At 59.8% G+C, this 49853-nt stretch carries 46 protein-coding genes and 1 pseudogene (1 of these 47 only partly in view); 29 read left to right on the top strand and 18 right to left on the bottom strand.

Going from position 1 to position 49853, the window contains the following annotated elements:
- Positions 1-170: 170 nt before the first annotated feature.
- Positions 171-785 (bottom strand): hypothetical protein, encoded by a 615-nt coding sequence (locus tag DBV08_RS18200; RefSeq protein WP_124568348.1) that lies wholly within the window; start codon positions 783-785, stop codon positions 171-173.
- Between the two features lie 166 nt (positions 786-951).
- Here DBV08_RS18200 and DBV08_RS18195 point away from each other — a divergent pair, with 166 nt between their 5' ends.
- Together DBV08_RS18195 and DBV08_RS18190 are read left to right on the top strand one after the other, a co-directional pair.
- The gene (locus DBV08_RS18195; RefSeq protein WP_124568347.1) at positions 952-1398 is read left to right on the top strand and encodes a hypothetical protein; all 447 of its coding nucleotides are present in this window, start codon (positions 952-954) and stop codon (positions 1396-1398) included.
- A 65-nt stretch (positions 1399-1463) separates the two neighbouring features.
- Positions 1464-2360 carry a LysR family transcriptional regulator gene (locus tag DBV08_RS18190; protein WP_124568346.1) on the top strand — a complete coding sequence of 299 codons (897 nt, stop codon included), beginning with the start codon at positions 1464-1466 and terminating at the stop codon, positions 2358-2360.
- Between the two features lie 62 nt (positions 2361-2422).
- Here DBV08_RS18190 and DBV08_RS18185 read toward each other — a convergent pair whose 3' ends face one another.
- Positions 2423-2710: a helix-turn-helix transcriptional regulator gene (locus DBV08_RS18185; RefSeq protein WP_124568345.1), complete on the bottom strand. Its 288-nt coding sequence runs from the start codon at positions 2708-2710 to the stop codon at positions 2423-2425.
- Between the two features lie 394 nt (positions 2711-3104).
- Between DBV08_RS18185 and DBV08_RS18180 the strand changes: the two genes are divergently transcribed.
- From DBV08_RS18180 to DBV08_RS18090, 18 genes are all read left to right on the top strand, one after another.
- Positions 3105-4427 carry an MFS transporter gene (locus DBV08_RS18180; RefSeq protein WP_124568363.1) on the top strand — a complete coding sequence of 441 codons (1323 nt, stop codon included), beginning with the start codon at positions 3105-3107 and terminating at the stop codon, positions 4425-4427.
- 75 nt (positions 4428-4502) lie between these two features.
- Positions 4503-5075: an OsmC family protein gene (locus DBV08_RS18175; RefSeq protein ID WP_124568344.1), complete on the top strand. Its 573-nt coding sequence runs from the start codon at positions 4503-4505 to the stop codon at positions 5073-5075.
- A gap of 2 nt (positions 5076-5077) precedes the next feature.
- Complete coding sequence (locus DBV08_RS18170; RefSeq protein ID WP_124568343.1) at positions 5078-6667, top strand: AMP-binding protein; 1590 nt, start codon at positions 5078-5080, stop codon at positions 6665-6667.
- Positions 6664-7491, top strand: coding sequence for an enoyl-CoA hydratase/isomerase family protein (locus DBV08_RS18165; protein ID WP_070385659.1), 828 nt, complete (start codon positions 6664-6666; stop codon positions 7489-7491). Before DBV08_RS18170 ends, DBV08_RS18165 begins: the two co-directional genes overlap by 4 nt.
- Before the next feature lie 143 nt (positions 7492-7634).
- The gene (ccrA, locus tag DBV08_RS18160; protein ID WP_124568342.1) at positions 7635-8915 is read left to right on the top strand and encodes a crotonyl-CoA carboxylase/reductase; all 1281 of its coding nucleotides are present in this window, start codon (positions 7635-7637) and stop codon (positions 8913-8915) included.
- Positions 8916-8959: 44 nt separating this feature from the next.
- Complete coding sequence (locus DBV08_RS18155) at positions 8960-9943, top strand: NADPH:quinone oxidoreductase family protein (protein ID WP_124568341.1); 984 nt, start codon at positions 8960-8962, stop codon at positions 9941-9943.
- 49 nt (positions 9944-9992) lie between these two features.
- Positions 9993-10814, top strand: coding sequence for an enoyl-CoA hydratase (locus DBV08_RS18150; RefSeq protein ID WP_124568340.1), 822 nt, complete (start codon positions 9993-9995; stop codon positions 10812-10814).
- Between the two features lie 12 nt (positions 10815-10826).
- A complete protein-coding gene (locus tag DBV08_RS18145; protein ID WP_124568339.1) occupies positions 10827-11987 on the top strand; it encodes an iron-containing alcohol dehydrogenase in 1161 nt (386 codons plus the stop codon).
- Positions 11988-12011: 24 nt separating this feature from the next.
- The gene (locus DBV08_RS18140; protein WP_124568338.1) at positions 12012-13559 is read left to right on the top strand and encodes a CoA-acylating methylmalonate-semialdehyde dehydrogenase; all 1548 of its coding nucleotides are present in this window, start codon (positions 12012-12014) and stop codon (positions 13557-13559) included.
- Entirely contained in the window at positions 13552-14655 is a 1104-nt protein-coding gene (locus tag DBV08_RS18135; protein WP_124568337.1) for an enoyl-CoA hydratase/isomerase family protein, read from the top strand. The genes DBV08_RS18140 and DBV08_RS18135 overlap by 8 nt, the downstream gene beginning before the upstream one ends.
- Before the next feature lie 409 nt (positions 14656-15064).
- The gene (locus DBV08_RS18125) at positions 15065-15337 is read left to right on the top strand and encodes a DUF3311 domain-containing protein (RefSeq protein WP_124568335.1); all 273 of its coding nucleotides are present in this window, start codon (positions 15065-15067) and stop codon (positions 15335-15337) included.
- Positions 15334-16932 carry a monocarboxylate uptake permease MctP gene (mctP, locus tag DBV08_RS18120; protein ID WP_124568334.1) on the top strand — a complete coding sequence of 533 codons (1599 nt, stop codon included), beginning with the start codon at positions 15334-15336 and terminating at the stop codon, positions 16930-16932. The genes DBV08_RS18125 and mctP overlap by 4 nt, the downstream gene beginning before the upstream one ends.
- Before the next feature lie 23 nt (positions 16933-16955).
- Positions 16956-17768 (top strand): enoyl-CoA hydratase/isomerase family protein, encoded by an 813-nt coding sequence (locus DBV08_RS18115; protein WP_124568333.1) that lies wholly within the window; start codon positions 16956-16958, stop codon positions 17766-17768.
- Positions 17765-19855: an acetate--CoA ligase family protein gene (locus DBV08_RS18110; protein ID WP_124568332.1), complete on the top strand. Its 2091-nt coding sequence runs from the start codon at positions 17765-17767 to the stop codon at positions 19853-19855. The genes DBV08_RS18115 and DBV08_RS18110 overlap by 4 nt, the downstream gene beginning before the upstream one ends.
- A complete protein-coding gene (locus tag DBV08_RS18105; protein ID WP_260395636.1) occupies positions 19852-21111 on the top strand; it encodes an MFS transporter in 1260 nt (419 codons plus the stop codon). Before DBV08_RS18110 ends, DBV08_RS18105 begins: the two co-directional genes overlap by 4 nt.
- Positions 21112-21116: 5 nt before the next feature.
- Positions 21117-21422 (top strand): helix-turn-helix transcriptional regulator, encoded by a 306-nt coding sequence (locus DBV08_RS18100; RefSeq protein ID WP_260395635.1) that lies wholly within the window; start codon positions 21117-21119, stop codon positions 21420-21422.
- Between the two features lie 227 nt (positions 21423-21649).
- The gene (gene trxA, locus DBV08_RS18095; protein WP_124568330.1) at positions 21650-21994 is read left to right on the top strand and encodes a thioredoxin; all 345 of its coding nucleotides are present in this window, start codon (positions 21650-21652) and stop codon (positions 21992-21994) included.
- A 580-nt stretch (positions 21995-22574) separates the two neighbouring features.
- A complete protein-coding gene (locus tag DBV08_RS18090) occupies positions 22575-22910 on the top strand; it encodes a carboxymuconolactone decarboxylase family protein (protein WP_260395634.1) in 336 nt (111 codons plus the stop codon).
- A 319-nt stretch (positions 22911-23229) separates the two neighbouring features.
- Here the strand turns inward: DBV08_RS18090 and DBV08_RS18085 are convergent, their stop codons facing one another.
- From DBV08_RS18085 to DBV08_RS18065, 5 genes and pseudogenes are all read right to left on the bottom strand, one after another.
- Entirely contained in the window at positions 23230-24510 is a 1281-nt protein-coding gene (locus DBV08_RS18085; protein WP_124568329.1) for an IS256 family transposase, read from the bottom strand.
- A gap of 253 nt (positions 24511-24763) precedes the next feature.
- A pseudogene (locus tag DBV08_RS18080) lies at positions 24764-25127 on the bottom strand (transposase); the annotation flags it as partial.
- A gap of 511 nt (positions 25128-25638) precedes the next feature.
- Positions 25639-25842, bottom strand: a complete 204-nt coding sequence (locus tag DBV08_RS33300) for a RidA family protein (protein ID WP_124568328.1) — start codon at positions 25840-25842, stop codon at positions 25639-25641.
- Positions 25843-25894: 52 nt separating this feature from the next.
- A complete protein-coding gene (locus tag DBV08_RS18070; RefSeq protein WP_185564696.1) occupies positions 25895-27142 on the bottom strand; it encodes an FAD-binding oxidoreductase in 1248 nt (415 codons plus the stop codon).
- Between the two features lie 523 nt (positions 27143-27665).
- Positions 27666-28244: a helix-turn-helix transcriptional regulator gene (locus DBV08_RS18065; protein ID WP_124568326.1), complete on the bottom strand. Its 579-nt coding sequence runs from the start codon at positions 28242-28244 to the stop codon at positions 27666-27668.
- A 149-nt stretch (positions 28245-28393) separates the two neighbouring features.
- Between DBV08_RS18065 and DBV08_RS18060 the strand changes: the two genes are divergently transcribed.
- Complete coding sequence (locus DBV08_RS18060) at positions 28394-29200, top strand: IclR family transcriptional regulator (RefSeq protein ID WP_124568325.1); 807 nt, start codon at positions 28394-28396, stop codon at positions 29198-29200.
- 11 nt (positions 29201-29211) lie between these two features.
- Here DBV08_RS18060 and DBV08_RS18055 read toward each other — a convergent pair whose 3' ends face one another.
- From DBV08_RS18055 to DBV08_RS18020, 8 genes are read right to left on the bottom strand one after another with little or no spacing between them, the layout of a single operon-like run.
- Positions 29212-29688, bottom strand: a complete 477-nt coding sequence (locus DBV08_RS18055) for a hypothetical protein (RefSeq protein WP_124568324.1) — start codon at positions 29686-29688, stop codon at positions 29212-29214.
- Positions 29678-31279 carry a long-chain fatty acid--CoA ligase gene (locus DBV08_RS18050; protein WP_124568323.1) on the bottom strand — a complete coding sequence of 534 codons (1602 nt, stop codon included), beginning with the start codon at positions 31277-31279 and terminating at the stop codon, positions 29678-29680. Before DBV08_RS18050 ends, DBV08_RS18055 begins: the two co-directional genes overlap by 11 nt.
- A 15-nt stretch (positions 31280-31294) precedes the next feature.
- Positions 31295-32128: an SDR family NAD(P)-dependent oxidoreductase gene (locus tag DBV08_RS18045; protein WP_124568322.1), complete on the bottom strand. Its 834-nt coding sequence runs from the start codon at positions 32126-32128 to the stop codon at positions 31295-31297.
- A complete protein-coding gene (locus DBV08_RS18040; RefSeq protein WP_124568321.1) occupies positions 32125-33012 on the bottom strand; it encodes an alpha/beta fold hydrolase in 888 nt (295 codons plus the stop codon). Before DBV08_RS18040 ends, DBV08_RS18045 begins: the two co-directional genes overlap by 4 nt.
- Before the next feature lie 13 nt (positions 33013-33025).
- A complete protein-coding gene (locus DBV08_RS18035) occupies positions 33026-33607 on the bottom strand; it encodes a 3-phenylpropionate/cinnamic acid dioxygenase subunit beta (protein WP_397487576.1) in 582 nt (193 codons plus the stop codon).
- A 44-nt stretch (positions 33608-33651) separates the two neighbouring features.
- Positions 33652-34875, bottom strand: coding sequence for an NAD(P)/FAD-dependent oxidoreductase (locus DBV08_RS18030; RefSeq protein WP_124568320.1), 1224 nt, complete (start codon positions 34873-34875; stop codon positions 33652-33654).
- On the bottom strand, positions 34875-35216 hold the full coding sequence (locus DBV08_RS18025) for a non-heme iron oxygenase ferredoxin subunit (protein WP_124568319.1): 342 nt from the start codon (positions 35214-35216) through the stop codon (positions 34875-34877). Before DBV08_RS18025 ends, DBV08_RS18030 begins: the two co-directional genes overlap by 1 nt.
- Positions 35213-36385, bottom strand: coding sequence for an SRPBCC family protein (locus DBV08_RS18020; RefSeq protein WP_311715740.1), 1173 nt, complete (start codon positions 36383-36385; stop codon positions 35213-35215). The genes DBV08_RS18025 and DBV08_RS18020 overlap by 4 nt, the downstream gene beginning before the upstream one ends.
- A 320-nt stretch (positions 36386-36705) precedes the next feature.
- On the opposite strand from DBV08_RS18020, the gene DBV08_RS18015 reads away from it, so the two are divergent.
- The 8 genes from DBV08_RS18015 (at position 36706) to DBV08_RS17980 (ending at position 45267) form a co-directional block, all read left to right on the top strand.
- A complete protein-coding gene (locus DBV08_RS18015; RefSeq protein WP_124568318.1) occupies positions 36706-37689 on the top strand; it encodes a zinc-binding dehydrogenase in 984 nt (327 codons plus the stop codon).
- Positions 37690-37700: 11 nt separating this feature from the next.
- Positions 37701-38648, top strand: coding sequence for a 3-carboxyethylcatechol 2,3-dioxygenase (locus tag DBV08_RS18010; protein ID WP_124568317.1), 948 nt, complete (start codon positions 37701-37703; stop codon positions 38646-38648).
- Positions 38649-38931: 283 nt separating this feature from the next.
- Positions 38932-40122 (top strand): CdaR family transcriptional regulator, encoded by a 1191-nt coding sequence (locus DBV08_RS18005; RefSeq protein ID WP_124568316.1) that lies wholly within the window; start codon positions 38932-38934, stop codon positions 40120-40122.
- Positions 40123-40413: 291 nt separating this feature from the next.
- On the top strand, positions 40414-41790 hold the full coding sequence (locus DBV08_RS18000; protein WP_185564694.1) for an MFS transporter: 1377 nt from the start codon (positions 40414-40416) through the stop codon (positions 41788-41790).
- Positions 41791-41856: 66 nt separating this feature from the next.
- Positions 41857-43311, top strand: coding sequence for an aromatic amino acid lyase (locus tag DBV08_RS17995; RefSeq protein WP_124568315.1), 1455 nt, complete (start codon positions 41857-41859; stop codon positions 43309-43311).
- Positions 43312-44208: 897 nt separating this feature from the next.
- Positions 44209-44397 carry a hypothetical protein gene (locus DBV08_RS17990; protein ID WP_124568314.1) on the top strand — a complete coding sequence of 63 codons (189 nt, stop codon included), beginning with the start codon at positions 44209-44211 and terminating at the stop codon, positions 44395-44397.
- The gene (locus tag DBV08_RS17985; RefSeq protein WP_148090787.1) at positions 44394-44702 is read left to right on the top strand and encodes a hypothetical protein; all 309 of its coding nucleotides are present in this window, start codon (positions 44394-44396) and stop codon (positions 44700-44702) included. Before DBV08_RS17990 ends, DBV08_RS17985 begins: the two co-directional genes overlap by 4 nt.
- A gap of 355 nt (positions 44703-45057) precedes the next feature.
- Positions 45058-45267, top strand: coding sequence for a hypothetical protein (locus DBV08_RS17980; protein WP_124568312.1), 210 nt, complete (start codon positions 45058-45060; stop codon positions 45265-45267).
- Between the two features lie 2128 nt (positions 45268-47395).
- Here DBV08_RS17980 and DBV08_RS17975 read toward each other — a convergent pair.
- The 3 genes from DBV08_RS17975 to DBV08_RS17965 all read right to left on the bottom strand — a co-directional run.
- Positions 47396-47596, bottom strand: coding sequence for a hypothetical protein (locus DBV08_RS17975; protein WP_124568311.1), 201 nt, complete (start codon positions 47594-47596; stop codon positions 47396-47398).
- Positions 47597-47827: 231 nt separating this feature from the next.
- Positions 47828-49126, bottom strand: a complete 1299-nt coding sequence (locus tag DBV08_RS17970) for an MFS transporter (RefSeq protein ID WP_260395632.1) — start codon at positions 49124-49126, stop codon at positions 47828-47830.
- A 34-nt stretch (positions 49127-49160) separates the two neighbouring features.
- Positions 49161-49853: the 3' portion of a VOC family protein gene (locus DBV08_RS17965; protein ID WP_185564692.1), read on the bottom strand. 3 nt of this gene lie beyond the right edge of the window; the window shows 693 of its 696 coding nt (coding positions 4-696); its start codon lies beyond the right edge, outside the window — the gene reads right to left on this strand; its stop codon occupies positions 49161-49163.

Here is a 49853-nt window from a genome sequence, read left to right as displayed (position 1 = left end):
CACCCAATCCGAACACCCCGCCGGCCCCCGCCTGCACCGAAAAACGCCGGCGCCCCACACACCCGGGCGTCCCGGTAGCTGATACATGGGGACTATCACCCCGTCTCTGTTGCCTTGACCTGCTGAAACGACACGTCCCCTGGACGGTGTGCCTGAAGGGGCGAGTCCACCTACTCGGCACTTCCCGCAGCAGCACGTGCCGCTGCTGCGCGTGCCGCCGACTCGGACGCCGAGCTGGTCTGCAACTTCTCGCGAGCTGCACGGCTGAAGGGTCCGGTGAGCGCGTAGTAGGTACGTGTCGCGTGTCCTGTCGCCGAGAAGTCCGCGACGACGCGCTCCCTTCGCGTCACCTTCAGCAACTCCATTTTCAGCAGCTGGTCGATCCCCCGCTGGGTGGTCTTCGCCGAGATCCCGTACCAGCTCTCTGCCTTCTCGTAGGGCAAGTACGTTTCGTTCTTCGAGCTGGTTCCGTGAAGCATGATCAGCAGGAGCGCGCGAGCGGGCAGATCGAGCTTGGTGTGCCAGCGCTCCGTCCAGTACGCCGACGGCAGGATGAAGTAGCTTTCGTGTGGCTTTTCCTTCTCCGGGACCGTGTCGGGGCGCGGTCGGGTGTACGGCCGCGTAGTCGACTCGTCTCGAGGCCGCACGAGTGTCCTCTTCCACACCCGTGAGCGGTCAATCAGTCCGTGGTCCTCCAAGCGGGCCCAGATCCGGCTCATCGCGGGCACAGGCAGCGGATCGGTGTCGCTGACGGACAGGGCCTTGCCCACACCGCTGCCGGCCACGGTTGAGCCGCGTTCTTCTCGATCTGGCTGTGGTTCATCAGCAGTGCCAGGTATGCGTTCAGCTCCCTGCCCCTGCGAGCGGTGACGAGGTCAGCGAGCACGGCTTCCGACCACGAGCTGCTGACACCTATCTCCGATCCCCCCATCACAGAGAGCAGAGCGCATCATGAGCATCGCAACACCCTCGACGATCACGGCATGTGCCCTCACTGCCGGGCACAGCGCGGAAGTTCGTTCAACCGGCAGACCTGTGGTGGACCCGTCCGTGCGGTATCCGACGACCACCAATTCATCATCCTCACCAGGGAAGAACCCCGAAGACGAAGGCGTCATCTACACGATCATCGACAACAACCGCGGTCTTCGAGGACCGGCCAACATCTCCGGCGATCGGCTACGAAACCGACGATCAGATAGCCCGATCCCTCAGCGACCTCGTCGATGGAAGATCGGAAGTCAGCCGCCGGCCATCGCGATGGGAAGAAACGCGCATCGCCGCGGTACTACTACCCGTGAGTCCGCCTTGCGTCGACGGCGAGCAGCGATGACGACGATGTCGCCACATCTGAGCTGCAACGGGTGTGGAATCACCACTGTCTCCGTCGCCGGGTAATGTCGACGATGATCGCAGCACGCTGTTCCGACAGAACGAGATGAACAGACGATAGAGTTCTCGTCATGCTGTCTGCCGATGACCTCAGGGTGTTCGCTGAAGTCGCGCGAAGGGGGCGACTGACGGAGGCTGCAACCCATTTGCAGGTCAATCACACAACCGTCAGTCGTCACATCACCCGACTAGAGCGTGCGGTGGAGAGCAGACTGTTCGATCGAACCGCCAACGGATGGATCCTGACGGATGCCGGTCTTCGGTTGCTCGTCCACGCAGAAGCAATCGAGTCCACAATGCGTGTGGTTCAAGATGATTGCCTCTCGCAAGATTCTTCCCTCAGCGGGCATGTTCGAATCATCACTCCCGATGGGTTCGGTGCTTACCTTCTACTCCCGCGCCTTGAGGAGTTTCAACGCCAGCACCCCGACCTCACTGTGGAGGTCGTTATGGCGAATCGCCATGCGTCCCTGACTCCGCGAGAATTCGATCTCGCCGTCACCATCGAGCGTCCGCAGGCTCGGGCAGTGACTGTGCGAAAACTCGCGCACTACTCCCTCGGTTTTTATGCCTCAGACCGTTACTTAGCGAACCATCCCGCGGTGGAGAAGATCGAAGATCTCTACGACCACGTGTTGATCTGGTACATCGATTCCGCCTTAGACCACAGAACATTCAGTTTGCTGTATGAAGTACTACCCCAGGCCAGATCGCGTATACAGACGAACAATATTGCAGGATTCATCGAAGCCGCCGAAGCAGGCCTCGGCGTCGCTTTGTTGCCCACCTTCATCGCCGACAGAAACCCACGCCTTCAGCGGATTACCGCTGAACACGCCTACATCGAGAGTAGCTACTGGATTTCGTTTCCTCGTGATCTTGTACGACTCGCGAGAGTTCGTATGATGGCGGAATACATCGGGCGGCTGGTTGCGGATGAACCCGGACTGTCCATCCGCGCCGAGTAACACCGGACGAGACTCAGACTCTCGCACGCCTCATCGACCGTCTCGAACTGCGAGAGACTGGGTTAGCCAAGGCGATTGAGTTCGGTAGCCAAAGTTGTGACGACTTCGGGTCGATAGGTGTAGTGGAAATTGCGGCCGTCCTTGCGTACCTGAACCAGACCGGCGGTCCGCAACGTCTTCACGTGGTAGGAAACGGTCGATGCAGAGACGTGGGATTCCTCGACGAGGTCGGTGCAGGCTATCTCGTCGACTGCAGCAATTCGCCGAAGCAGGTCCATGCGCACTGGGTCGGCGAGCGCTTTGAGGACGTCCACCAACTCGTCGGGCGTCGGTGCGGATGAGTGGGCCACGGGCACCCTCGATTCTTCGATAATTCTAGATGTGCAGAACAATCTAACTATATCCAAGCGTGACTACTTACGACGTTCTCAGGCAAGAAAACCAGCTCTACCTGCGTTTGTGCATTACTGCACGACGTTGTTCGACATTGATTATTGCCACTCCACATCTCCAGGATGAGACTTGGACCACATCGGAAGCAAGTCTGCCCAGCACCTCACAGCGGTGGCTGCATCGACTCTCCGGTCCCACTTCACGGCCGCACACATTGCGACCGAATGCAGTTCCCTGACACATCCCTCAGGTCTTCGCTTCCCGGAGAGGACCAACCGAACGAGAGGAGACCCGACCATGAGCTTCGAGCCAGCACAATCGTCGGGCACCAAGAAGACCAATTCGCCCCGGATGGTCGCGCTTGGAAGCTTTGTCGGCACCACCATCGAGTGGTACGACTTCTTCCTGTACGGCACCGCTGCGGCATTGGTCTTCAGTCCACTGTTCTTCCCCGACATCAGCCCTGCCATGGGTTTGATCGCGGCATTCGGCACCTACGCCGTCGGCTTCCTGGCACGCCCGCTGGGTGGAATCGTTGCCGGCCACATCGGCGATCGCGTCGGACGCAAGTCCATGCTCGTGGCTTCCCTGATGATCATGGGTACCAGTACCACACTCATCGGTGTGCTGCCGACACACGATTCGATCGGCATGTGGGCACCGGTACTGCTCCTGATTCTCCGTCTCGCTCAGGGATTCGGAGTCGGCGGCGAGTGGGGTGGCGCCGCACTGATGTCGGTGGAGTCCGCCCCTGCAAACCGTCGCGGTTTCTACGGGAGCTTTACCCAAATCGGTGTCTCGGCCGGCATGCTGCTCGCCGTAGGCGCATTCAGCATTTTCCGCACCGTACTCGACGAAGAGGCGTTCCTCGCATGGGGATGGCGGGTGCCCTTCCTCATCAGCGGTTTGCTCGTCTTCGTCGGGCTACTGATCCGCATCGGCTTGTCCGAACCGGAAAAGTTCGCGGAAATGAAACAGAACGACACAGTCGCAGAGATGCCGGTCGTCGAACTTTTCCGCACCGAGCGGCGCGCCGTATTTCTTACCACCGGAATGCGTTTGTCCCAGAACGCAATCTACTACCTCTACACCGTATTCGGGATCGCCTATATCGCACGCAGTCTCGGCTCCGGCAGCAGCGCCGGTTTGAACTCAGTACTGATCGCATCAGCCATAGGCCTTGTCTCCGTTCCTGTCTGGGCCGCGCTCTCCGACAGGTTCGGTCGACGCCCGTTGTACTTGTTCGGTGCGGTCACGAGCGCACTGTTCATCGCGCCGTTCTTCCTCCTGGCCGACACCGGGAATCCGGTGCTCATCACGTTGGCCATGGTCGTCGGCTTGAACGTCTTCCACGACGCAATGTATGGTCCGCAAGCGGCCTTCTTCTCTGAAATGTTCTCCACTGGAGTGCGATACAGTGGAGCGTCAGTGGGCTACCAACTGGGCTCTGTCTTCGCCGGCGGTTTCTCCCCGTTGATCGCAACCTCACTTCTGGCTCTGAACAACGGTCGGCCCTGGCTGGTGGTCGCTTACTTCACCGTATTGAGCATTATTACCGCCGTCTGCGCCTACCTTGCTCCGGAAACGAACAAAAGCGACATCAACGCCGACAGTTCGAGCCACGACACCACATCGTCCACCAACCAGGAGGTCCGGTCCATCTCGGGCATGTGACTTCCCCACTCCTTTCAGACCGCCTGTATGACCCTCCAACACAACACTATTCGCACATCGAAAGGCGAACATCTCATGACCGCTACTTCTTCGTCCGTCAATATCAACGGCGTGGACAAGCAAGCTCTGGACGCGACCATCGAGGCTCTACGCGAAACTCCAGTACTTGCGAAGATCAGTTTCGCGCTGAATTCGGAATGGCTCGACGGTTGCCACCAACGCTCGACAACAGGTGACCTTCACCAGAATGGCGAAGTGGTCTCCAGCAGGACAGCATCGTACGTTCTCGAATCCGACGAACCTGCGGCGCTGCTGGGTACCGACAAGGCGGCCAGCCCCGCCGAGTACATCCTCCAAGCCCTTGCCGGTTGTTACGCGGTGACGTATGCAACCAACGCTGCTGTGCGAGGTATCGAGTTGTCATCGCTTCGTCTGGAAATGCGGACCGATGTCGACTTGCAGGGTTTTCTCAATCTCGACGATGCAGTACGGCCGGGTTTGCAAAAGATTCGAATCGACGTCCACGCCGAATCTCCCAACTCGACTACCGAACAGCTGCAGGCCCTGACCGAGGCGGTGCAGAAGCGCTCGCCGATTCGGGACACCCTCGCCAACCCGGTGCAGGTCGTCACCACTTTGGTGAAGTAGCCATGGTTCCCCTGACCGTAGAGCACCTTTTGTGGCGGATGAGCAATGTTCATCCAGCCTCTGAAATCGTCAGCATTACAGGCGGAGCCAACAGACCTCGGGTTGTGCGTTGTCCGTTCCCCGAAGTGGCTGCCCGGGCACGACGTCTCGCGGCAGGGGCACGCTCGTCCCTGGCAATTCGGCCAGGGGACATTGTGGCTGTACTCGCGTTCAACACTGTCGAGCATTTCGAAGTCTTGCTGGGCATTCCGCTCCTCGGCGCTTCCGTCAACAGCCTCAATGCGCGCATGGATGCAGATGTGCTCATCGAGCAGATGCTCTCGCCTCGTCCCGCGGCGGTTGTCGTCGACGCGGAAATGGTGCAGCACCCGGTGCTCGGCGAGAACGCCCGGAAGGTTCTCTCGGCGCTCGACCGCGCCGATATCCCCGTCATCGCCGTCGGTCACATCGACTGGGTTGAGCATTCTCACGCGTTCGCTCACTACGAGGAGCTCATCGCCGACGACCATCCGCCGGTAACGGAGTCGGTCGAAGACGAGAACGCAATCGCCTATCTCTTCCACACCAGTGGGACGACAGGGCGACCCAAGAGCTACTCAGTCACGCACCGCGCTGCGCTGCTACACACTCTCAGTCAGGCCACTACGGAGGCGACAGGACTACGCAGTGACGATCGGGTACTACCGTTGGCGCCCTTTTTCCACGTCAACGGTTGGGGGCTTCCGCTGACCTCCGCACTGACCGGCGCTTCTCTGGTTCTGTGCGGAGGCGATCTCGCGCCGGCCCGCATTGCCTCCATCCTCGACGAGGAGTCGATCACGGTCGCCGCCGCGGTTCCCACCGTCTGGCACGATGTCTGTTCGGTCATCACAGCTGGCCACGCCCCGAAACCGCGTCACCTCCGCGAGATCTTCAGCGGAGGCAGTGTGGTTCCCCAGCCGGTAGTGGACGCAGTGGCTTCCGTCCTTGGAGCAACGGTCAGCACCGCATGGGGGATGACCGAGACGATGGCGTGCAGCACCTACGAGAGGGCGGAGCCGGCATCATCTGCAGGAAAGCCGATCCCCTTGGTGGAAATCCGTATCGATGATTCCGGGTTCGATCACGTGCCCGGCCGCCCAGTCAGAGGAACCCTGGAGGTGCGCGGACCATTCATCGTGGGTGTACACGACAGCGACACCGAATGGTTCGACACAGGTGATATCGCCTCGATCGATTCGTATGGTCGTCTCAGTTTGCATGACCGCGCAAAAGACCTGATCAAATCAGGGGGCGAATGGATCGCGTCGGCCGAGCTCGAACAGTATCTGTGTACCCATCCCTCCGTCTCAGCTGCTGCCATCGTGGCAATGGCACACCCGCGATGGATCGAGCGGCCCCTGGCTTACATCGTGACCACCGAAGCCAACATCAATGACATCGAGGCCGCATTGCGCGCCTACGTCGGAGAACGATTTCCGCGTTACTGGATCCCGGATCTGTTCATCGTCGTCGACGAGCTCCCGAGGACGGCAGTGGGCAAGGTCGATAAGGCTCGGCTGCGCCTTCGGGCATCCACCGAAACCGAAAAACGAAGTGAGGCAATAGCATGAGTACATCAACCGACAGTCTCGTCCGCACCGAACATCGTGGCGAAACAGCATGGCTGACCATCAATCGCCCCAAGAAACTGAATGCCCTTTCAGTTGAGGTCATGCAGGAACTTTCGGAGGCGCTGACCCTCGCCGAAGCAGACTCATCGATCAAGGTGATTGTCCTGCAAGGGACCGACAAAGCATTCAGCGTCGGTTACGACATCGCGCAAGAGGTCGAGATGGGGGTTTCCACCGCCGAACAGTGGCACGCAGGATTGACCAACAACATCGGTCTCTCGATGCAGGTGTGGCGCCTGAAAAAGCCGGTGATTGCCGCGGTGTCGGGTTGGTGCCTTGCCGGCGGATGTGAGCTCGCGATGGCGTGCGACCTGATCATCGCCTCCGACGATGCCCAGTTCGGCGAGCCGGAGATTCGTTTCGGTTCCGGGCCCGTGACTCTACTTATGCCATTTCTGTTGGGACAGAAAGCAACTAACGAACTTCTGTTCACCGGTGATGTGATCGGAGCCGAGCGTGCCGCGACCCTCGGAATGGTGAACAGGGTGGTCGACAAGGCCGAACTCGAGAAGACCGTCGACAACTTGGCCCGCAAGATCGCCCTGACACCGCTGTCGATCCTGCGCTACACCAAGCGCACGATCACCCGCGCCTACGACGCGATGGGGTTGACGAACGCGGTGGAATCGAATCTCGATCTCGCTGCGGTCTTGAACTCGGCCGCGACCCCCGAGCGCGCCGAGTTCACCGAACTCGTTGCAACACAGGGCCTCGGTGCCGCACTCGCGTGGCGGGACGAACGCTACGGGGCCGTCGAGGAGTAGTCCGAATGACCGGTTGCGTGACAATCCCTCTCGCGCAACCGGTTTTCGCGACATAGAGAAGCAGGACTTGTGGTCGAGGGGTGGAAATTCTGTCCGAATTATAATTTGATACTTGTACAACTATTTGACTTTAGGAGTATGTGGTGACCGAAGTGATGATGCGTCAGATCGTCTCCGACGCGACGACCGATGCCGTGGACCCGGGAACGCTGCCCCCGCTCGGGGTCGTGCCGAAGACGATGCACGCGCAGGTAATCCGCCCCGCTCGATATGGGGACCCGGCTACTGCGTTCGAGCACGAGGTCGTCGAGACACCGACACTCGGCGCCGGTGAGGTCCTGATCGCCGTGATGGCAGCCGGCGTCAACTACAACAACGTCTGGGCTGCACGCGGCTACCCGGTCGATCAAGTGGCTACGCGGCAGCGCCGCGGCGAATCCGAAGACTTCCACATCGGCGGATCCGACGCCTCCGGAATCGTATATGCCACCGGCACTGGTGTTTCCGGTATCGAGATCGGCGACGAAGTCGTGATCCACCCCGGAGTCTGGGACGAGAGCGATTCATGGATTACTGCGGGCCGCGATCAGATGATCGCCCCGAGCGCGAAGATCTGGGGCTACGACACGAACTACGGATCGTTCGGGCAGTTTGCTCGCGTGCAGGCACACCAGGTGCTTCCCAAGGCTGCGCATTTGAGTTGGGCGGAGGCTGCCGCTCCTACGCTGGTGGGAACCACTGCGTACAGAATGCTGCACGGCTGGGCCGGTAACACGGTGACCTCCGGCGACCTGGTGCTGGTCTGGGGTGGTTCCGGAGGCCTCGGCACTCAGGCCTGCCAGCTCGTGAGGGAGGCGGGTGGCCGGGCAATCGCGGTGGTTTCCGACGACGACCGCGGCGCCTTCGCGATGAAATACGGTGCGATCGGCTACATCAACCGACGCGAATTCGACCACTGGGGTATTCCGCCGCTCGTCGACGACACCGCCGGTCAGAAGGCATGGACTGCGAGCGCACGCGCATTCGGCAAGAAGATTTGGGAGATCGCCGGTAGTCGCGAAGATCCGGCGATCGTCTTCGAGCATCCAGGCACAGCGACCATTCCCACCAGTATTTTCGTGTGCCAGCCGGGTGGAATGGTCGCCATCTGCGCCGGAACCACCGGATTCGACGCCATGGTCGACCTCCGGTACCACTGGACCCGCCAGAAGCGCCTCCAGGGTTCACACGGCACCAATGACGAGCAGGCGATTGCTTACAACAAGCTCGTCCTTGACGGCAAGATCGACCCGGTTGTGGGCCGTGTTCTCCCGATGGACGACATTGCGATGTCGCATGCCCAAATGGGGCGTGGTGAAGAGGTTTTCGGCAACACAGTCCATCTGATCGGCGCGAAGACCCCCGATGAGGGCCGACGAGGCTGACCCGCGTCCGGCATAGTCGAACTTCGATACAACAAGGTGCACAGATGTCTCGAGCGTGGAGAGTCCATCAGTATGGAGAACCGGAAGCTGTTCTCCGACTGGAACAAACTCCGGAACTGGCACCCGGGCCTGGGCAAATACGTGTGCGTGTGGCGGCCGTATCGTGCAACTTCGCCGATGTTTTGCTGTGCCGGGGTGGATATCAGCAGAAACCGACCCCTCCGTTCACTCCCGGACTCGAAGCATGTGGCTGGGTGGATGTTCTCGGCGCTGACGTTGATTCCGGGCTGCTGACAGCCCGAGTAGTCGGCCAACCCGTACTTCCGCACGGAGGCTTCGGCGAGACCACTCTGATGGACGCGACCGCAGCCCATGTCGTTCCTTCCGCTATCGACGATGTCACCGCAGCTACGTTGCATTTGACCTACTTGTCTGCATGGCTGGGTTTGCATCGCAGAGGAGCGCTCGCTGCCGGAGATGTCGTCGTGGTCACCGCGGCGGCCGGCGGTGTCGGGTCGGCCGCTGTTCAACTAGCTCATGCCGCCGGCGCGACGGTGATCGGTATCGTCTCTGGTGCCGACAAGGCCGCTACTGCAACCATGTTGGGGGCAGACGTGGTCATCGACCGCTCCCGTCAGAACGTCATCGAATCAGTCAAATCCGTGGCGCCGCAGGGCGCAGATGTGGTTTTCGATTCTGTCGGCGGTGACGCCTACAGCCAGGCGACGAAGTACATCGCTTTCGAGGGGCGCATCGTGGTCGTCGGGTTCGCCAGCTCCGAGATACCCCATGCGCGACTCAATCACCCCATGGTGAAGAACTACACCATCGCGGGCTTGCACTGGTCCCTGTACAGCAAATATCGTCCCGATCTTGTCCACCGCGCCCAGAGCGCCGTATTCGACATGGCGTCGAGCGGATTGATCACTCCGCTGATCCACCGCCGGGCCGAACTGCACGAAGTGCCGGCTGCTCTCAGCGAACTCGCAAGTGGACGGGTACAGGGAAAGACGGTCATCACGATCTGACACCGCTGCCTTCATCCCACAAATACAAGTAGAGGAAACGAAATCGCATATGGCTTCCCTTGCTGAAAAGGAACTTTCACCGATCGACCGTCAAGAACCCTACGAACACCTACGCCTTGAACGGCGTGGACCAGTCGCCTTGATCACCCTCGATCGCCCGAAAGCGCTCAACGCGCTCTGTGACGCTCTGACCATCGAACTGACACGGGCTTTGGACGCCACCGAAGCCGACGACACGATCGGCGCCGTCGTCTTGACGGGAAGCGCCAAAGCATTCGCAGCAGGCGCGGACATCGCCGAGATGCGCCCCAAGTCTTTTTCCGATGTCTATCTCGAGGACTTCATCACGTCGAGTTGGGAGCGCGCCTCCACTACCCGTAAGCCGATCATCGCTGCCGTCGCTGGATACGCGCTCGGTGGCGGTGCCGAACTGGCCATGAGCTGCGACTTGATCATCGCTGCGGATTCCGCCAAGTTCGGACAACCCGAAATCACCCTCGGAATTCTCCCGGGAGCGGGAGGCACTCAACGATTGGCCCGCGCGGTGGGCAAGTCGAAGGCCATGGACATGGTGCTCACCGGCCGCACGATCGATGCCGAAGAAGCTGAACGAATCGGGCTCGTCGCGCGTGTCGTGCCGGCAAGCACCGTCATCGATGAAGCAGTCGATGCCGCAACCAAAATCGCCGGATTCTCTCGCACAGCCGTACTGATGGCGAAAGAATCGGTGAACCGCGCGTTCGAGACAACATTGGCCGAGGGGCTCCGGTTCGAGCGACGAATGTTCCACGCTGCCTTCGCTACTGATGACAAGGCCGAAGGAATGGCTGCGTTCCTCGACAAGCGCTCTCCGAACTTCACCAACCGCTGAGAGGACCAGATCATGTCTGTACCTATCGCTTTACCTCGCATCATGCGCATTGGGGCCGGCGCTGTCGCCGACATCGGTGAGGTGGTCACCTCCCTTGGATTGAGCCGCCCTCTCGTGGTCACCGATTCGTTTCTCGTCGGCACGGGCGCTGCCGAGCAAATGATCAAGAATCTCGAAACTGCCGGTCTCTCACCGCGTCTGTTCGACGGCACCGTCCCCGATCCGACCACGGCTTCTCTCGAGGCGGGTCTGGTCGCGATACGTGAACACAACTCGGACTCGGTCATCGGTTTCGGGGGCGGTAGCCCGATGGATACTGCGAAAGCGCTCGGGCTGCTCGGTCGCCAAGGCGGCGAGATGCGGGACTACAAAGCACCGCGCATCAATGTCGGTCCTGCCCTCCCGATCATCGCCGTACCCACTACCGCCGGTAGCGGCTCCGAAGCAACGCAGTTCACCGTCATCAGCGACAGTGAGAGCGATGAGAAGATGCTCTGCCCAGGACTGGCGTTTCTTCCGCTCGCCGCGGTGATCGATTACGAATTGACGGTATCGATGCCGCCTCGATTGACAGCAGATACGGGAGTCGACGCGCTCACCCACGCAATCGAGGCATACGTCAGCAAGAAGGCGAATCCGTTCTCCGACAGTTTGGCGCTGATCGCGATCGGCACCATCGGTCGTGTTCTGCGGCGTGCCTATACCGACGGACACGATGCCGAGGCGCGCGAACAGATGATGCTGGCAGCCACCCAAGCCGGGATCGCGTTCTCCAACTCCTCGGTCGCTCTGGTTCACGGAATGAGTCGGCCGATCGGTGCGCATTTTCACGTTGCACACGGTCTGTCCAATGCCATGCTCTTTCCGGCAGTGACAGCATTTTCCGTCCGGGCGGCGGAGTCCCGGTACGCGGACTGCGCCCGCGCTCTGGGTGTTGCCGCGGAACACGACTCCGACGCCAGTGCGGCCGATCGCCTCGTGCGCGCGCTCACGGACCTGTGCCGCGACGTCGAAGTGCCGACGCCCAGGGCCTACGGCATAGACAGGGTCCGATGGGATGAGCTCACTCCCCTCATGGCTGAACAGGCACTCGCTTCGGGGTCTCCGAACAACAATCCGCGTGTGCCCACCGAGGCAGAGATTCGCGACCTGTACGCCCAGATCTACGGCTGATCCACCAAGGAAGGTACAACCGACATGACGACCACTATCCCCCGTTCGACGCACAGCAATCCCGCTCCGGGCCAGCCCGTCGATATCGACCACTTCATCGCCGGCCGTGTCGACGCACGTGGCGCCTCCGCGCGCACGGTTGTCTACAACCCTGCCACTGGGCAGGTGACCGGCCACGTCGCTGTGGCCACCCCTGCAGATGTCGACGCGGCAGTCGCTGCGGCCGCCACCGCATTCCCGGCATGGGCAGCCACTCCGGCGCATGTCCGTGCCCGAGTGATGTTCCGATTCCGGGACCTTGTCGACCAGCATTCGGATCGCCTCGCCGCGATCATCACTTCCGAACACGGCAAGGTGCTCTCCGACGCCAAGGGCGAGGTGACCCGGGGCCTCGAGGTTGTCGAATTCGCTTGCGGTATACCGCAAATGCTCAAGGGTGAGTTCTCCGAGAACGTCGGGCGTGCCGTGGACGGGGTGACATTTCGTCAGCCGCTCGGTGTCGTCGCGGGCATCTCCCCGTTCAATTTTCCGGCGATGGTACCTATGTGGATGTTCCCGGTCGCGCTCGCCTGTGGCAACACCTTTGTGATGAAACCGTCCGAGAAGGTCCCCACTCTCACGGTCGAGCTGGCGAAGCTTCTGACCGAAGCGGGGCTGCCGGATGGCGTCTTCAACGTCGTGCACGGCGACAAGGTGGCGGTCGATGCGCTCCTGACGCACGATCAGATCGAGGCAGTCAGTTTCGTCGGTTCGACCCCGATCGCGGAGTACATACACACCACCGCGTCGGCGCAGGGCAAGCGTGTACAAGCCCTCGGCGGGGCCAAGAATCACATGGTGATCATGCCCGACGCTGACCTGGAACAAGCAGTGTCGGCCCTGATGGGTGCGGCTTACGGATCCGCCGGAGAACGCTGCATGGCCATTTCAGTCGCTGTCCCGGTCGGCGAAGAGACCGCTAACGCATTGAGGGAGCGGTTGATCGCTGCCCTGGCCGAACTGAAGGTGGGACCTGGAACCCAGCCTGAGGTGGAGATGGGTCCGCTGGTCACCGATGTGCATCGCGACAAGGTTGCTTCCTACATCGACATCGGGGTCCAAGAGGGCGCAGAGCTTGTCGTCGATGGTCGTGGCCAGCGGGTACCTGACGGCGGCGACGGCTTTTTCCTCGGCGGAACCTTGTTCGATCATGTGACGCCTTCGATGCGTATCTATCTCGAAGAGATCTTCGGGCCGGTCCTTTCGATCGTGCGGGCTGCATCGTTCGAAGAGGCACTTCAGTTGGTCAACGACCACGAATTCGGAAACGGGACCGCCATCTTCACTGCCGACGGCAACACCGCTCGTACATATCTCGCCCAGGTCAAGGCTGGAATGGTCGGCATCAACGTTCCCATTCCGGTCCCTATGGCATTCCATTCCTTCGGCGGCTGGAAGCGATCACTCTTCGGCGATCACCACATCCACGGGCCCGAAGGTGTCCGGTTCTACACCCGCAACAAGACGGCAACCACGCGGTGGCCTGACGATTCCCAAGTTCGTGCCGACTTCTCCATGCCCACCCATGAGTGAGGTGCACTTCGGGCGGTGCGGATACACCATTGCACCGAGCTCACGACCGGGTCCTGCCGTAAGCGCTCTCGATGAGAGTGGCGAACCTGAAATCGCGTACGTCCGAGAGGAAACCATCGGGAGGATCATCCTCAACCGCCCGAAAGCACTCAACGCGTTGACCACCTCGATGGTGAAACAACTCGATGCTGCCTTGGATGTGTGGGAGGAGAATCCGGGATCAGCACTCGTCCTCGAGAGTTCTAGCCCGAAGGCGTTCTGCGCCGGCGGCGACATCCGCCAAATCCGACAGAACACCGTCGATGGCGTGCCCGAGCAGAGCACGGAGTTCTTCTCTTCGGAATATCGTCTGAATCTCCGTCTCGCCGAGCTTTCCACTCCAGTCGTTTCGCTCGTCAACGGAATCTGTATGGGGGGCGGGATGGGGTTGTCCGTACATGGTGCGTTCCGTGTCGTGGGAGACAACGCACTTCTTGCCATGCCGGAAACCTCGATCGGGTTCTTTCCCGATGTGGGAGGTAGCTACTTCCTGGCCCGTCTTCCCGGCTCGCTCGGTACTTATCTCGGGCTGACGGGATACCGGATGGATGCTGCAGATGCGATCTACACCGGCCTCGCGACACATTGGGTCCACGATGTCGGAGACGTAGTCGATGCGCTGAACGCGGTACCACGATGGTCGGTGGACGAGGTCCTTCGAGCACTTTCTCTCGAGAGTGCTCGCCCCCAGGGGAAGTTGGCGGCGCACCGTACCGAGATCGACTGGTGCTTCGGGGCCCCCACAATCTCCGAAATGCGGTCGCGATTGAAAGCCGAGAACAGCGCATGGTCGAGAGATGCGCTGCAGTCTTTGGACGGAATGTCGCCGCTGAGCTTGGAAGTCACGTTGGCCGCGATCACTGCAGGTAAACAGCTTACGCTTGCCCGCTGTCTCGACATGGAACTCCAGATCGCCACACACCTGACACGTACACCCGATTTCGTGGAGGGTGTGCGGGCAGGACTCGTCGACAAAGACAGAACTCCCCATTGGACTGATCTGCAAGACAACGACTTCGACTACACCGCTGCAGGATTGTGGAATCGAACCGTTTAGGAAGAATTTGCGCCCGTTACAGGTCGGAGGAGAGACATGGCATCATCACCGCTTCTCGTTTCCGCCGCAGGAGTCGAGCTCATCATCTGTGGGATCGGCACCGTGGCACTCGCGCAGCGCACCGGCACCCTCACCCAGATCGCGCTTCCTGTAGTGGCGGGACCCGTGGCGCTTGTGATGCTGTTCGTGGGCTCTCTTCTGGCCTGTTTTGGAGTTCTCAGCTGCGCGTGGGCGCAGCCTCTCTCAGCCTATTTCGATTCATCTTCCAGGCAGGAGCGGCGGGGATAGCCCCGGTCGGACCAGGAATCGCCGAACCTCTGCCGGATTCCTAGATCCTGCCCTTGCTTCCGTGCTCGGAGGAGCAACGCAACACGCGTGCCTAATACTTCGATATATTTAGGAATATGAAATGGATATCAATCCATCATCCGCGTCCCCACCGGATACATCAACGGCTCCACAGCTTTCCTGGGGAAAGAAAATTCTGTGTGGCCTCCTGGTACTGACACCGGTCGTCCTCGCCTTGTCGGTACCGCTCTACCAACGCGTCGAACCAACCCTCGGCGGCATCCCGTTCTTCTATTGGTTCCAAATGACCATGGCGATCGCCGCCGCGTGCGGCTGCGGCGCAACGTATTTCATCGCATTTCGCCATGAGACCGAAGTGAGCGAAACACAATGAACTTCAACGGTGTCACCTTCAGCGTCTTCATGATCTTGTTCGTTCTCGTCACCGGAATCGGTTTCATCGCCAGTCGATGGCGACGCGCGAAGGACGAACATCAACTCGAAGAGTGGGCTCTCGGCGGGCGTGGCTTCGGCGGGTTCGTCACCTGGTTCTTGCTCGGCGGCGACCTGTATTCCGCCTACACTCTCATCGCGGTCCCCGCCGCCATCTTCAGCATCGGTGCATTCGGGTTCTATGCCGTGCCGAACGCGGTTGTTCTCTACTCCTTGGGCTTCTTGTTCCTCCCCCGACTCGTCAAACGCGCCCACGAAAAGGGCTACGTAACGTTGACGGATTTCGTCAACGACCGTTTCAAGTCCCAGGCTCTGGGTTTGGCGATCACCCTCACCGGATTGTTGGCGACCCTGCCCTACCTCGCGTTGCAACTTGTAGGCCTCGAAGTCGTCTTCGCCTCCATGGGGCTCAAGGCTGATGCCTCGGCAAGCTGGATCGTGCGGGACCTCCCCTTGCTCATCGCTTTTGGAGTCCTCGCGGCCTATACCTATTCCTCCGGCATCCGCGCCCCCGCATTGATCGCGTTCCTCAAGGACGGGCTCACGTACATCGTCGTCATCGTCGCCGTCATCGTCATCCCGATCAAACTCGGCGGGTTCGGACAGATATTTGCTGACGCGGGAGCTGCAATTGCCGAACGCAACAACACGACAGACCCCGCCGCAGCGACGATCAGCGTCAATGCCAGCATCTACATGACCTTGGCGCTCGGATCCGGTATGGCGTTCTTTCTGTACCCCCACGCCATCACCGGCGTCTTCGCGGCCCGTGGTGCGCGCACGGTTCGCCGAAACATGTCAGTCCTGCCCATTTACACTGTGCTACTCGGATTCGTCGCACTGCTCGGCATGATGGCTCTCGCAGCCGGAATCAAGCCTCTCGACGGCAATCCTCAATTCGCTGTTCCTCAGTTGCTGCAAGAGATGTTCCCGTCCTGGTTCGTGGGGGTGGCCTACGCTGCCATTGCCATGAGCGCTCTGGTTCCGGCCGCGATTATGGCCATTGGAGCTGGAAATCTGGTCAGCCGCAATATCATTCGCCAGTTTTCACAATCTCAGATCAGTGCCAGACGTGAAACGACGATTTCCAAGATCGTCTCCGTCCTCGTCAAATTGGGTGCGCTGGTGTTCGTGCTCACCCTCGACAGCCAATTCGCGCTGAATTTCCAACTTCTCGGCGGCATCTGGATTCTGCAGACCATCCCCACCGTGCTGCTCGGCCTGTTCACCGACCGCTTCGCGGACAAGAGGGCCCTGTTGGCCGGCTGGGCCGTCGGGATCGTCTACGGCACCCTCGCCGCTTACAACATCTCCTCCCCGAACACCAGCCACTTCGGTGGGTCTACGGCCACCCCGTTCTTCCTTACTTCGCCGATGTACATCGCGGTCTCCGCCCTGATCCTCAATCTCGCGGTCACGCTCATCTGGAGCGCAATCGCTTCCGTACTCCGGCAGAACGGACGTGGTCGTGCGACCGCGCCGATACCCACAGAATCCGCACCGACCACTCCAGTAACCCCATCCACTGCCCAGTAACCGATCAAGAGAGACGATGCGCCATGACCGCCACGATCACAACATCCGACGACGGATCCGTCCGGATTCTGACAATTGAGAACCCCACCAAACGAAATGCGTTCAGCGGAGATATGGCACCTCGTCTGCGTGACCTGCTGATTGCAGCCGATCAGGACATCTCCGTGCGCGCCATCGTGATCACCGGAGACGAAACGATCTTCTCCTCCGGCCACGATTTGCAGGAGGTCCTGCACAATCCGGAAACAGCCGGCGACCCCGAAGCCAATGCCGCCTTCACTTTGCCTGCCGATCTCGGCACGCCCGTCATCGCGGCCGTCAACGGCGCCGCGTACGCCGCCGGATTCATCCTCGCGCTCAACTGCGACATGCGAGTGGCCGGCCGCAATGCAAAATTCTGCGCAGTCGGCGCCCGCATCGGCCTCGTCCCCGTCGGCGGACAGTTGAGCCGACTCCTCGACGTGGTCACCTACCCGGTCGCCTTCAAGATGCTCGCCACCGCAACCCCCGTCGATGCCGAGGCCGCACTGGCCTCCGGTTTCGTCACGGAGGTGGCCGAACCGGAAGACACTCTCGATCGAGCAATTGCACTCGCACAACAGATCGCCGAGGTATCCCCTGCGGTCGTACGGGCAATCAAGACAGGGTTGCGAACGACCCTGCATGAAGGACTCGGCGCCGGCAATGCCCTCGAACCCCTTCTTGCCGCGGCTGTTCGGGAACTTCCCGACGGCGACGAGGGAGTGCAGTCGTTTCTGGAGAAGAGGCAACCGTCCTACCCGGACGCACCCGCGAACTTGCAAGACGTCCTCGACAAGGTAGGAGCAACACGATGACTCGACGCCTACGCGAAGATGCCGTCCGCGACATGGCCATCCGCTACGGCGTCGCTGCCAACGCAGTCACCTTCGCCGCCACAGCAGAAGAAGTGGGTGCTCTTGCGGACTCGATCGGTCGATCAGTGGCGGTCAAGTTGGTCGCAGACAATGTAATTCACAAAAGTAAGGCCGGCGGGGTACTGCTCGATGTGAACCCTGCAGACGCACGAGAGGCCACCTCGCGCATGCTCGCCGCTCAGCAATCGGCAGGGGCGCAAGTACGCGGTGTCACCGTCGAGGCCATGGTCGAGTCCGGCATCGAAGCCGTCGTCGGAGGTCTTCAGGCGGAAGGTTTCGGCCCCGTCGTGATGTTCGGGCATGGGGGCGTCGACATCGAAATCCTCGACGACGTCGTCTTCGCACTTGCCCCGATCGACGAGCATGATGCGCGGACGATGGTCACACGCACTCGACTCGGCCAGGTCGTAGAGAAGCGGTTCCCCCAGCGTATGGACGACATCGTCGAGATGCTCACAGCAGTAGGGGGTGAGTCCGGTCTCCTCTTGAACGAAGACGTCACCGAGGTCGACTTCAACCCCGTGGTAGTCACCGCAGATCGGATCGTCGCAGTCGATGCTCGCGCGACCGCGCTCGCCCCCGCGCGACATCGGAAAAAAGCTTCCCCTGACATCGCCATCAGCTACGACGAGCTACGACCGGCCATCTACCCGAAATCCGTCGCCGTCATCGGCGCATCTGCGGACGAGAAGAAGATGGGTTACCGCGCGGTACGCAGCCTCGTCGACTTCGGGTACACCGGCCGAATCCTGCCGGTGAGCAGTAAGAATTCCAGTATTTACGGTGTAGAAACAGTCGCGGGCATCGGTGAACTACCTGACAATGTCGACCGCGCTGTCATCGCCTTACCTGCCGCTGCTGTTCCTGAGACACTGCGGGCACTCGCCGAACGCGGCACCAGGACTGCGCACATCCTGACGGCTGACACCCCTCAATTCGACGAAGTCCTCGCCGGAACAGATTTGCGGGTGCTGGGTCCCAATTGCATCGGCCACTACACGCCGTACGAACAGATGACCATGATCTCTCCCGCCGCCTCGAGCAAGGCCAAGGGCCACCTCGCCGTCGTGTCACAGTCAGGCACGTACGCCGGTGACATTTTACGTCGCGGTACCGAGCTGGGCATCGAGTTCAGCTTCGTCAGTTCGGTCGGCAACTGTGACGACGTCAGTCCTGCTGAACTGCTTGCCTTCTGCGAAGCCGACCCGCTCACCCGCGCTGCGGTGTTCTACCTCGAAGACGACCGTTGGGCTGGTGACTTCTTCCGCCTCGCACGCACGATGACCAAACCTGTCGTGCTGTTCAAGGGCGGGCGCACAGTCGCGGGCGGTGCTGCCGCCGCATCGCACACCGGGGCGCTTGCCAGCGACCCACAGTTGTTGGAAGACGCTGCACGACAGGCTGGCGTCCTACTCGTCGACGATCTCGGTCAGTTGCTCGACATTGCCTCCGCATTGCAGTTCATCCCCTCGCTCGACGGAGACAATCTCGCGTTGGTCGGTAGCGGCGGGGGCGTCGCTGTCGTCGGATCCGATCGGGCCGATCGATGGTGTCTGAAAATGGCAGCCGTGAGCGAGGACACGCGCGCGCGGTTGCAGGCCTTCGAGGCTCCTGGAACCAGTCTGTCGAATCCGATCGACATTCCGATCTGGTCCTTGTTCGACGAAAACAGCAGCTTTACCGGCTCCATCGTTTCCGCGGTGGCCGCCGACGAGTCCATCGACTCGATCTGTGCGTTCCTCGACCTCGGCACCGTGTTCGATATGCGGGACGTCGAGTCGGGAAACAAGTTGGTCCACTCGCTGACCGAAGATCTCGTCAATGCTGATCGCGGCGACACGCCACTCGCGTTGGTCTTACGCAGTGGATTCGATCAGAATCAGGACGGACTCGTCCGCGATCTCCGGTCCACCGCGGCAGCCGCCGGGGTCGTACTGTTCGATTCTGTCGACCGGGCTATCGATGCTCTCGGCGGCGTCCGCTGGCTGACTCAGCGAGGCAAGTCGGCAGGAGGCTCTCGGCAGTGACCGCTCACGACGCCGGGAACCACGCCGTCCCTGATCTCTCATCTCCGACGGTGAGAACGCAGCGCCCCGGACTCGCACTCACACTCATCGCGATCAGCACCTCGCTCTCGATGAGTGTGTGGTTTTCGGCGTCGTTCGTCGTCCCTGAGTTGTCCACCGTCTGGCACCTGTCCGCCGGCGGATCGTCCCTCTTGACGATCGCAGTGCAGGTGGGATTCGTCGTCGGGGCGGTCGGGGCTGCTGTGACAGGCCTTGCCGACGCCGTCCCCGCCCGGGCACTGATCTGTGTGGGTGCGATTGGTGCAGCGTTCGCCAATCTCGGCCTGCTCTGGGCCGGTGGGCTCACGGCTGCGTTACCTCTACGCCTACTGACGGGGGTCTTTCTTGCTGCTGTCTACCCACCGGCGCTGAAGGAGGTGTCGACCTGGTTTCGTCAAGGACGAGGAACGGCATTGGGTGTCATGATCGGGGCCCTGACTCTCGGATCAGCACTCCCTCATCTGGTGGGCTCCTTCGGCGGAATCCGCTGGGAGGGAGTCATTATCGCGACAACCCTCATGACGGCTGGCGGCGGGGCGCTGATTCTGTTGTTACGCGACGAAGGGCCCTACCCTTTTCCTCGACGACGATTCAGCCTGCAGGCCTCTCTGGCCAGCCTGAGGAACAAACATGTCGCGCTCGCAAACATCGGATATATGGGACACATGTGGGAGTTGTACGCGATGTGGGCGTGGGTCGGCACCTTCATCGCGTCGATGCCCGCCATCGCCGTTCTTCCCCACGCGGACACCACTGCATCCGCGTTGTCTTTCGTCTGCATCGGAGTCGGGGCGCTCGGATGTTTCGTAGGCGGACGACTCAGTGACCGATACGGGCGCCCCCAATCGGCGTTGATCTGCCTGATCTGTTCGGGGTCAGCTGCAGTTGCCTTGAGCCTGGTCGGCACGAGTTCTCTACTTCTCGTCCTTGCACTGTGCATTTTCTGGGGCTTCTGGGTCATCGCTGACTCCGCACAGTTCTCAGCAGTGATCACCGAGCATGCAGATCCTGTCTATGTCGGCGGGGCAGTGTCCATTCAGCTCGCCCTCGGCTACCTCACGACAACGCTCAGCTTGTGGCTCGTGCCTGTATTGGTGCAACGATGGTCCTGGCCCCTCGCTATCGGGGTACTCGCGATCGGACCACTGATCGGTGCAACAGCGATGGCCGTGCTGACGTTCGCACCCACGACACGCAATCACGCCCAAAAAAGTTGAAACAATTGACAACTCACAACACCGACGACACCCTTCAACCCGTTACGGATACGGCGCGTGTTCTTGCCGATCCGGTTCGGTTGCGGCTACTGGCGATAATCGGCGCCGCCCGAGAAATACCGTGCACTCGACTCGTAGAACAGGCCGACGTCACCGCATCCACAGTCTCGTACCACATTCGGATACTCGCTCAGGAAGGAGTGATCAGCATCATCACCGAAGGACGACACAGGCACGTGCGATTCGAAACGCAACAGATGCGGAAGTTCACACACCACCTGGTTTCCCTCGCGCTGGTCGGGCACCCATAACCTTTTCTTCGGCGCCCGGGCTAATCTGCGATGGCGCACATGTCCCTGCAGAAGACGCTCTTGCCTGGAACCGTTCTCCTGAACAGAATGAATTAAGCGAAAGCTGTTCGACAGTAAGCGCTCTCACTCCTCGATGATTTGGAAGATACGGGAACACCTGCATCACCCGAGACGAGCGCACAACGCGCCCGAAGAGTCCAGAGCACTCGCCCCGGAAAGGAATTTCATTGCCCACTCAGGAATTAACCCAGGACACCTTCGACACCACAATTGCAGACAACGATATCGTCGTCGTGGACTTCTGGGCACCATGGTGTGGTCCGTGCCGAGCATTCGGACCGATCTTCGAATCCGTTGCCCAGCAATACGATGACGTAGTTTTTGGAAAGGTCAACACGGAAGAGCAGGAAATGCTCGCTGCAACCGTCGGCATTTCCTCGATTCCCACCACGATGGTCTTCCGCCACGGTGAACTCGTGTTCTCCCAACCGGGAGTCCTCCCCCAACAAGCTCTGACCACGCTGGTCCAACAGGTCAGAAAATCCACACTCCCCACAGCCGAGAGAAACTAACCCTTCCCATCGCAGTCCCCAGGAACGTCAATGGCCCACACCCAGATCACACCCTTACCCAACCGGCCCACCAGTCAATCGATCAGTCCAGAGATTGTCCAGGCCATCGAATTCGCTCGGCAGTGGGCCCCGTATGGCGGGCCGTCAGATGAGGATGTGTTCATCCGATTCGGCATCTCGCGTCCCCGCTTCAATCGAGAAGTCTGGGAACTGCTCATCCGCAACGACATAGAGCTCTCCCCTGAAGCCGTTCGCCTCTACACGGCCGCATACCCTTCGCCGATCGCGCACTCTTATGCATGCGGGCCCAGGCCGCGAAACCGACGAACCAACAGAATCCGGGGTACGTAAAACGCAGCCGGTGCGCGGGCTGAACATTGCCCATCCGCCGTACACCCGACGGTGGTTCTGTCGAGGTCACCGGAAGGCCTGTCCCGCCACCGTCACCGCAACTCCGTCATGAACAACTATCAGCACGAACGGGCAAATAGGTTGCACACGTAGCCGATGCCAGCGGATCTGCGCTTAACAGATCATGCACGGCTTAGGCCCGAATCCGCCCTTTACTTGGAAGGAATCCATGCCGCACAACCATCAGCATCCCCCTCTCGGCCCCGAACTTGCAGGCGAGATGGGTGCGACACTCGCCGCGTTCAACACAGCAGTGTTCACAGGGCCAGGAGAAATCCCCCGAAAATACCGCGAATTGATCGCCATCGCCGTCGCCCTCACCACCCAGTGTGAATCATGCATCCGTTTTCACACCGAAGATGCGGTATCCCTCGGAGCATCGACGGAAGAGATAGCGGAAGTCACCTACATCGCCGCTGCAATGCGTTCCGGAGGAGCAATCGTTCACGGAATGAAAGCGCTATCCGTTGCTGCGCGCACAGCACAATCTTCGGCCGCGACATAACCGTTCCGGCGTATTGGGGGCCGACCCGGTCGGGGGGGATGGCAGATCTCCTCAAGTCAACGGAGTAACCCCCGGCCACTCCGGCTGGCCCGGAGTGAGCATTCAATCACCCCGGGTACTCATCGAGAATGAATCGACGTACCGCCGCTCCGAGTTCACCCAGCCCCTCTCACGACCGTTTCGGATCGGGGCGCGATCTTCGCGACGAGCCGATGAGGGTGCGGCGCTCCCATCAATAACGCGAAGCGGACTCCCCCAGCTGTCAGCGTCGGTGTGAGCTGAGGGTCTATCTCGCTAACGGTGTTTCGGCGGATTTCCATCAGTAAGTTTCCGATCCAGGCCAACGATCGGCGAACGTGATCGCAAACGCGTTCAGAGCAGGCTTCCACCTCGTTATCCATCGTGCCTGGCCCTTGCCTGTCGGGTCCAGTGAACGCGTCACCAGATAGAGGCATTTCAGTGCGGCAGCTTCGGTGGGAAAATGCCCACGAGCCTTGACAGCACGCCGGTATCGGGCATTCAAGGACTCAATCGCGTTGGTGGAGAACAGCACTCGCCGTATCTCGGTGTCGTAATCGAGGAACGGGATGAACTCCTGCCAGGCGTTGTTCCACAATCGGGTGATCGCCGGATACTGCTTGCCCCAACGATCAGCGAGATCATCGAACGCTGCACTCGCGGCGGCCTCGGTCGGGGCAGTGTAGATCGGCTTGAGATCGTGTTTGAGCGCATCCCAATGCTGACGGGACGACAACCGAAACGTATTGCGGATCAAATGGATTACACACGTTTGGACCGTGGTCGCCGGCCACACATTCTCGACGACCTCCGGCAGGCCTTTCAATCCGTCGCAGACCAGGAAGAACACGTCCCGGGTGCCCCGATTTCGGATATCCGTCAGCACGGACATCCAGAATTTGGCGCCCTCACCGCCGGTGCCGGCCCACAAACCGAGCACGTCGCGGTGACCGTCGAGACTGACGCCGATTGCGGCGTAAATTGGCCGATTCGCGACCTGCCCGTCCCTGACCTTAACGACGATCGCGTCGATGAAAATTGCCGCGTACACCTCGTCGAGCGGCCGGGCAGACCAGTCCTGCATTTCCTCGAGTACTTTGTCGGTGATCCTCGAGATGGTTTCCTTCGAGACCGAGGCGCCGTAGATTTCAGCGAAATGCGAACTGATCTCACCAGTCGTTAACCCTTTGGCATACAACGACAACACGATCTCATCGACCCCGTTCAATCGTCGTTGGCGTTTCTTGACGATCTGCGGCTCGAACGACCCTTCCCGATCGCGAGGGACGTCGATCGGAACATGACCGGTCGCCTCGGTCAACACCGTTTTCGACCGAGTCCCGTTGCGGATGTTCGTCGATTCCCGATCGGGCGGGGCTTGGTTCTTGTCGTGTCCGAGGTGCTCGGTCATCTCCTCGTTCAGTGCGGTTTCCAGAACGGTTTTGGTGAACTGCTTGAGCAAACCGTCTGGGCCGGTCAGCGACAGACCCTGCTCCTTCGCCAATCTGACCAGTTCCGCAGCCGCCGCAGCTTCCGCGGAGGGCTCGGCCCTCTTCTTCGTCACATCTTCCAGTGTCGTCATCTCGGCACCTCCTCGCCGAGCATTCACTCAGCTAGTCGGGCCGAAACACCGATTTAGAGACAGTCCCGCAGGAGGGGATGAACGACGGGATCCGCAACGTCATCTTCGCGGTGGGAGCGACCGAACAACACTGCCCGCACCTGCCGGCACTGTCACGTTAGTCGCAAAGTTCAGCGTCGCAGCTAGTTTGGGGCATGCTGCTACGGGACACGCCCGGCAGTTCGCTTTCAGGCAGCGGTGACCTGCTGCCAGACCCCGAGAAGGTGGACAAGAATCGTTGGGCGTGCTCAGGTGATGTGAACCGTTCATAGCCCGTTCTCGCTGCCTGATGGGTTGATGCCAGTTCTCGGCTCAATTGTTCAAGTACTTGGATTGGTGATGCTCGACCGAGGCCAGCATCTCGCGGTGTGCCACCCGGCAGCTGGCGAGCTTGTCGGTAACGATCACCCGCGGCACATACGCCAGCCTTTTGAGCAGCCGGCGGAAGAACCGTTTGGCCGCCACCGCATTTCGGCGGGACTGGGCCAGCACCTCGAGCCGTTGCTGTCCTGGTCGACCGCCCGCCATAAGCAATGCAGTTTGCCGTTAACTTTGATGAAAACCTCGTCGAGTTGCCATGTTTCACTGGCTTGCGGCACTCGGGCTGCCCTAACCCCCACACAACATAGGTATTCCCAATGCCAGGTTTCCACTTCGGACAGAGGCTCGGGGTCATCGAGGACTGAAAGGAGGACCACAACAACCGACACCTCCGGTCATCGCTGGCGTACCCAACTCCGAATGAGTACGCAGCCAGCTGCATTCACACGCATTCCTCGGATAGCGAGTGGCTCACCAAACGGGGTCCTACCCTACTGCACGACAGCAGTATTCAGGTCGTAGCTCAGCGCAAGTTCGGCCATCAGTAAAGGTCATCGAGGCATCGTCGAGCCGCAGCACGAAGTGTCAGGCCGCGTCGCACCAGCAACCACCATTTGGATCGTGCAATCGACCAAACCAAAGAGACGGTGTCGATAACTTGCCAAATCAGCGAGAAGACACTTGGGCGACCACGTCGCATTCAATTCTGAATGGTGGAAACAAGCCCGCCTGAACGGTAGTACGGGCCGGCGGTTTGTGCCGAACACCTCACGCCAGACGTCGTTGAAAGATTCGAAGTCGCCGAAAGTCCGATATATATGTCCGAACGACGACGGCGTCCTTGAGTGTGCAACCCGCAGCAGACAGAGTCGATGCGATATTGCGGAACACCTGCCGAGCCTCGTCTTGGAACGCGAATCCAAATACCCCCCAAGATGAATCAACACCAACATGGCCAGATAGATAGAGCATGTCGTTCGCTTCGCGGCACTATGGCGCCGAGGAGATTTAACGTCCTCAGTCATCAGATCCGCCCTGCGAGCTGGAACGGCAACAGATGACTCGGCAAACTGTTGGAGGTCACGAGCTCCGCGATACCTTCAGCCGTTGCCGGTGCCAGCGTCACGCCCAACATGCCATGACCTGCTGCGACAAATAGGCTGTTGTGCCCGGGAAGGGGCCCGATGAACGGCAGGCTATCCGGGGTCGAGGGCCTCAACCCTGCGCGTCCAGTGGATATGTCCAAGTCTGCGTCAGGTGTCCATCCGGAGAGGTATGGCCGTGCTTGGTCTACCAGATTCCGGATGCGTCGGTTGGTTATCGATTCGTCATTGGCCGGCAACTCGAAGGCACCTGCGATTCGCACGGTGTCGAGATAGGGACTCAGTCCTAGTTTCGGTTCCATGAGATAGAGGGAGTGCTGAGGCAAAGCTCCAGCACCTCCAAGGTCGATGGAGTATCCCTTTGCCCCGACTATCGGAAGTGTGATCCCGAGTGGACGCAAGACCGTGTTCGTTGCCGCACCCAATGCCACCACCACGTTGTCGGCAGAGAGATTGCCCTCCGCTGTTTCGACGCTCCAACTGCTTCCGTTTCGTGTCAGCTTCTGTGCACTGGTGTTCTCGCGAACTAAAACGCCCATCTCATCTATTCGTTTGTGCAGGCCGCACAGCAGACTTTCTGGATTGACATGACGATCCAACGAGGTGAGGACTGCGCTCGATACGCTTGTCCCGACTGCGGGATCTAGTTCTCGCGCTTCTGAACCTGTGAGGTAGTCAATTTTTCCGGTGAAGCCCATCGGCAAAAGCTGGTCGAAAAGCTGAGTGAACCACCCGAGGCCACCGGGTGTCTGTGCCAGTGCAAGTAGTCCAGCCTGGTGCATCTCGAAATCGACGCCGTCGTCGTGTAATTCGTCGAACAGGTCCAGAGTTTGGGCGTTGAGATGGAACAGAGCCCGAACTCCGGTCTCATACACATCGGGTCGTGCGGCCCGCCTGAATTTCCAAAGCCACTTGATCCACTCCGTATCCAACTTGGGGCGAATGGACAGCGCTCCGTCACGGTCGAATGCGTGTTTGAGACCCAAAGTGAATACACCAGGTGAGGCCAGGGGTGTAGACAGTGATGGCGTAATCCATCCTGCGTTCACCGCCGACACAGACCGCCCGATGGCACTATGTTCGAGAACGCACACCTCCTCGCCGCGCCGACGCAGACTCCAGGCGATGTTCAATCCGATAACGCCTCCGCCGATCACCACGGTCGACACAAAGAACTCCTTGAAGATGGTCGAGACTTCTTGCTCGGACCGGCTCTTCCACTTTTAGAGTGTATGAGGTCGGTCCGTGCCGATAGTCAAGTGAGGCAAAAGATATCGTGGTTCCAGGGATGTGAGGATCAAAGTTCCTGCACCAAATTCGAACACCAAATGGCCCATGAGCCAGACAACGAACCTCATCGTCACGCCATCTGTCGAACCGTCGAACACGGTGTCACGATCGCCGGCGCTTCCATCGGTGAACCATTCACTCACATCGATTGCCCCTGACACTAGGGGAAAGACTCAGAGACTAACGGGACTGGTATTCAAGCGGGCCTTCTTCTCGACACGGGGACGATGACCGATCACGAACTGCTGAGAACAACTGCGGGGCTCTGCAGTGGCGCGCGGTGTTCGTGATGTGCACAACACTAGTTTCGCCCTAGGTAGGGCGTCTTCCAGCTATGTTCGGAAAAGATCAACTACTCTTACTTTTGTTGTCGAAAACCTCAGGTCAGGCGGTGCATCGAGTTCAGGGAATTATCGGGTCGAATTGCCGCACATGAGGCACAGTTGTCACCACGTGGATCAACGCATGGGCGCTCAAAGCGAAATACTGGTGGACGACGTCGCCTGGGAATCGAACGAAATCGCCTACACCGATCTCGACTGGATCCTCTACAGGGCCGACCGACACGAGTCCTTCGATCGCATACATGTGATGCAAGGTGCCCTGCGACTGGGGTTCTCTCACGGTGAACTCGGTTTCACGTTTCAAACGCAGCAGCGAGGTTCGAACTGAACCGGATCCGAACACCTCGTCGAGAGTCCTTGTCGACCAATGTTTTTCTGACTCCCATCCGACAGTATCGGAATGCCGGTTGACGAGTACGGGTGATCCCCATTCAGTAAGCAGTCGCCGCGGGGAGATGTTCATGGCTGCGCCGAGTTGGGTCAGCGTATCGACCGTAGGATTTCCTGTTCCCTGTTCGATTTTCGACACTGTCTGTTTGGATAATCCCGCTCGTCGTGCCAGGTCACCAAGCGACAGCGCTCTCTCCTGCCGATAGCGGCGCACGTTGCGTGCTACGAGCTGGTTGTGATTCTCCATCGCATTACCCGTCACTTTCAGTAACCGAATCGTCATTCTTGACGTTCACGGTGCGGTTTGGCATGGTTCTCTACGCACGCAAGTTTCATTCATTCGATGACGTCCGGGGCTCGGCTCATCGCCTTCGAGATCTTCCGAGGTGTGTCCCCATGACTTCAGCAATCGCAGACCGCGCAGCAATCGACAAAGCCATCAGCCTTTTGGCATCGTTCCGTGGTGATGTTGCGACCGGAGTCGGCGTGAGCGAACTCGCTCGACGAGCCCAGTTGAACAAGTCCACCGCTTACCGAGTACTGGCCTTGTTGGAGCGAAATCGCGTCGTGGAGCGAGTCGGGACGAACTATCGTCTCGGTAGTCGGCTGCACGATTTGGGTGGTTCAGCGTATTCGTCGAACTTCGAAACCTTGCGCGACCGTCTCATCCCCTTCGTGACCGAACTGTACGTCGCGACTCAGGAGACGGTACATTTAACCGCATTGCAAGGCCCTGACGTGGTGTACCTCGCAAAGCTGTACGGACATCGTCAACCGTCCTCGCCATCACGTATCGGCGGACGCATTCCTGCCCATTGCACCGCAGCCGGAAAAGTCTTGCTCGCGCACTCACCCGTCGAGGCAGAACTCGTACTCAACAGTTCGTTGATGGCCTACACCAGGCAAACGATTACAGATACCGCGACATTGGGGTCTGCACTCATCAACATCCGGCGTACCGGCGTAGCGATCGAAAACGGCGAAATACAGCGTGGTTTGAGCTGCATCGCGGTCCCCATCTTCGGAGACCGATCTCGCGTCTTGGCAGCTCTGTCAATTTCCGGGGCGTCGGACCGGCTGAATACTCGCCGATGGGAACCAATTCTTCGACGAGTATCCAACGATGCATCGCGAGCACTGCGCTGCTTCCGCAACGATCAATGCGCTGTCGATCCCGAGATGATTCTTCACAAGCCGGCCTGACCGACCTGAAATCAGGTCCCCGGAACGCGATCGAGGTCGATGTCCACTTTGGTCACCCAGGCTGGCTCGTGAACCAACACACTCAATTCGGCGTCAAGGGAATCGACATCGACCACGAAACGAAAGCCCGCGCGCTGAGCGGCTTCGAGAACCTCGTCGAAGCGATGCGCTCCGTGCCGATTCTCGTCCTTGTCAATACAGAATACGATTTTCTTACATAGCGGATCTGTGTGACTGACCGCTGCCACCGCAGCGTTCAACGTCGCAGTCAAGACGTTCAAGTCGCCGGTTACTCCTATTCGCACTTCCACATCACGGGCACCGACGGGGTAGCTTTCCCGCAATCGACCACGAATGCAGCGTTCGAGGTCGACGGACACACCGTCTACGTGATTGAGAAGCAGAGGCTCATGTGTATTGGTCGGTATCTCCATAATGGTTGACCACGGCTTGCCGGGCCTATGTTCGGCCAATGGTTCATCGGGCATTTCGATCGCCTTCACCGACCAACTCGCGAATCGTCGACTTCTCGAGCTTGCCAGATGCATTCCTCGGAACGCGCTCAACGATACGCAGACGTTGGGGCAGTTTGTATCTGGCCAACTCACGAGCAGCGAAATCACGGATGTCCTCCAGCGAGGGGTCTGCACCGGCGTCTGCGGAGACGACCGCTACAACAATTTCGCCCCATTTATCATCTGGTGTCCCCACGACGGCGACATCGCTGATGCCCGGCATGTTCGCCAGAACTCGTTCCACCTCGGCAGGGTAGATGTTCTCTCCGCCACTGATGACCATATCCTTGAGCCTGTCCACGATGTACAGGTAACCGTCGTCGTCGAGATATCCGATGTCGCCGGAGTGGAACCAGCCCTCGGAATCGAATGCAGCATCGGTGGCCTCTGGATTTTCCCAGTAGCCCGGGGTGACGTTGGGTCCGCGGACCACGATCTCACCTGCCACTCCGGCTACGGCCACTTGTCCGGTCGCGGGATCGACTACCCGGACTTCGTTGTATGGCATCGGAATTCCGGCAGACCCAATTTTGGTAATGGTGTGCTCGACCGGAAGGTGTGTGGCGAACGGCGCGGTCTCGGTAAGACCCCACGCTTGCTGCAGCAAGATATCGTGCTCAGCGTACCGGCGAATCAGCGACGGCGGGACTGGCGCACCAGCGACGACAATGGACCGCAAATGTGTCAGATCAGTATCGAAGACTCCGGTGACTCTACTGAGCGTGGAGAGCATTGCGGGAACTGCAAATACGGAGTTCACGCGGTGTTCGACTAGATCTTCGAGAAATTCGCTCGGATCAAACGAGCGCCGCACGAGCACGGTGCCGCCGCGCACCACGGTGCGCAGGACGAAGCTGTTGAGCGCACCGACGTGGAACAGCGGAGCCGAGGCGTAGGTGACGTCACCGCGGCGAGTGTCGATCCGCGAGTCGACGTTGACCGAGTTCCACCAGATGTTGCCGTGGGTGAGGGTCACTCCTTTCGGCAGTCCCGTGGTTCCCGAGGTGTACATCAGAATCGCAGGATCATCGAATGTTGCAGGGACGACGAAGGTTTGCGGTGTGGCACACGCGAGAACATCGCTCAATTTCTCCCATCCTGTGACCGCGCCGGTCGGGGCGGGAACTTCGGGGTCGTCGTCGACGAGTACGCACCGTTTAAGCGCAGTGCGCTCGCGAACGGCCTCGATTGTATGCCGGTGGCTCTCCTCGCCGATCAGTACGATTGCGCCGCTGCGATCGAGAACGGTCTGGAGCTCGGGGCCTGCCAACCGAAAATTGACCGGTACGAAGATGGCCCCGATCCGGAAGCTGGCGAGCATGGTAATCAGGAAGGTTGGGCTGTTGAGTCCGATGTAGGCCACGCGGTCACCCGCTATGACACCGTCTGAAGTAAGGCCGGTGGCCAATCGTGCTGTGCGGTCTTCGAGTTCGGCATAGGTGAGCGAGTAGCCGGGGTAGTCGATCACGGTGGTCTGCGGTGCGTGGCACGCGTTCTGCCGGACTGCAGTGGCAGGATTGATGTCCACAGCGGGCCTGGTTGTCGTCGGGAGTCCGAGAGTCATGTGGTGTTCCTCAGGTCAGAGATGGTTGCCGCCGGCGTCGGAGCTGAAACCGCGCACGCCCATGCCACCGTCGATGGAGATCGCTTCTCCCGTGATCGGTCCGCTCTGTTCTTTCGATGCGAGTAGGACATACGGTCCGGTGAAATCCTTCGGCTCGGTGCTCGAATCGCGCAAGGGAAGTGGCGGTGGGGGTGTATCAGGCCCGCGTTTGGCGAACGATGCCGAAATGGAGCGTTCCTTCATCGACAGTGACTCCGGGCCGCGCAGGTCGGTGTTCATGCCGCCGCAGGCGACGCCATTGACGCGCACTTTGGGTGCAAGTTCGTAGGCGAGTTCGCGCATCAGTCCGAGACACGCGTGTTTGCTGGCGGTGTAGACGGGGCCGCCGCCGTTGACGTAGAAGGAGGCGTTGGACAGCGTCATGATGATGCTGCCGCGGCTCTTGACTAGTTCAGGCCACGCCGCTTCTGCGGCGAGAAGATATCCTTTGACGTTGACCGCGAACAGCTCGTCGAAGGTGTCCGAAAGTTCTTGGGCGGTAAGACGGGTCAACTGCCGCTGGTAATCCCACAACCCGGCATTGGTGACCAGGGTGTCGAGTTTCCCGAAGTGTGCGACGGTGTTGTTCACGGCGTCGTGTAATTGCTCGGATGAGCGTACGTCGGCAGTGAGGGCGACCATTCGTGCGGGGGCCGAGGACTCCGCAACCACTTTCTCGAGTTGGTGGAGGTTGCGGCCGACTATCGCAACCGATGCACCTTCGGAAAGGTAGCGCTCGGCTACGGCGCGGCCGATGCCGGTTCCTCCACCGGTGATCAGTGCCACGTATCCGTCGAGCCAGCCGGTCATGCGTGATCGCCGAGGAACATCGATACCAGTTCCTCGAACTCGGTGCGCTTCTCCAGTTGTACCCAGTGACCACATTGACCGAAGACGTGTAGTTGCACATCCGGAATCTGTTTGAGCATGATCTGGGCGCCGTCGAGTGTGATGGTGCGATCGTCTCGCCCCCACAACAGCAGGGTAGGTGCTTTGATCTTGTGAAGATTCTTCCACAAGGGATCCATACCGTGACGTTTGGCGAACGCGGCATTGTAGAGGTGGTAGAACGCGATATGGCTTTCGTCGAGGGAGGCCTCGTAGCGTGCCCGGACAACATCGGCGCCGAATTGCTTGTGATCGAAAACCATCGTTCTGATGAACGCATTCATCTTCTTCTCGGTGGGACCCGCTCCGTTGAAGTACCGGAACATCTCCTTTTGTCCCTCGGTGGGGGTCGGGCCGAACGGCAACCATCCTCCACCGGGAGCCATGAGCACCAGCCCTGTGATCCGCTCTGGCTGGCTCTGGGCCATGGCAATCGCGGTCGCACCGCCCAGGCTATTACCGAGAAGATGAAAATCGTCGATGCTGAAATGATCGAGGGCTTGGAACACGGCATCGACAGCGATCTCTGTGATCGATCGGGCCTCGAGGTCGGACTCGGTGGGCCGATAACTGCCGCCGAAGCCGGGTTGATCGGGAAGCAGGATTCGGAAGTGCTGCGCGAGCGCAGCGAGGTTTTGGTGGTAGTTACTTTCTCCGGAAGCTCCGGGTCCACCGCCGTGCAACATCACCAATACCGGTCCGTCGCCTGCGATCTCGGACACCGCAATGTCGCCGAGCGTCGTCGAAACGACATGGCGGTGGATGTCGAGGCCGGTCGAAATCGTTGTGGTCACGTTTACTCCCATCGGTTGGGCGAGGTCAGAAGAAGGTCGAGATATTCTTCGACTGCAGAATGTTCTGATCGAGCAGAATGGTGCGCCGAGACACCTGAAGGTGCCCGGAAGCAGTGCGTCGGAGGATGTCTGTGCGTCCGCCGGCAAAGATGTTTTCTTCTCGTTCGAGCCGGTTGCGGTAGACGAGGAATGCCGATCGCACCATCAAGTCGGCGTTTGTGAAACCGGGATGCTCGTCGGGATCTACATGATGGACGGTGACGTTGGTGACCAGATGGCGAGTACGTGAAGGGGGATCCTCTGCCCACGCCATTCCTGAATCGAATCGGCGAATACGCCAGGCAAGTGATTCTTTGGTCTCGTCGTAGAACGCCGCTTCGCCGCGGGCGGCAACGGACAACGCTTGTTGGCGCCGGAGGCGATTGGTCCGGGTGGGCATCCAGTAATCGAGGTCGTCTGCCAACAGGTCGAGCCAGTCAGTGTATCGGCCGGCGTCGAGCAGTTCGGCTTCGTAGTAGTAGAACTGCTCTACTTCAAAATGCACGTCGCGGTCAGCATGCTGACGCGCGAGTGTGGCCTCGGCAGGATAGTCCAGAGGTGTTGTCACGGAAATGTATTCCTTCCAATACGGTGCCACGAGGTGCGGTGCCGTCAACCCCGCAGTAGTTTGCGGAGGTCGGCAGAGGGGTCTGCGAGATGCGCCGGGTCCACGGTGATGGCACGGTCGATCATGCGGCGTGCTGCCCGTACCGTTGCGGCATCGTTGACGGCGACGGCGCCGACCACGTGCTTCCCGGTCATACCGAACACCGAGAAGCCACTCGGGCTGCGTTCCCCCCGGCGGATGACCTGCTCCGCGCCGCTCATCGAGCCGACTGCTTCGATATGCAGACCGTGCCGATCGGTCCAGAACCACGGCGCGACGGACGGCGGCGGGGTCACCCCCAGTATTGTGGCGGCGGCTCGGCGCCCGCTCTGCTCGGCAGCATCCCAGTGTTCGGTTCTGCCCGCCAATGCGCCGGCGGTGCGGATGCGTGTGGGATCCCCGACCGCCAATACCGCGGGGTTCGAGGTCACCTGTCCTGGATCGACGACGATGCCCCGATCGACGTGCAGGCCGGCTTGTTCGGCCAAACCTGTCTCCGGAATCATGCCCACTCCAAGCACGACGACATCGACAATGAGGGAACCGCTTCCATCGTTGAGGTGAACCTCGAGGCCGGTGGCAGCGGACTTGATCGATTCGACTCCTGCGGTGACTGTGTCGATCCCCCGTTGTTTGTGAATGCTGTGCAGCCAATGCGCTGTCTCGTGGCCAAGCGCCCCAGCGAGTGGAACTGCAACTGGATCGACGATGCTGACGGAACAACCGAAACCGATTGCGGTGGAAGCGACTTCCGCTCCGATCAATCCCGCCCCGACGATCAGGACGCGGGCACCGTTTTTGAGTTGTACGCGAAGCCGATCGGCATCCGCGGCTGTTCGGACGACATGGACGCGGTCATCGTCGCTGCCGGGAATCGGTGGTCGTGCTGCGCGGCCACCGGTTGCGAGGACGACCCGGTCTGCGTGCAGCAGTGAACCGTCTTGAAGCTCTACAGCCCCGTCCGTCGGGAGCACGGCAGTCACGTGAGTTTCGGTGCGCAGGTCGATCGACTGGTCGTCATACCATCCGGGTGGTTGCAATGCAATTTGGTCGAGGTTCTTGCTTCCTTCGAGAAACTCCTTCGACAAAGGCGGCCTGTCGTAAGGAAAGGTCCCTGCGTCGAGGAGAGTGAGGTTGCCGTCGTATCCGCCGGCGCGAAGCGCCGAGACGGTGGAAACACCTGCGATGCCACCACCGACAACGACGACGCGATCGTGTCGCTTGGGCATCAGGGTGCCTCGTTCGGAAACAAGAAGATTTCGCCGTCTCGGACCTCGATGCGATGCGGACAGGCGTCTTTGGTGGCGGGAAGTCCGTCCACGGCTCCGGTTTTGAGGCAGAATCTGCTTGAGTGCAGTGGGCATTCGACCTGGCCGCCTTCGACCCATCCCTCGGCGAGCGAGGCATCGGCGTGGGTGCAGGTGTCATCGAGAGCCCACACACTTCCGTCATCATCGCGCAACAAGGCGATGTTGTCGGCGGTTCCCGTGATCGCTTTGTCGATGGCGATTCCTTCACCCTCGGGGATATCGTCTACTGCTGCAACGCGGATACCGATTCCGGTAGTCATGATCGCTCCTCGTGCCACGCCGGTGTATTCATAAGGGTTCGCCAGCGCGCGTAGAAAGAACGTCCCGCAGCGTCGCTGTACAGCTCACTTGTTGTGCCCGGGTGACGGCCGTCTTCTCGTTCGGATCCGATGCCCATTTGGTAGTTCAGTGCCACGCCGTTTGTGATGAATCCGCGGGAGATGGCCTGCACCTCGCTCCAGTTCTCACCGTCGTCCTGCTCGAAGATGCCGCTGGGGCCGAAGGTTCGAAGGTTGTACAGTCGTTGGGCTTCTCGGACCTCTTGGGGCATGGATTTGTCGACGATGGTCCACGCCCAGACCTCCATCTTGTCCGGCCCCTTGGGGTGCCAGATGCGGATCGATCCGTTTACCGGTAGGTAGGAAAAATTGGGGAACACTGTCGCATGACCGTTGGTCAACGGTCCTTCGACCGCTGCATCACCGAGACGCTGCCGTAGCGCGGAGTAGTCGGTCCAGTCATGGACGGTGCGGGCGTCGAATCTGTTCTTCGGATGGACTGGAAAGCCTGCGCCGTGCCCGTTGGGATCGATGTACTGTCGGCCGGTTCGGTGAACGATTTCGTCCTTGGGAGCCCTACCTGAGGGCGCGAGTACCGTCAGGGCCGAGGCATGACTCATGTTCACGTGGTACCAGTCTGTGGCGAATTGCTCCGCGGAAAGTTTCCAGTTACCGTCGAGCACCCACTTGTGAACTCCGCCAACGACAACGGTTCCTTCGTCGTCGTGATCGAGCATGGCGTCCATGTACCAGGCCATGTCTCCGAGTGACTCACGTAACGGCACCGGCGTCGGGTTCCACGTCCCGAAAATCAAACCGTGGTAGACCTCGACGTGTGGCACTTCCACCAGACCCCAGTCCTTGACGTCGAACGATTCGGGATAACCGTCCTTATTCGGGACGCTGATCAGTTTCCCTTCGAGGTCGTACGCCCAGCCGTGATACGTGCAGGTGAAGTTTCGCGTCGCGCCGAAGTCTGCTCGGCACACCCGCGCCCCGCGATGTCGACACGAGTTCAAGAACGCGCGGATCTGCTTCTTCTTGTCCAGGGTCACGATGATGGGGTCCTCACCCATGTACGTGGTGAAGAAGTCGCCTGGTTTGTGAAATTGGTCGGTGTGCGCAAGGAAGAGCCAGCTCGGCGCGAACAACCGACGCATCTCCTGCTGATAGAGATTCTCGTCGGTGAAGATCGCTCGGTCGAGCAAACCACCCTCGGAATCTACGAGTCCGGATACATCGATGTTGCGCGTCATCGACGCCGGCCGATGCAAGGCCCCGCGAGGGGCAGCAGTGGCGGCGCCATGGGGCAGTTCGCAAGCTCCGCCGCAAGCCCCGGTCTCGGCGGCGGGTGGAATGGTGGAGGTCATGGGCTACACACAACCCGCCGGACGATCGTTGCTCCACCGATCGTTCCGCTGTGGGTAACGACCACTGTCCTCGCAGCCTCTACGTCGGCAAAGTTGCTCACATGCTCGCAGCAATCGCAGTCTCCCAGAATGCATTCGACCCCTTGTCGGGATTAGTTCTCAAGGACATTCCCAAACCCGAACCGAAGCCTGGATGGTCCGTCGTCCGCGTCGTATCATCATCGCTGAACATGCACGACGTGTGGACTCTTCGTGGGGTCGGGCACCCGCCCGAGCGGCTCCCGATCACTCTCGGTTGCGACGCCGCCGGAACGGACGAGGACGGAAACGAGGTACTGATCTATCCCGTCATCGCCAACGCCGATGCTGGGATGGGTGATGAAACCCTGGACCCCAACAGAGCGCTGTTGTCCGAGCAGCACGACGGCGCCTTCGCGGAATACATCACGGTCCCCACTCGTAACCTGGTGCCAAAGCCGGCATGGCTCTCGTTCGACGAAGCTGCGTGCCTACCGGTTGCTTGGACAACGGCGTACCGAATGCTCTTCACCCAGGCTCGGCTGACTGCCGGTGACCGCGTGCTCGTTCAGGGCGCGGGAGGGGGAGTCGCGTCCGCAGCAATCAAATTGGCTGCTGCGGCAGGCGCCGTCGTCTATGCGACCAGCCGCAGCGAAGAAAAGCGTAGCGAGGCGATCAGCTGGGGCGCACGAGGCGCATTCGAGAGCGGAGCACGTCTACCTGAACGAGTAGATGTGGTCATCGAAACCGTAGGTGAAGCCACCTGGGCTCACTCGATGAAATGTCTACGGCCTGGTGGGACGATCGTCGTCGCCGGGGCGACCAGCGGGGCGAACCCGCCTGCGGATCTTAATCGGATCTTCTATCTGCAGCAGCGAGTCCTGGGCTCGACCGGCTGTACTCGAAGTGAACTTGTCGCCATGCTCAAAATGATGGATGCCACCGGTGTTCGCCCCGTCATCGACCGCACGTTGCCGTTGGAGGAGATCCACAAGGGACTTCAGATCATGATCGACGGTTCCTTGACCGGAAAACTCGTCATCAACCCAAACATTCAGCCGCAGTGAGGATTTAACCTATGACCACCGCTCTAGTCGGACTATCGCATTCACCGCTCATCGGCAAGAACGACCCCGATCCCGATAAACTTGCACGCATCGACGCTGCCGTGAAGAACGCTCGTGCGTTCGTCCGCAAGTTCGATCCCGAACTAGTCGTGCTGTATGCACCAGATCACTACAACGGTTTCTTCTACAAAGAGATGCCCCCATTCTGCCTGGCGACCGAAGCACACGCGATCGGCGATTTCGGGTCGCAGGCAGGCCCCCTGTCAGTCGATAGCGCTGCTGCGAGATCCCTCGCCCAAAGCACGCTCGACCGCGGAATCGATCTGACCGTGTCCGCCCGAATGATCGTCGACCACGGCTTCGTGCAGCCTTTGGAAGTATTGTTCGGCGGAATCGATCGGGTACCTGTCGTACCGATCTTCATCAACGGTGTCGCAACTCCGCTTGGCCCCTTGCATCGCATCCGGTCCTTCGGCACAGCAATCGGCGAATCAATTGCCGCACTGGATAAAAGGGTGTTGTTCATCGCATCCGGCGGCCTCTCCCATGACCCCCCGGTGCCAACCCTGGATGGCGCACCTCCCCGCGTAGCTGACGCCCTCATCGAGGGCCACGCGCCCACCCCGGAACAACGCGCCAAAGGTGAAGAGCGGGTACTGCAAGCCGGCCGCGATTACGCAGCCGGTATCGCCACGATGATCCCGATCAATCCCACGTGGGACAACCACGTACTCGATACGTTCGAGAATGCCGATTTGGCCGCCATCGACGACTGGACCGTGCAGTGGATGGGAACCGAGGGCGGAGGATCGGCGCATGAGGTGCGTACGTGGATCGCCGCCTACGCCTCACTTGCCGCCACCGGCAAGTATCGGACCCTCTCCAGGTTCTACGAGCCAGTCCCCGAGTGGATAGCTGGCTTTGCTGTCACAACCGCAGTCGAAGACGAGCATCGGTGAAGCATCCAATGCCGCGAGACACCTCCGACTGTGCGGCCATATGAACCTGCCCGTGCCATCCTCGGTGCAACCATACAGAGGGGTCTGCTCCGTTAAGCCACAGCTTGCCGACGCTCGTGTCGATTCAGGTTCCGCAGCTCCCGGACGAGGATCGGCATGCAGGAACACAGGTCGCAGGCGATGTCCTCGACCGCCAAGGCCGTCCGAGACCACACGACGTAAGCTGGTTCTTTGAGACCTGAAATGCGCGTCCGCCGCTCGCATCTAGTTTGACAGGTACTGCATGAGCAACGACATCCAACGGTACGCAGACGCTTTGGCCGATGAACTGAACCGGTCGATCGAGATTGACGACCCTGGACTCTTCCCGATAGCGGTGACTGAGCAACACGGCGACATCGACGACGTACGAATTCGGTCGATTCTCCAGCGGCACTCCTCGCCAGAGGTGTACGAGTACGCATTCTCTCTCGACATCGCTCACGCGTCGGGGCCGGTGCGTTATCCGCCCCAAGCCGAGCTCAAGTCACTCCCTCGGGTGTGCATCCCGTTGCGGTATCAGCAACAGCTGCAGGGGTACCTGTGGTTGATAGACAGTCCGCCGCTGACTGAAAGCGAACTTGGCTCGGCGGTGACCGCGGCGCAGACCTTCGCCGAAATCCTGCACGGACGAGCCCAATCGACCCTCACCGAGCTCGACAGTGAAACAACGCTCGTTCAGCGGTTGTTCGACGACCCTCTCGCAATCGGCGAACATGACGAGCTCGTTCGAACTCAACCGCTACTCGATTTCGAGACAAATCTGACCGTGATCACCACACGCATCGCCTCCGGGAGTCACGCAGTCGATTCGCTTACCCGGCCGAGGATTCGCGACGCACTGCAGGAAGTGATCTACGCCCGCCCCACAGGGCGGTCGCTCATCGGGGTCGATTCCGATCTCGTGCACTTGATCGTCAGCACCGAAGTCACCAGCGCGCGATTGCAGCCGTTCCGTCGGGCCCTGTTCAAGGCAGCACAGAGGCGTGGATGGGTACTCAGAGGAACAGGCGTGGGAACTCCCGCGTCTTCTCTGCGCGGACTGCGCAACTCCAGTGCCCATTCCACATTCGCTGCCACAATCGCGCATGCACGCCGCGTCGAAGAACTTGCATGGAGTGAACTCGGCACCGATATAGCGTTCTACGGCCTGTCCTGGACACCCCAAACGGTGAACAGTTTCTTCCCCGGCGCCTCATGCCTCCTTGACGACAACGTGTCGTTGCTGCGGGAAAGTCTGGATGCGTACTTTCGTTTCGGAGGTGACACACGCCGTGCCGCATCATATTTGGCAGTTCACCGCACAACGCTCTATTACCGACTCGACCGAGTGAGAGAGCTACTGGGTGGGGATTGGACAGACGGCGACCGGCGGTACGGACTCGACTCCGCTCTTCGACTGGTCGCTCTCATAACCGCACTCAAGGCTGATTGATCCGCCGTCTCAGCGCTCCGAACACTACATTTCGACACCGTGAGCAATATCCGCCAGATCTCCCGCAAACCGATGGAAGACCGGACCGCCATACACGCCTAGTGTTCGAGGTCACAGCGCGGCACACTCAGCATCAAAACTACCGTGTCGCCTGAGCAGCGGGTCGATCGAGAACTCGATCGATCCAATTCACACACCTACAGACTTTCACCAGAAGTCGTACCCAGCCGGTTTGGGGTCTCACGAAATGTCGAGATCAACCCATTCGGTCTGCATCGCAAGGAGAACTTAGTGTCGACAAACGTATTGGACGACGCGAAATTATCGCGATTCCACCTCAAGACAACGCTGTACGGAAACGGGGGGCACCTAGTCGACGGCTACATCCTCGGAATCATCGTGCCCGCGTTACCACTGTTCGCAAAGATGCACGAGATCACACCGTTGATGAGCGGGCTTCTCGGGGCATCGGCGTTGATCGGTGTCTTCCTCGGCAGCCTGATCTTCGGGCGGCTAACGGACCTGATCGGTCGGCGACGAATGTTCGTCATCGATCTCGCTTTGTTCGTCATTCTCTCTGTCGCCCAGTTGGCCGTCACCGGCGCCATCACGTTGTTGATACTGCGAATATTGCTCGGCATCGCGGTCGGTGCGGACTACACAATCGCGACAACGCTGGTCGCTGAGTTCGCTCCCAAGAAACAACGAGCGACGCTGCTCGCCATGGGGCCCGCGATGTGGACCGTCGGCTACGTCGCCGCCATCATGGTGGGGACCGGCATCGCCAACCTCGCCGGCGACGACTCGTGGCGATGGATCCTCGCAACCAGCGCGATCCCCGCACTCGTACTGATCGTCCTTCGACGAAAAACTCCGGAATCGCCACGCTGGCTCGCACAAAACGGGCGCCCCGACGAGGCACTCGCCATTTTGCGTGAACACGTTTCTCCCACTGCAACATTGGCAGATCTTGCCGACGAGGACGACCGCGAGTCGAACAGCTCCTGGGCAGACGTTTTCGCACCTCAACATCGCAAGCGGCTGGCATTCTGCTGCCTGTTCTGGTTCTGCCAGGTCGTTCCGTACTTTGCCGTGTTCACTTTCCTCCCGACGATCCTCGACTCGTTCAACATCGCATCGGGATTCTGGCAAACCACCAGTGTCAACCTGTTCCTCCTCGTCGGAGGCGTCATCGGAGTCTTGACCATCGGCCGAATCGGCCGACGGCCCTACACATTGATCTCGTTCACACTGCTCGCCGGATCCACACTCGCAATCGGCCTGTGGCAGAACGCGCCCGCTGCATACGTCATCTCGTTGTTCGCGATCTTCGCACTCGTTTCCTCGGCGATGTCTGCACTGGACACCGTCTACCCAAGCGAATTGTTCCCCACCAACGTGCGCGCCACAGCCACCGGGATCTGTGTTTCCTTCAGCCGCATTGGAGCGGCCGTCGGAACCTTGCTTCTTCCCGTGGGTATCGCTCACTACGGCGCACACGGGGTCACCTTGGTCGCCGCGGCGATCGCCAGCCTTGGTCTACTGATCAGCATCGCGTGGGCACCTGAAACCGCCAAGCTGACGTTGGCCCAAGCTGCCGGCGAAGCTCCCTCCGACCGCATCCAGTCCGTCGACCGAAATCAAGCCCGTTCTCCCCTCGCTCCCTGACGGCAAACTCGGCATGCACGATCGAACGCACGCGTGGCGAATCAGCTCACACAAAGGAAACTATTCATGACCGTCATTGTCGACACCGCGACAGATCTCACTCTGGACACACTCGAACGAGTTACTCGCGGCGGCGAAGACTGCGAGTTAAGCCCCGCCGCGATCGTCCGTATCGATGAACGCCGCGCGCAGTTCCTGCGCTATGTCGATGCTCATTCAGACAAGCATCTATACGGAATCACGACGAAACACCATGTGGGGGCAAAATCTGTACTGGGCGAAGATAGTAGGGCCGAATTCGCCACCCGCCTGCCTTCAACACCCGCAACCGGCGGGCCAGCTCTACCGGATCACCTAGTACGGGCAATCATCCTGGCTCGACTCACAGATGTTCTGAACGGCACGGCTTGTTTGCGTTCGGAGACCGCCACGAGGTTACTCGGACTTCTAAGACACCCTCAGCTACCTCCAGTTCCGTCGAGAGGCAATGGCGAGCCGGGCGACATCGTCCCCCTCGGTCATCTACTTCGAGCCGAATTCAACGGGACCCTGCAACTCGGCGAGGGAATGGCATTGATCAACGGCTCCCCCGTGGCTACAGCTGCTCTCGTTGATGCCGTGCTCGACAGCAAACAACGAATCATCGCAGTCGAGCAGGTAATGGCACTGGCGGCACTCGCCATTCGTGCTCCAGCAGCGCACTATGCGCAAGAGCTCGAGGTCCTATGGCGCGACGAGCATCAAGCGACCACGCTAAGCAATTTTCGCCGTCTCGTCGAACACGATGCGCACTCTGAAGAGTTGCCATACCAGGCACCCGTCTCCTTCCGTAGCGCGCCGCGGGTAGTCGGCTGGAGCCGGCGCACACTCGCAGCGGCGGAGGAATGCGCAGAGATCGCACTCGCCGCGTCATCAAACAACCCCGTCTTCGTAGGGCCCGGCACGGTACCCCCGCTAGGGGCGATCTTGTCGAATGGCGGTTACCACAACGCGCTGGTCGCACCAACCCTGGACTCACTCGCACGATCCTGGGCCGATATCAGCCAACTTGTGACTGCTCAGGTGAACAGACTCGTCGAAGACCCCACGGGCCTAGCGGCAACTGAACCAGAATCGCAAGTGGGCCTGTTCTATATGACCTCGGCAGGGTGGGCCGAGGAATCCCGTGCAGCAGCGACACCGTCTTTGATCGGAATCGGGGGGGCGGGTCAAACCGACACCGGTACCCCCGATCTTCTCGCTTGGAGGAAGGCTCAAGAAGCGGGCACGGCTCTCGACAACAACCTGTCCTTGCTCGCCGTAGTTGCAGCGCACACCCTTGCCCGCACCGACAGACCCGTCGCCCCCGCATCGGTACAGACTTACCGGGCCATCCTCGATCGGTTCCCCGTCGGCACCGACCCCATCGACTTCGCCGTCCGACTTCAATCCATCACCGATGCACTGACCACGCAACTGATCAAGACCGATCAGGATCTAACCGAACCGAACACCACCCGAACGGTCGAACCCAGCCACTGACGAAGGCTTTCGATCAAGAAACCACCTCACGTGACTTCTCCTCACCGATCGGGACATCAAGGCTCGTATGCGAACCCGAACACGAAGGATGCGGAGCCGATCATCATGAAGATGCAACGGCATGCCACTCCGACATAGAAGTACATCAGGAGTCCGGATCGTCGATCGAAGCGTTCAGCGCACCGTGCAGGTCCGCGACACTCGTAACCCAGACGCGCGCGCGTCCACCGAATCCCGCGATCGACGTCCTTCTCCGACTTGGATCCAGCGGTGCTGTCAGGCTGCCGGCACGAGAGTGGCCAGCTTCACCGGAAATGGATACTCACTGGGGCGTCCACGCTAGATCCGATGACTGCGGAGTGAGCGTCCTCGTCGACGCCGACGATCGTGAACACCGAGACGCCTTCGATCCCGATTTTCACTTGGTCGTCCTCGGTTACGCAGCGCGATTCGAATGTCGATCGTTAGACGAGGCCTTGGCTTAAAGTCACCCAGCGGGAGGGAGTTTCTTGCGGCTTGGGCTGAGATCGGATGGTGCCCAGCGGATTCCCTCGCGCGCCCCGCCGCAGCTCACTGCGGTGTTTTCTTCAGGACGCCCTGCCCTTCTGCTGACAGGTTGCGAGTGTCCAAGAGCTCGTCAGCGGGCGCCTTCAGATCGTTGTACTTCGCGGCAGTACTGATCTCGAGCACCATGGTGCGTATCCGAATGTCCTCGACCAGGTATGGCTCCTCAAAACACGGACTGGATGTGCCAGTACGCGTCTCCTTCGACATCCTCGCGGTCCAGGTAGCGCGGGCATTCGTAAAGACCTTCGGCGCCTTACCACTCGATCACCGCCTCCGCGGCGATCTCCCTAGGCGCAAGATTGGTCGGGAAGCGCAGTCCCTCAGTGAGAATTGGTCAGTCTCACCGACGTTTCCGGTTTCGACTCCCGTTGGATTCCGTTGCTGCTGGGTCTGTTCGGGCTGGGATCCTTCATCGGTGTCAGCGTCAGAGGCGGGCTCGCCGGCACCCGGCCGTTCCAACTGCTCGCTGTGGGATCCGCAGCACTGCCTTCGCTCTCACAGCATCCCACCCCTCAGTGACATTGGTGATGCTGTTCGTGCAGGGCGCACTGTTGCTTCGGGGACGGCCCGACTTGATCTCCCAGGTGCTCCTCTACGCCGCCGACGGTGCGCCGACTTTGGGTGGATCGTTCGCGACGATCGCGTTCAACGTCGGTGCTGCACGGGGACCGGCGCTCGGCGGGCTGGCAATCGGGAATGGGACTGAGCTACCGCGCCCCGCTCGGGACTGGCGCCGCACTGGTGACACTCGCGATCGTCATCGGCGCGGCCACCTTGTCTCTGTGGCGGCGACCAGCTTCTGTCCACGAATCCGTCCCGCCTGACCAGATACCAGGATCTGTGAACGCAGAGACTGCGCTCTGCACGCAACGCGGCGCGTATCGGAATGCCCTCGACCAGATACCGCCCACCGACCGAAAGAGTCCTTTCGGTCGGTTACCCTGGACAGGGAACCACTATGTGAGAGGTAGCCGTGAGAATCTGGAATTGGTTGATGCTCAATATATCTTCCATCGGCGGATCGCCGAAGGTTCGGAAGATAGTCGACAGTCCAATTTGGGCCGGACGCAACGACTGCAAGCTCTGATTCAATCGGCAGCAGATCTTGCGAAGCTGCGCCGAATCAGGCTGATTTCCACCAAAAAGTTGCCGAACTCACATGCCATCTAAGGAGACAAAATGCTGAACGGAGTTGCAGTGTGGGCGCTCGCGGCACTGCTGGTTCTCTACGCAGCCGCATTTCTCACGGCCCTCGTAACATGTGCTGGGGCAAATCGGCTCACTTTCACACATCGCGCGGAGTGGCTGATCGTCATCCTCATACTTCCACTGGCAGGCCCCTGGGCGTGGCTGTTATACAGGCGACATACCAAGCGCCCGCTGGCCTGATCCGCCAGCGGGGATCAGCAGCTTCCGTATCTCTAGTAAGGCGAAAAAGGCAGCGAAAACTATGGACTGTGTGCGGTATTCACAGCCCGTGGCTTGGCAGCCTATCAACGGAGCGTGAACGCTGCACGAAGTGAAACCCGCCGCCACAATCAAACCCGCACCCGCGAAGGTCGCTCGGATGCTACCCATGGTGAGAAAGCTGACTACCACCGCGAGGCCGATTTTTTTCGAAGATGGTACAGGCGATCCAGCCGGGATTGCTGGTGCCCTTCACCGCTGCGGCGCGGTGGATCTGAGGTTATCCGAACTCTTGCTGCGGGACATGGCCATTCCTTCATCTCGAGTGGAGTTGGATCTCCCGGGATGATATAAGAGATTTCGGGAAGTACCATGGACCGTCGTCACCCTTCGATGGGCCCGAAGTTCTCACTGAACCGCGGTGTCCGATTCATCTTTCTTTGCTCGGGCATGATCGCCGCCCGAGCTGATCACAGCCCTTAGTCTCTTCACGGTCTTTCGCTGCTCCCTCGACAACCTGAATTCACCACTGCAATCGGTTTCTCTCGACATCGCCCCGAACATAAATCCAAGCAATGAAACCCGCGCAGATAGCGAAGATCCCCCGACGCGACCGTCCATGCGTTCAGGGCAAATTCCGTCAACACACCCGCAACGAACATCATCGCCCCGACTACCATATCGGCGTAGAGCTGTTTCGACATTTTCATCTCCTACTTCCGAGGCTTGGTATGCGGGCATTGGTTTGATTGGGTGTTACGTCTGGTTCAATTCAATGCTGTAATCGGGCACATTGAGCAGCCCTTCGAGGGGCCCGAAGGGTGAAATGGGCGACAGACAGCGCCGAGCGTGGGGCGCGTGGAGGCGCGCGGTGCCAACGAACAGGTGGCAGAGTCACACGAGACCGACAACGAAACGCCTCCGATCCAGCGGTGGAATCGAAATATTCGGACATTTACGGTTCATGCGTTGGTGGCTTCGATGTCCGCCAACACATTTACGCTCGCGGTGCCCGCGTATCACGGCATTCTGACGCGCGTCCTCGGATTCCGTGCAAGCGTGGCCTGGATTTGAGTGGTGACGACAATGGTGCTCAGCACATGGTTTGCCGAAAAGGACTGACGGAAACTCTCTTTCGATCCATCCGCTCATTTTCGTTGGCAGTTCGTCAGGGCCGAGCAGCGCGGGGCGGAATCGTCGAACCTCCGATCTCAGCTATACGTGCATAGGACGGTGAGTCGGCCGGGACTATTCGTCGCTGATCGGCGGATCGCAGCTTCATTGCCAAGCATCCAGAACCTGTAGAAGATACAGCGGAGAGTCCGTCCGCGACAGTAAAAAGGGCTTTCAGTGCACCGCGGTGAAGACGGGCCACGATCTGGCCGTCTTCGCTGCACGTCAGGCTGAGGTCGCCGCTTTGCGAGGTGGGAAGAAGTAAGCGGGTGCGACACCGAAATGGTCCGCCAACACAGGGGGATGGGTTTGTGCCACAACAATGAGGGGCAGGAGATGACGCACCCCGACGGGAAAATCTCTTCCAGCTCCAGCTGAACAAGCTATTCAACGCATCCACGAACCGACTGACCAATCGAAGCGTCGTCAACGCCCTCCTGACACGCAATTGTCGGACCACCGTCGTGGCTCCCGATGCTGGGTACAGCCAAGCTCGCAGGTGGTCTCGGCGTTGATCGCCCTGTTTGGTGGTCGGTCTCCGTCCCGGCACCGCTGTCTAGCGGAAACGGTAGATACTTTCGATGAACACCCGGTCACGAGCACGACACTGGGTGGGTGCAACGCGCGCAGTCCGCTTGCGCTGCCAAGCAGCGTTTCGGACTCCGCTGCGTGTGGCTGATCCATCAGAGGGAATGCCTTGCTGAGTGGTCGGGGTCTACGTCAATCCGTTGCTCAACATCGCGCACAAATATTGCTTCGTCGCCAGACTAGGCAGATCACAGTGGCTCGGTGGTTCTTACCTTCGGCGCGCTTACGGTCGTAACACATACGAGACAGCAGATCGCGCGGTGCTGCGAACGCCGAAAGATACATGGCGCGTTTGAGTCTGGCATTTCCGCCATACCGGTGGTGTTCATCTTTGATCGAAGCTCCCGATCTATGAGTTCACGGTGCGATGCCCGCGTAGACGGCAGATGGCCGGCGTTGGCGAACCTGTCGATTCGGAGATCTCGACGAGCATCGTGACCGAGGTGCGACAACCGACACCAGGCAGAGACATCGGGATCGGCCCGTCAGGATGCTTGCCCAACTCGGTTTCGAACTGTTCTGCGGGCTCGGCCCATGCACGCCGCACCATGCAGCAAGGTTTCGGCACCTTCCGGTGAACGACTCGAAGCACGTCGGCGACCGTGCGATCTGACTTCAACAGGTCGAGGACTTTTCGGCGGAATTCGGGTGGATAGCGCCGAGGCATCGTGGACCTCTCTCGGGCGCATCAATTCCTGAAGTTTACGAACGAACTCAGGAAAACTCGTGGCACATCAAAGTCTCCGGACACTCCGGTGCGATTCAGTTAGCGAGTTGCAAACTATCCAAGTTCAGCGGTCGTCGATCGACTGGTTTCCGGACCAGCAAGCGCCGCAACGGTTCCAAGGAGTGCGACGGCCACACAAATCCACACTGCGGGTTGCCAGGAGTGCGAGCCGGAACTTATCGCCTGCGCGATGGTAGGCGCAAATCCGGAGGCGAGAAGCCCGAGCATAAGACCGACCGCCATACCCGTGTATCGCACCTTGGACGGGAACTGTTCAGCGTAATACGCCCCGCCTGAACCTATTGCCATGCTGTAGAAAACGCCGATGCCGACGATTCCAGAACCCACCACAAGTGGTAGGTTGCCGTCATCAATAGCTGCAAAGAGAACGAAAAGCGTTGCACTACTTCCTAAAGCACCGACTATGTAAATAGGCCGGCGGCCGAAACGATCCGCCAACAGCCCAACAGCCGGTGCCATTATTGCGGCCCCGATATTTCCTACTGACACAACTGTGAGCATCGCCACCCCGGAGATCCCTCCGTACTGACTGACATAGCTTAGCGTGAACACATTGAAGATCGTCCCAACCACATTGATGGCACTGCACATTGTTACTCGCAGCGTTGCGGGCCAATGATCACGGACGAGTGTCACGATCGGAATTCCGCTGGCCGCATCGCGTGCACGTGTCTGCTTGAATGTTTCAGTCTCTTCCACGTTTCGCCGCAGGAAAAATGCCACGACAGTCAAGACGCCGCTGAACAAAAAGGGAAGTCGCCACCCCCAGGATAGGAGTTGATCCTCGGGAAGCGTTGCGATGGGAATGAAAACCAGAGTTCCCAGCGACATTCCCAACTGCATTCCGCTCATCGAGAACGCTGTGTAGAAGGCACGTTTGTTGTCTGGTGCATGCTCGACAGTAAGGCTGCTCGAGCCGGGCACCTCTCCTCCCGCAGAAATGCCTTGAAGAAGGCGGAGGATAATCAACAATATCGGAGCCGCGACCCCAATTGAGTGATACGAGGGAAGTAACCCGAGGGCAAAGGTAGCGCCACCCATCGTACCGATCGTGAGTATCAGTGCAATCCGCCGACCAAATCTGTCGCCGATATGACCCCAGAATACCGCGCCGAATGGACGTGCCACGTAGGCAACACCAAAGGTCGCAATAGCGGTCAAGATTCCTAACTCACCAGCGAGGTTGGGAAAGAATACTTTGTTGAAGACGAGCGCAGCTGCTGCTCCATAGATTATGAAGTCATAATATTCGAGAGCGCTGCCAAAGAATCCGGAGATGGCCGCGCGACGCACCTTCGCGTTATTTTGCACTTTAACTTCGGTGATGGACAATATTTACTCCATGTTAGCGACGCTGCGAGTTTCCTCAGAGCGTAATCGGGTTCAATCGGATTGATTGAGTTCCCACCGTGGATCCGAATGTCACGGCATACAGGCCGTCGGGCCCTCCGTTGTAGATGATTTTTGTTCCAAGTTTTTCAGGGTCGGCCACGTCGCCAAGCCACCTTTGTAAATCCGCTTTTCTCCCGCCGATTTCGATTGAAATGACGCCGGTAGCTCGAACGTCGCCCGTCCCCTCTTGTGGAAGTGTTGCGCTCGCATGCCCACTCAAGTCAGGGACGTAGTAGATATTCGGTTTTCCCAATCGCCACGAATTCCAGAAGTCAGGTGCGTGCACTGTCCCAGAAGTGGCACGCGCTGCTTCCATAGGCACCTTGCCGCCATCGATTCCTTGTCTTGGCGTAATCCCACGATGCTGTGCAAAGGCTTCGATTTCATCGAGAGAATCACTTCGCAGACACAGTCCGGCGAAGCAGTCGCCTTTCGCGGTCTGGCGCTCCAACTCCAACGCCATCGGGCTACGATCGGCAATCATCCGATGTTCGATGATGCTCTCGACCTCGATGTAGACGTGTTCGCCCAGTGAGAGAATCTTCTGCCCTAGACCCAGCCCTGGAAAGTAGCCGCCGTCTGTGGATCCAATGCCCGTAGATTGGCTCAGCTCGACCGTCGTCCGGTAGAGGTTGTCCGACCAAACTGCTATGTGGTCAAGAGTGAT

This window comes from Rhodococcus sp. KBW08 (assembly GCF_003852455.1).
Lineage (GTDB): Bacteria > Actinomycetota > Actinomycetes > Mycobacteriales > Mycobacteriaceae > Rhodococcus_F > Rhodococcus_F baikonurensis.
This window is presented reverse-complemented; position numbering and strand designations above follow the sequence as displayed.

Excerpts from the sequence above, each read along its gene's own strand:
- DBV08_RS18195 (WP_124568347.1), top strand. The coding sequence starts at position 952 with ATGAGCATCGCAACACCCTCGACGATCACGGCATGTGCCCTCACTGCC.
- DBV08_RS18190 (WP_124568346.1), top strand. The coding sequence starts at position 1,464 with ATGCTGTCTGCCGATGACCTCAGGGTGTTCGCTGAAGTCGCGCGAAGG.
- DBV08_RS18180 (WP_124568363.1), top strand. The coding sequence starts at position 3,105 with ATGGTCGCGCTTGGAAGCTTTGTCGGCACCACCATCGAGTGGTACGAC.
- DBV08_RS18175 (WP_124568344.1), top strand. The coding sequence starts at position 4,503 with ATGACCGCTACTTCTTCGTCCGTCAATATCAACGGCGTGGACAAGCAA.
- DBV08_RS18170 (WP_124568343.1), top strand. The coding sequence starts at position 5,078 with ATGGTTCCCCTGACCGTAGAGCACCTTTTGTGGCGGATGAGCAATGTT.
- DBV08_RS18165 (WP_070385659.1), top strand. The coding sequence starts at position 6,664 with ATGAGTACATCAACCGACAGTCTCGTCCGCACCGAACATCGTGGCGAA.
- DBV08_RS18155 (WP_124568341.1), top strand. The coding sequence starts at position 8,960 with ATGTCTCGAGCGTGGAGAGTCCATCAGTATGGAGAACCGGAAGCTGTT.
- DBV08_RS18150 (WP_124568340.1), top strand. The coding sequence starts at position 9,993 with ATGGCTTCCCTTGCTGAAAAGGAACTTTCACCGATCGACCGTCAAGAA.
- DBV08_RS18145 (WP_124568339.1), top strand. The coding sequence starts at position 10,827 with ATGTCTGTACCTATCGCTTTACCTCGCATCATGCGCATTGGGGCCGGC.
- DBV08_RS18140 (WP_124568338.1), top strand. The coding sequence starts at position 12,012 with ATGACGACCACTATCCCCCGTTCGACGCACAGCAATCCCGCTCCGGGC.
- DBV08_RS18135 (WP_124568337.1), top strand. The coding sequence starts at position 13,552 with ATGAGTGAGGTGCACTTCGGGCGGTGCGGATACACCATTGCACCGAGC.
- DBV08_RS18125 (WP_124568335.1), top strand. The coding sequence starts at position 15,065 with ATGGATATCAATCCATCATCCGCGTCCCCACCGGATACATCAACGGCT.
- mctP (WP_124568334.1), top strand. The coding sequence starts at position 15,334 with ATGAACTTCAACGGTGTCACCTTCAGCGTCTTCATGATCTTGTTCGTT.
- DBV08_RS18115 (WP_124568333.1), top strand. The coding sequence starts at position 16,956 with ATGACCGCCACGATCACAACATCCGACGACGGATCCGTCCGGATTCTG.
- DBV08_RS18110 (WP_124568332.1), top strand. The coding sequence starts at position 17,765 with ATGACTCGACGCCTACGCGAAGATGCCGTCCGCGACATGGCCATCCGC.
- DBV08_RS18090 (WP_260395634.1), top strand. The coding sequence starts at position 22,575 with ATGCCGCACAACCATCAGCATCCCCCTCTCGGCCCCGAACTTGCAGGC.
- DBV08_RS18085 (WP_124568329.1), bottom strand. The coding sequence starts at position 24,510 with ATGACGACACTGGAAGATGTGACGAAGAAGAGGGCCGAGCCCTCCGCG.
- DBV08_RS33300 (WP_124568328.1), bottom strand. The coding sequence starts at position 25,842 with ATGCTCTATCTATCTGGCCATGTTGGTGTTGATTCATCTTGGGGGGTA.
- DBV08_RS18065 (WP_124568326.1), bottom strand. The coding sequence starts at position 28,244 with ATGGAGAATCACAACCAGCTCGTAGCACGCAACGTGCGCCGCTATCGG.
- DBV08_RS18060 (WP_124568325.1), top strand. The coding sequence starts at position 28,394 with ATGACTTCAGCAATCGCAGACCGCGCAGCAATCGACAAAGCCATCAGC.
- DBV08_RS18055 (WP_124568324.1), bottom strand. The coding sequence starts at position 29,688 with ATGCCCGATGAACCATTGGCCGAACATAGGCCCGGCAAGCCGTGGTCA.
- DBV08_RS18050 (WP_124568323.1), bottom strand. The coding sequence starts at position 31,279 with ATGACTCTCGGACTCCCGACGACAACCAGGCCCGCTGTGGACATCAAT.
- DBV08_RS18045 (WP_124568322.1), bottom strand. The coding sequence starts at position 32,128 with ATGACCGGCTGGCTCGACGGATACGTGGCACTGATCACCGGTGGAGGA.
- DBV08_RS18040 (WP_124568321.1), bottom strand. The coding sequence starts at position 33,012 with ATGGGAGTAAACGTGACCACAACGATTTCGACCGGCCTCGACATCCAC.
- DBV08_RS18030 (WP_124568320.1), bottom strand. The coding sequence starts at position 34,875 with ATGCCCAAGCGACACGATCGCGTCGTCGTTGTCGGTGGTGGCATCGCA.
- DBV08_RS18025 (WP_124568319.1), bottom strand. The coding sequence starts at position 35,216 with ATGACTACCGGAATCGGTATCCGCGTTGCAGCAGTAGACGATATCCCC.
- DBV08_RS18015 (WP_124568318.1), top strand. The coding sequence starts at position 36,706 with ATGCTCGCAGCAATCGCAGTCTCCCAGAATGCATTCGACCCCTTGTCG.
- DBV08_RS18010 (WP_124568317.1), top strand. The coding sequence starts at position 37,701 with ATGACCACCGCTCTAGTCGGACTATCGCATTCACCGCTCATCGGCAAG.
- DBV08_RS18005 (WP_124568316.1), top strand. The coding sequence starts at position 38,932 with ATGAGCAACGACATCCAACGGTACGCAGACGCTTTGGCCGATGAACTG.
- DBV08_RS17995 (WP_124568315.1), top strand. The coding sequence starts at position 41,857 with ATGACCGTCATTGTCGACACCGCGACAGATCTCACTCTGGACACACTC.
- DBV08_RS17980 (WP_124568312.1), top strand. The coding sequence starts at position 45,058 with ATGCTGAACGGAGTTGCAGTGTGGGCGCTCGCGGCACTGCTGGTTCTC.
- DBV08_RS17975 (WP_124568311.1), bottom strand. The coding sequence starts at position 47,596 with ATGGTGCGGCGTGCATGGGCCGAGCCCGCAGAACAGTTCGAAACCGAG.